Raw genomic sequence first — 57,671 nt, 5'->3', positions numbered from 1 at the left:
CACGGCATCGTCAATGCGCGGTCCCAGCTGGCGTACCAATTGCTTGGCCGATGCCACCGCGCCGGGTGCACAGGCAAGATAGGGCAGGACTTCGGACTCAACCGCATCATTCAGGTCGGCAGCGGGCACAATTCTGGCCAGCAGGCCCAGTTCCATTGCTTCCGCCGCTTCGAAGACCCGGGCCGACATGAACACGCGCCGCGCGCGGGCTTCGCCCATGCGGGCGATGACATAGGGGCCAATCGTGGCCGGGATCAGCCCCAGCTTGGTCTCTGTCAGCCCCATTTTGACCGTTTCCACTCCGATCGCTACGTCACAAACCGACGCCAATCCCACACCGCCGCCAAAGGCATTGCCGTGGATCGCGCCGATTAGCGGTTTGGGCAACGTGTTCAGCGCCTGCAACATTTCGGCCAGCTTACGCGCCTCGACAAACCGGGTCTCGGATTCTGCCGCCATCTGAGATTGCATCCACCCAAGATCACCGCCAGCACAAAAGCTTTTGCCCGCTCCGGTCAGTACAACAACACGCACGGCGTCGTCGGTTCCAAGCTGGTGCGCGGCTTGCGTAAGATCGGTGATCATCTGGGCCGACATGGCGTTGTGCTTGTCGGCACGGTTCAGAGTCAGAGTGGCCAAACCACGCGCGTCCGTGGTCACCGCAATCGTTTCAAACATGTCCGCTCCTTACTGGGATCGCATGGCGCGTGCCATCTGCGCGGCCTCTTCAATGACCGCAAGATCGAGGCCGGTATGATATCCAAGCCGCTCCAGATGAGCCACAACAGCTTCGGTGGCGACGTTTCCGGCAGCGCCCGGCGCGTAAGGACACCCACCCAAACCTCCAACGGCGCTGTCGAACACCCGAACACCCAGCGCCAGCGCAGCGTCGATATTGTCGATGGCCCGCCCGTTGGTGTCGTGGAAATGCCCCGCGAGCCGCGTCATCGGAACGCGTTCGCGCACGGCCAGCAGCATATGGGCAATGGTGTCGGGCGTGCCCTGCCCGATCGTGTCCCCCAGCGATACTTCGTAACATCCCAACGAGAACAGCCGGTCCGCAACTTCGGCCACTTTCTCGGGCGGCGTTGGTCCGTCATAGGGGCAATCAGTCACGCAGGACACATACCCACGTACCGGCAGGTCGATGTGGCGCGCAGCTTCAAGAATCGGGGCAAAGCGGTCGATGGATTCTTCAATAGTCGCGTTGATATTGGCTTTTGAAAACCCTTCCGAAGCCGAAGCGAATACCGCGATCTCATCCGCCTTTGCGGCCAAAGCGTCTTCGTATCCCTGCATATTCGGTGTCAGCGCTCCATACCGGACGCCGTCGGCCCGTTTGATCCCGGCCAACACGTCCGCGCTGCCCGCCATTTGCGGCACCCATTTGGGCGAGACAAAACTAGCCACTTCGATGCGGTTAAAACCGGCCTTGCTCAGGCAATCGACCAGCGCCACCTTGTCCGCCACTGCAATTTCGCGCTTTTCGTTTTGCAGACCGTCGCGCGGACCCACTTCGAAGATTTCGACCCGTTCACCCATTGCTGTGTCCTTCTCTGATTGCCGCATTCGATCCGACTGTGCCACGTTGTTCGAAAAGGGGACAGTTCATTCCTCCTCCAGCCGGACCAACGCGGCCCCAGCCTCGACCTGCGCCCCGGCATCCGCCAGCACTTCGGCAACGATGCCGTCACGGGCGGCCAGCAGGGAATGTTCCATTTTCATGGCCTCAAGGATTGCCAGCCGGTCGCCTTCCTGCACGGCTTGACCCACCTGCGCAAAGACAGCTTTGACCAGACCCGGCATCGGGGCCTCAATTACATTGGTGTCGCCAGCGGCACCGGCATCGCGGTCCAATGGATCAACAATTTCCAGGACTTGACCATAGTTTTCAAAAACTGTGACCTGCGAACCCGAGACAGACACGCGCGGCATAGGGGCTCCGTCGATCATCCAACCGCCCGGACCGCGCTGGGCAAGGATCGTGTGTTCTCCGACCTGCCAGACCTGACGGTTCTGACCTTCTACCTGAACGTCCAGATCAATATCATCACCTGCCCGCAACTGAACCGCGCGATGCAATGGGGCCCATAGCGAAAACCCGGTTTCCTCATCGGTATCCACCAGATCCAAAGCTGTCATCGCGGCCGCGACGATCGAAGACGCCGGGATCGGCACTGCACCAGCCAGCGCGTCCAGATCGCGACCAATCAGGCCAGTATCAACATCACCGGCCGCAAAGCCAGGATGCCGTGTCAGTGCGCCCAGAAAGCCAAGGTTCGTGACCGTCCCAGCAACCTCGGTGCCTTTAAGGGCGCGGTGCAGCTGTTCCAATGCGACAGCGCGTGTGGGGCCGTGCACGATCACCTTCGCGATCATCGGATCGTACCAGGGGCTGATTGTGTCACCCGCGCGCACGCCGCTATCGGCGCGGCATGCTGCCGGGAAGCGCAGATGGGTCAGTGTACCGGTCGCCGGCAGAAAGCCCTTTGGCACGTCCTCAGCGTACAGCCGTGCCTCGAATGCGTGGCCCAGGATCGACAGGTCACTCTGTTTCTTAGGCAAGCTCTCGCCCGCTGCAACACGCAACTGCCATTCGACGAGGTCGACGCCGGTGATCGCCTCGGTCACCGGGTGTTCAACCTGCAAACGCGTGTTCATCTCCATGAACCAGAACCGGTCCGGACGCAGCCCGTCCGAGGCATCCACGATGAATTCAACCGTCCCCGCGCCTTTGTAACCGATGGCCTCGGCGGCACGCACGCCCGCCTGGCCCATCGCGTCGCGCATCTCAACGGTCATGCCCGGGGCCGGCGCTTCTTCAATCACTTTCTGGTGCCGCCGTTGCAGCGAGCAGTCGCGTTCAATCAGATGCACCGCATGGGTACCGTCGCCAAACACCTGAACCTCGATATGGCGGGGCTTGGAGACGAATTTCTCGACCAGAACAGCATCATTGCCAAATGCAGTGCGGGCCTCACCCCGGGCGCTGTCCAATGCCTCGGTAAAATCTGCGGGCCGCTCGACCAGCCGCATACCTTTGCCACCGCCACCCGCGACGGCCTTGATCAGGACCGGATAGCCAATCGTGTCGGCCGCACCCGCCAGATGCTCGGGGTCCTGATTGTCGCCGTGATACCCCGGAACAACCGGCACGCCCGCCTGCTCCATCAATACCTTGGCCGCGTCTTTGAGACCCATCTTGCGGATCGCATCCGCCGAAGGGCCAATGAAGGTCAGGCCAGCCGCCGCGACCGCATCCACGAAATCGGGGTTTTCCGAGAGAAATCCATAACCCGGATGGATCGCCTGCGCCCCCGTATCGAGCGCGGCTTGAATGATCACGTCGCCCTTGAGGTAGCTCTCAGCCGGCGCTGCACCACCGATATGAACCGCCTCGTCCGCCATCTGCATATGCTTGGCCGACGCATCGGCATCAGAATACACAGCCACGCAAGTTACGCCCATTTTCTGAGCGGTTTCCATCACCCGGCAAGCAATCTCGCCCCGGTTGGCAATCAGGATTTTTTTGAACATAGTTTAGCCCTTATCCACCAGGTCTTCGATCAGGCGGAACCGTTCGCAAAGCAATTCCATCTCGGGATCAAACCCGCCGTTACGCTCAAAGTAACGCCGGTGATCCTCACGCCACCCGTCTAACGTTTCGTTTTCACCTTCGGCCAAGGCGAAGTCTTCGGTCATGTCGCAAAATCGGCAGATCGAAACCTCGATCGTCTCAATCACCAACGCTGGGCGATCATCCCATTCAAGAGCAATGTCGCGCCGCCCAACAACCGGGGTATCAAGGCTGCCTTCGGGATAATCGCGCAGAGCGCCGCAGGTTGCCGTTTTTTGCCCCGCCCGAATCAGCGCTAAAAGCTCGGCACTCAGGATTGCACTGTCGCCGAATTTGAACGTCTGTGCATCGGGATAACGACCTTTTACTACTTCCAGGTCCGTGCTCATCTTACATCCTGAACACGCCAAAGCGTGTCTCCTCAATCGGCGCATTCAGTGCCGCGTGCAACGACAAGGCCAGCACGTCCCGGCTTTTGCGCGGGTCGATAATTCCGTCGTCCCACAGTCGAGCTGATGCATAGAGCGGGTGGGATTGTTCTTCGAACATCTCCAGCGTGGGGCGCTTGAATTCGGCCTCTTCTTCCGCCGACCATGTTCCGCCCTGGCGTTCAATCCCGTCGCGTTTTACGGTGGCCAGAACACCCGCCGCCTGCTCTCCACCCATCACGGAAATGCGCGAGTTTGGCCATGTCCACAGGAACCGCGGTTGGTAGGCCCGGCCTGACATGCCGTAATTCCCCGCTCCGAACGAGCCACCCACCAGCATGGTGATTTTTGGCACATTGGTTGTGGCCACTGCCGTCACCATCTTGGCCCCATGCCGCGCGATGCCTTCGTTTTCGTATTTGCGACCAACCATGAAGCCAGTGATGTTCTGTAGGAATACCAAGGGGATTTTGCGCTGCGAACACAGCTCGACAAAATGCGCGCCCTTCTGTGCAGCCTCGGAAAACAGCACGCCGTTATTGGCGATGATCCCGACCGGGCAGCCTTTGACATGAGCGAACCCGGTCACCAGCGTTTCACCAAAGCGCGGCTTGAATTCGTCAAAGCGCGAGCCATCGACCAATCGCGCGATCACCTCTCGGATGTCATAAGGTGTGCGCAGATCGGCAGGGACGACGCCCAGAATTTCTTCGGGGTCATAGGCCGGATCCTCGGGGTTGGCCCAATCCACCGTCTGTGGCTTGCGCCGGTTCAGCGATCCGACAGCCCGCCGCGCCAAAGCCAGTGCGTGGGCGTCATCTTCGGCCAGATAGTCGGCCACACCGGACAGGCGCGTATGGACATCTCCGCCCCCCAGATCTTCGGCGCTGACCACCTCACCGGTCGCGGCCTTGACCAAAGGTGGTCCGGCCAGAAAGATGGTGCCCTGTTCCCTGACGATGATCGTTACATCCGACATCGCGGGCACATAAGCCCCACCCGCCGTACATGATCCCATGACCACCGCGATTTGCGGGATGCCCTTCGCGCTCATCCGTGCCTGATTATAGAAGATGCGGCCAAAGTGATCCCGATCGGGAAACACCTCATCCTGATTGGGTAGGTTCGCGCCGCCACTGTCGACCAGATAAATGCACGGCAGTTGGTTTTCCTCGGCAATCTCTTGCGCGCGCAGGTGCTTCTTGACTGACATCGGATAATAGGTGCCGCCCTTCACGGTGGCATCGTTGCACACCACCATGACCTCTTGCCCCTGAACCCGGCCAATCCCTGCAATGACCCCGGCACAGGGCGCAGCGTCGCCATACATGGCGTGCGCCGCCGTCGCGCCGATCTCAAGGAACGGCGACCCCGGGTCCAGCAAGTTCGCCACCCTACGCCGCGGCAGCATCTTGCCCCGCGATTCATGCCGTGCACGGGATTTCTCGCCTCCGCCCATGCGGGCGGCCTCGGCGGCGTCGGCAATTTGCGCCAACGCGTCCAGATGAGCCGCGCAGTTTTCCCGGAAGCCTTTGGACGAGGGCAAAGCAGAGGATCGGAGCTTCATCTTGTGTACTCTCTTAGAAAATCTCGAACGGGGTTTTCGCTGACTGCAAAGCTCTGCATCAGACGCGCGTAACCTTGCGCCACGTTGCTGGAACAAACTGCGTCAAGTTTTTTGATCTCTGGCTCTTCCAGAAAATCTTCCAGATCCGACATCGGGACCATAAAATAGTATTCAAATGGCAGCATCTCGGCCGCCATCTCCATCGCCTCGATGGCCTCTTCGTTATCCCCGCGGCACAAATAGGCCAGGGATAGGTTGTGATAGGCGCCTCCCATTGCGTCATAGTCGCCGTCCGCCTCGTACTGGCTCACGGCAAGTTTGAAACGCCCGACGACTTCGCGATTGTAAAAATTCTCATCCGCTTGCGCTTCCGGCAGGAACATCGAGACATAGGCCAGATTTTCATCATGCCATCCGTCGGTTTGCATCTCGGTGCTGAAGACACTTCTCAGCATGCGAATTTCGGGTTCATATTTCAAGGTGCTGTAAGAGGCAGAGATCGCATCTAAATAGTTGTCGTAAAATGCAATTTTTCGTTTGTCTTCGTCATCAAGGCTCGCCACTCGACCGGCTACTTTGCGCAATTCAGAGATAGCCTCGTCGGGATAATCATAATAAACCAGAAGGTCTGCCAGTTGCAGTTGCTCTATGACTGCAATTTTGTCTTCGACGGCTTTATCGATTGTGTCCCGCATCCACGTCTCGAAGTAAGCCTTACCGGCCCAAGCAGCGCCAATGACCGCAATTGCCGTCGCGCTGAATTCAATCCCCGTTCTGATACTGGACTTATCCGCCATGATTTCCCTCCTCAGACGCGCGACGCTTCAATTCCTTTCGGATTACTTTTCCGGTCACAGTCAAAGGCAACTCTTGCACAAAAGCCACTTCACGAGGGTAAGAATAATGCGCAAGGCGGGTTTTAACCCACTCCTGCAACTCGGATTCCGAGGCGTCGGCCGCCGGTTTCAAAACCACATATGCCTTGACGATTTCTGTCCGCAGCTTGTCGGGCTTACCAACCACGCCCACCGTTGCCACCGCCGGGTGGGTCAGCAGACAATCCTCGATCTCTGCCGGGCCGATACGATAACCGGACGAGGTGATGACATCATCGTCGCGCCCTACGAAACGCAGGTACTCACCCTCCCACACACCATGGTCGCCGGTGATCAGCCAGTCGCCACGAAACTTCTCAGCCGTCGCATCGGGTCGGTTCCAATATTCCAATAGCATTGAGGCCGAGCCTCGCCGGATGGCCACGTCACCCTCATCAGCGGTCGGGTTACCGTCCTCGTCGATCACCGCAATTTCGTGGCCCGGGACCGGTTTGCCTATGCAGCCGGGCCGCACCGGGAAGTCATCTGAGCAGGAAGAGACAACCATGTTGCATTCGGTCTGCCCGTAGAATTCGTTGATCGTCAGACCAAACGCCTGTTGCCCCCAGGCTAACATCTCGGCCCCCAGCGGCTCACCCCCGGACGCTACAGAGCGTAGCCCGGAAATCGCCTGATCAGAGACCTTGAGCATTCGAAGTGCCGTTGGGGGAAAGAACACGTTCCGCACACCACCGCGCGCGATCACATCGGCGCAGGCTTCGGGGGTGAACTTGTCCAGCCGCGCCGCAACCACTGGAACACCCAGCGCAAGACCAGGCATCAACACATCGAACAGCCCACCGATCCAGGCCCAATCGGCCGGTGTCCAGAGGCAGTCGCCCTCTTGCAGGTTGTTATGGCTGATCGAAACGCCCGGCAGGTGGCCGGTCAGCACCCGGTGGCCATGCAACGCACCTTTCGGACTGCCCGTGGTGCCGGATGTATAGATCAACACCGCCGGATCCTCTGGCCCGGTGTCAGCGAATGGCACAACGCCTCCGTCTTCGCCAATCTGGTCCGCCATGAGCGGTTCTGCCAAGTCGCCTAACAGCGTTGCGCCTTCAGTGTCGGTCAGCACAACCTGCGCTCCGGCGTCGCCCACTCGAGACCGCAAGGCATCCTGTTTGAATAGTTTGAACAACGGCACAGAGATCGCGCCGATTTTCCAGATTGCCAGATGCGCCGCCGCGCACCACGGTGACTGGCTGAGCAACACGCCCACGCGATCCCCCGGCTGCACTTTCTTCGACAGTGCGCGCGCGATGCCGTCTGTCATTTCAGCAAGCTGCCCGTAGGTGACGCGCCGCTCTTCGATTCCGGTCAAGTCGATCACTGCAACCTGATCCGGTGCGTGATCAAGACACTGGCGCGCCATGTTCAAACGAGATGGCACGTCCCAGCCCCCCGCTGAACGCAAACCCGGTATGCGATTAGCTTCTGGCACGCTGCAATTCCCCTATTTTCAAGGGCCTTACCGGAGAAGCCTCCGATGACCCTGTCACACAAATTTGATGCAGATCAGAGTGCGCGGACCGCGCGGCTGTCAATTCAATCTCATTAACTGAACCAAAGGCAAGACCATGACCAACAAACTCGCCGCTTTGACACTTTCCACCGCGCTGGTGGCGCTTGCCGCCCCCGCTTTTGCCCAATCGCAGGGTGATTGGACCGTCGGTGTCGGTGTCGGTTACCTCAACCCCAAATCCGACAATGGGACGCTGGCTGGACAAAAGGCCGAGATCGACTCGGACACCCGCCCGATCTTCACTGCCGAGTATTTCATCCGTGACAACTTGGGCATCGAACTGCTGGCCGCAACACCGTTCAAACACACCGTAACCTTGGGTGGAAGCACCGAGGCCGGAACCGTCAAGCACCTGCCGCCCACCTTGTCGCTGAACTATCACTTCCCGACCAACAGCGCATGGAAGCCCTATGTCGGCGCCGGTCTGAACTACACCATCTTCTTCGACGAGAAATCCGCACTGGGTGATCTGAAGGTTGATGACTCTTTCGGTGTCTCGCTGCAGGCCGGTCTGGACTACATGGTCTCGGACAACGGTGCTGTCCGTCTGAACGTACGTTGGTTTGATATCGACACGGACGTCAAACTGAACGGAACCAAGATCGGCAAAGCCGATATCGATCCCTTCCTTGTCGGCGTATCCTACGTTCATAAGTTCTGATCCTTACAAGGAAAGCGCTTCGCAGCTCCCTCGTCTGCGAAGCGTTTTCTTCTCTCAGCGCATCTCGTTCATCAGTTCCCGCCCGATCAACATCCGGCGGATTTCGCTGGTGCCCGCGCCAATCTCCATCAGCTTTGCGTCGCGGAAGATTCGGCTGACCGCCGAGTCGGACAGGAACCCTGCCCCGCCCATCGCCTGAACGGCCTGATGCGCCTGCGACATGCCCTGTTCTGAAGCATAAAGACAGCACGCCGCCGCATCCTGACGGGTTACATCCCCCCGGTCACAAGCCTTGGCAACCTCATAGACATAGGCCCGTGCCGAGTTCATCGCGGTGTACATATCGGCGATCTTGCCCTGCATCAGTTGAAAGCTGCCGATCGGTTTGCCGAACTGCTTACGCTCGGCCAGATAGGGCATGATCTCATCCAGACAGGCCGCCATGATGCCGGTTCCAATTCCGGCCAGAACCACACGTTCGTAGTCCAGCCCGGACATCAGAACCGCAACGCCCTTACCTTCTTCGCCCAAAACGTTTTCGAACGGCACCTCAACATCTTCAAAGATCAGCTCGGCCGTGTTCGAACCGCGCATCCCCAACTTGTCGAAATGGGGCGAGGTCGAGAAGCCCTTCATCTCTTTTTCAATCAGAAACGCGGTGATTCCCTTCGATCCGGCCTCCGGGTTGGTCTTGGCATATACGACCAGCGTATCCGCGTCCGGCCCGTTGGTGATCCAGTATTTGTTGCCGTTCAGCCGGTAGTGATCATTGCGTTTTTCCGCACGCAACTTCATCGACACAACATCGGATCCGGCGGAAGCCTCGGACATGGCCAACGCACCAACATGTTCGCCCGAGATCAGGCGCGGCAGGTATTTCGCCTTTTGCTCGTCATTACCGTTCAGCTTGATCTGATTGACGCACAGGTTCGAATGCGCGCCATAAGACAGAGAGACCGAGGCCGATGCACGCGCAACCTCTTCCACTGCAACGGTGTGGGCCAGATAGGACATCCCTGCCCCACCGTATTCCTCGGACACAGTGATGCCGAGCAAACCCAGATCGCCCATCTCTTTCCAAAGCTCGTTTGGAAATGCGTTCGAGGCATCGATCTCACCCGCCATCGGCTTGACCCGCTCCTGCGCCCAACGGTGCACCATTTCGCGCAGGGCATTCACGTCCTCGCCCAGATCAAATTGCATGGCCGCCGTGAACATAAGCGATCTCCTCTTTCGCATTAATGAACAGTTGTTCAATAAATAGCAGCGAATCTGAATTGGGTCAACGACGACGTCCCAAAAACAAACCGCCGCCCTGATCGGGGCGGCGGTTTCACACAAATAAAGCGTGCGCGTCATGCGCACTCGATTGGGTTACGACTGATACACTGCGCTCACCTCTGCCCGAATGATCCGTGCAATCAGCGCGCAATCATCAAGCGAAAAGGTCAAGGGAACGCGCATGTCGACGATCCCGGCGAGGATTCGATCACTTTTTGGCATCGGCGCGCTGTCGGCATATCGCCAGCTGTCATAGCGCGACGTAAAGCCGTTCGGCTCGGCCCCGCCAAACCACTTAAGCTCAACCCCCCGGGCCGCGCAGCGCTGGATAACCTCGTTTACCCGCTCTGCCGACCAATCGAGCAACAGGAACTGGATCGAGGAACCGACAAACGTCTCGGCTTCTGGCCGATCTACAACGCTCAAACCCGGCGTATCGCGCAGGCCTTTTTCGATTTCGAAATAGCGTTCGTTCCAGCGTTCGATCTGCCGATCCAGATCGCGCAATTGCGGGCGAAGGATCGCGGCACGCAGATTATCCATTCGCCCCGAGACATTGGGGGTATGATACTTGATCCGCTCAAACACCTCTGGCCCCGGTGCCGCAAGGTGGCGTTCGTACAGCATGTAGGACCCCGACAGCATCGTTGCCTTTGCCGCCAGTTCCTCATCATCGGTGATAAGCAAGCCGCCCTCGCCCGAATTGACGTGTTTGTAGGTCTGGCAGGAATAGCAGCCAATCGCGCCTTGTCGGCCCGAAACCTGCCCATGCCACGCAGCGCCCATTGTGTGGGCGCAATCCTCGATCACCGTGACACCTGCGGCATCGCACATCTGCATCAGCCGATCCATGTCACACAGATGACCACGCATATGGCTCAGCATCAAAACGCGGGCCTGATCCAGCTTGGTTTCGAGATCGTCCAGATCAATCGTAAGGTCTTCGGTCACACCCACAAAAACGGGGCGCGCACTGACCGAAGCAATAGATCCGGGCACAGGTGCCAGAGTGAACGTGTTCGTCAGCACCGGGTCCCCCGGGTTGACCCCCACGGCCCGCAGTGCCGTTGCCATCGCATAGCCGCCCGAGGACACGGCCAGACAGTATTTGGCACCTGTCTGGGCGGCAAATTCCTGTTCCAGCAGGGCGGTTTCGCCCAATTCGCCAGGTACGACGTTATAACGATGCAGACGCCCGTGGCGCAGTACCGCCAGCGCGGCCTCAACCGCCTCTTCTGGAATGGGTTCCTGCTGGGTGAAGCTGCCAGTGAATATCTCGGTCATAAGAGTGTTCTGGTCCTGCAAAACGTTCGGGTCAAGGGATTACGCGGCCGCGCCAATCAACTCTGCAACCAATTCTGGCAAATCATGGAAATGGTGCAGCAGAGCTTCGGGTTCCAGCGCGGCCATATCATCGCCGGACGGGCCGAAGGTAACCAATACCGACGGCACACCCGCGGCGCGGGCCGTGTTTCGGTCAGTGTCGGAATCGCCAATCAGAACACATAAATCAGGATGACCACCCGCCCGGCGTGCAGCTTCACGCAGCGGTTCCGGATCAGGCTTGCGCACCGACAGCGTGTCTGCACCAACTAAAGAGGCAAACAGGTCACGCACTCCCATCTGCGTGAGCAACTGATGGGCCAAGGCTTCAGGCTTATTGGTACAGATGCCAACCCCGTAACCTGCGGACTTCAACAATCCCACTGCGTCCAGCGCGCCAGGGTAGAAATGGGTATGCGTGTCGATATCGTCGGAATACGCTTCAAGCAGCATCGGGTAGTAGTCTTGAACCGTTGCATCGTCATAAGCGCCCACCCGTTTCAACCCATGGGTCAGCATCATTCGGCCACCGCGCAGCGCAACGCCCGCATCTTCGCCGTGAACCAACACATCCCCATGCCCCATATGCCGAAAACAGTGGTTGGCGGCGGCCAGCAAATCGCCCGATGTATCGGCCAAGGTCCCGTCCAGATCGAAGATAACCGTACGCATTTTGCCCCCTAATTCGGCGAGACTTCGCCATAAGTGTTGCAAACGGCAATCTTGTTTGATGCCCGAACCGCTTGCGACTTTGAACTCAGCGGATAAAACGGGCCGCAACAAAACACAAAGAGAAATCGTTTTTATGACCGTCGCCCTTGTTATCCTTGCCGCCGGAAAAGGCACCAGGATGAATTCGGATACCCCGAAAGTTTTGCACCCGATTGCCCAAACGCCGATGTTGGTGCACGCGATGCGCGCCGGTGCGGTGCTGTCACCCGAACGAACCGTTATTGTCACTGGTCACGGCTCTGAGGAGGTTGCTAAAGCCGCCACTTCCGAAGATGAAGCCGCGCAGATTGTCGTTCAGGAAGAACAGCTTGGAACAGCGCATGCAGTTGCGCAGGCGCGGGATGCATTGGCCGGTTTTGATGGCGATGTGATCGTCCTTTACGGCGACACGCCCTTTATCGACCCCAGAACACTGGAGCGTATGATTGAGGCGCGCGCATCCTTTGATCTGGTCATGCTGGGCTTTGATATTGCCGAAGTTCAGCCCCGCTACGGCCGATTGATCATGGATGGCAAAAAACTGGTCGAAATCGTCGAGTACAAAGACGCAACCGAAGAACAACGCGCCATTCGCTTTACCAACAGTGGATTACTGGCCTGCAACGCAAAAGTACTGTTCGAATTGATTGACGCGGTCGGCAACGATAACGCCTCGGGTGAATACTACCTGACCGAAATCGTGGCACTGGCAAATGCGCGCGGTCTGTCGGCAACTGCCATCAAATGCGATGAGGCTGAAACGCTGGGCGTGGACTCTCGTGCTGATCTGGCTGCGGCCGATGCCGAGTTTCAGACCCGTGCGCGCAATGAGTTGTTGGCTTTGGGCGTGACGCTGATGGCCCCCGAAACGGTTTATCTGTCCGCTGACACGATCGTAGGTCGAGACACGGTGATCGAACCCAACGTCGTCTTCGGCCCCGGCGTTACCGTCGAAAGCGGCGCGACGATCCGTGCATTCTCACATCTGGAAGGCTGCCATGTTAGCCGCGGCGCCATCGTCGGCCCCTACGCGCGCCTGCGCCCAGGTACAGAACTGGCCGAAAACACCCGTATCGGCAATTTCGTTGAGACAAAGAATGCCCAGATCGCTGAAGGCGCTAAGGTCAACCACCTCAGCTATGTCGGCGACGCCTCTGTTGGAGCGTCGACCAATATCGGCGCGGGGACGATCACCTGTAACTATGACGGCGTGATGAAGCACCAGACGACCATCGGAGAGAACGTCTTTATCGGCTCCAACACTATGCTAGTTGCCCCCGTTTCTGTCGGTGACGGCGCGATGACCGCAACAGGTACAGTCGTCACGCGGGATGTAGAACCCGACGCGCTGGCCGTGGCACGTGCCAAGCAGGACAACAAGCCCGGCTATGCGCGCAAATTGTTTGAGATGTTGAAGGCGAAGAAGGCTCGCCGCAACAAGGGAGCCTGAGTTATGTGTGGAATTGTAGGTGTACTGGGTGAGCATGAGGCCGCGCCAACTTTGGTCGAGGCGCTAAAACGTCTTGAATATCGTGGCTATGACAGCGCCGGAATTGCCACGGTCAATGGTGGTACGCTTGGACGTCGTCGGGCGGTCGGCAAGCTGGTCAACCTAAGCGATCTGCTGGTGCACGACCCGCTGCCCGGTAAATCCGGTATTGGTCATACCCGTTGGGCTACCCATGGCGTACCGTCGGTGACCAACGCGCACCCGCATCAGGCCGGCCCTGTGGCGGTTGTTCATAATGGTATCGTCGAAAACTATCGTGAGTTGCGGGCAGAACTGGCCGAACATGGCATCGGTTTCGCGACCGAGACGGACACCGAAACCGTCGCCCTGATGACGGAGTATTACCTGAAGACAGGCCTGTCGCCGGTTGAGGCCGCCTTCAAGACCATCGATCAGCTTGTTGGTGCGTTTGCGCTGGCCTTTCTGTTCGACGGTCAGGACGATCTTATCGTCGCCGCGCGCAAGGGATCACCTTTGGCCATCGGTCACGGAGATGGTGAGATGTACGTGGGCTCAGACGCCATTGCGCTGGCCCCGCTTACGGATCGCATCACCTATCTTGAGGAAGGCGACCGGGCCGTTCTGACCCGAACCTCTCTGGAAATCCGCAACGAAGCCGGTGAATTGGCTAATCGCGAGACTCGCCAGATCAAACTGGACCACACACAGACCGAAAAGAACGGCCATAAACACTTCATGGCCAAGGAAATTGCCGAACAACCCATCGTGATTGCCGACGCGATCCGGTCATACCTGCCAAGTGGTGGTGATCAGGTAGTTCTGCCTGGCGCCGATCTGGATTTCACCAAACTGGATCGTTTGACCATGGTGGCCTGCGGTACCGCATTTTACGCCTGCCTGACGGCGAAGTACTGGTTCGAGCAATTGGCCCAAATGCCCGTCGAGGTCGATATCGCCAGCGAGTTCCGCTATCGCGAACCTCCGATCACGGGGCGCACGATGGCGCTGTTCGTCAGTCAGTCGGGTGAAACTGCCGACACTCTGGCGGCACTGCGCTATTGCGAAGGCAAGGCGGACAAGATCGTCTCGGTCGTCAACGTCCCCGAAAGTTCGATAGCCCGCGAAAGCGATATCGCCCTGCCCATCCATGCGGGCGTTGAGATCGGCGTGGCTTCGACCAAGGCGTTCACGTGTCAACTGAGCGTTCTGCTGATGATGGCGCTCAAGGCGGCTGCGGATCGTGGTACGCTGACCGACGACGAGCTGGCCGACCACTATGCTGCGCTACGCGGCCTGCCAACGGTGATGAATGCAGCACTGGATCAGAATCCGGCCATCAAGACGTCCGCACAACGCCTGTCCGAAGCCCGCGACGTTCTGTTCCTGGGTCGCGCCCTGATGTATCCGCTGGCGATGGAGGGGGCGCTGAAGCTCAAGGAAATCAGCTATATCCACGCCGAAGGTTATGCTTCGGGTGAGCTGAAGCACGGACCGATCGCCCTGATCGACAAGAATATGCCTGTGGTGGTCATGGCCCCGCGCGACGCCGTGTTCGACAAAACGGTGTCGAACATGCAAGAGGTGATGGCGCGCAAGGGCAAGGTCATTCTGGTCTCGGACGATGACGGGATTGCCGAGGCTGAAGATGGCGTCTGGAGCATCATCCGGATGCCGCATGTCCACCCCAGCCTGGCGCCGATCCTCTACTCGGTGCCTGCGCAACTGCTGGCCTATCACACGGCGGTGGCCAAAGGCACGGACGTAGACCAGCCGCGCAACCTGGCAAAATCGGTTACAGTGGAGTGAGACATGGCCAAGCAATTTCCGGAACTGGACGACGGGCAGCGTAAATTCATCGAAGAACAGCACATGTTCTTCGTCGGCACTGCGGCACCCAACGGACGGGTCAACATCTCGCCCAAGGGCATGGATTCGCTGCGCGTTCTTGGCCCGAACCGGATTGCCTGGATGAACCTGACCGGCAGCGGCAACGAAACCGCCGGTCATCTGCTTGAAGCGAACCGCATGACGCTGATGTGGTGTTCGTTCACGACCCGCCCCATGATCCTGAGAACGTATGGCACCGCGCGCACGCTGCATGTGGGGGATGAGGGCTGGGATGAATTGGCTGGCCTGTTCCCCGATCACCGTAGTGCGCGTCAGATCTATGATCTGGATATCGATGTGGTCCAGACTTCGTGCGGCTATGCCGTGCCGTTCATGGAATATCAGTCCGAACGCGACACGATGCAGAAATGGGTCGATGGCAAGTCCGACGAGCAGATCCAATCCTACTGGGTTGAAAAGAACCATCAGACCATTGATGGCAAACCCACGCGCACCCGACCCTGAGTTTATTGATGATTGAAGCCTATCTGGACCAGATCAAAGCCCATTCCGATCCCGAGCGCGCCAAACAAATGGCGGCCTACCACAAGGCCGACCGCCCCCATCTGGGCGTGGCAAACCCGATCCTGAATGATCTGACCAAAACCTGGCGACAGGAGTTGGATGTGGCAGCGCGCGTCGAACTCGCAGATGCGCTGTGGCAAACCAATGTTCACGAAGGACGTCTTGCCGCCGCAAAACTGCTGACACAGGCGCGCATCCGACCGGATGATGCCGTTTGGGACCTGCTGCAAAGCTGGTTGCCGGATTTTGATGCCTGGGCCGTGGCGGATCACGCCTGCATGGCGATGCAAAAGCGCCTGTCAGCCGACCCTTCGCGGCTGGATCAGGTGGAAAGCTGGACAAAATCGGACCACATGTGGACCAGGCGCGCGGCGCTGGTGGCGACCCTGCCCTGGACCAAACAGAACCACCCCAAACCGGAAGACCTGCAACGCCGAGACCGCATTCTGGGCTGGGCGGCAAGTTATGTGCCTGACCGCGACTGGTTCATTCAGAAATCTGTTGCGTGGTGGCTGCGCGAGTTGTCCAAGCACGACCCGGACCGGGTCGTCGCCTTTTTGAACATACACGGCGACGCGATGAAGCCTTTTGCGCGAAAAGAGGCCGGCAAGTATCTGAGAGGTCAGTTGGAATAAACTTCCAGCTCAACCAATTCATCGAATGGCAACAGCAGTGCCCGCATGGCATCCAGCGATAGACGGCTGCCGCCCCCCGCTGGCCCGGATGCCGGAATAAGCATGATATAGGCCTGCGCGCCTGTCCGCGGCACAACCACTCGCCCGGTAAATTCGGTGTCCACTAAAGACGTTTCCAGCCATCGACCAGGTGTTGTGGGATCTCCCAGACCCGCAATCGTGGTTTTTGGACCGACCCAACCAGTGGCGGCAACCGCGACAGGCTGCGGCTCGACCACTTCTTCCACAACGGCGGGTTCTGCCTCTTCAGTGGGCTTATCGCCACCAAAGACACGATCGGTGGTCGACCGCACGGTGTCACATCCCGCTACCAGAACACAAAAAGCCAAAAGCGCATATCTCATGACGCAAACCTAACCCCCTGCGTGCATCTGTTCCAGCGCAAAGCGCAGTTCGCCCTTGTCGGAGGGCGGTTGCAGCTTTACCTATGTCGCATGACAGCTCCGCTTATCGACCCGTTCGCACGTGCCATCACCTATCTCCGCGTATCCGTTACGGATCGCTGCGATTTCCGCTGCGTCTATTGCATGTCCGAGGACATGACCTTTCTGCCAAAGAAAGACCTGCTGACGCTGGAAGAGCTTGACCGCATGTGCTCGACCTTTGTGAACATGGGCGTGGAAAAGCTGCGCATCACTGGCGGTGAGCCTCTGGTGCGTCGCAACATCATGACATTCTTCAATTCGATGACCCGTCATCTGGACAGCGGCGCGCTTAAAGAGTTGACGCTGACGACCAACGGCTCGCAATTGCATCGCTTTGCCGATGACCTGTACGCTGCCGGTGTTCGTCGCGTGAACGTATCGCTGGATACGTTGGACGAAGACAAATTTGCCAAGGTCACCCGCTGGGGACGGCTCAAACAGGTGCTGAATGGGATCGACGCCGCGCAGAAAGCGGGTCTGCGGGTCAAGATCAACGCAGTCGCGCTGAAAGGGTTCAATGAACCCGAGTTGCCAAAGATCACTGAATGGTGTGCCGAGCGTGACATGGATCTGACCTGGATTGAGGTCATGCCCATGGGCGATATCGGAAACGAAGACCGCCTGGACCAGTACTGGTCTCTCGAAGATGTGCGCAAGGAATATGAAAAACACTATTCCGTCACGGATCTGGCCGAACGGACCGGTGGCCCTGCGCGTTATGTACGGCTTGAGGATACAGGCCAGAAAATCGGCTTCATCACACCGCTGTCACATAACTTCTGCGAAAGCTGCAACCGCGTGCGCCTGACCTGCACCGGTGAGCTGTACATGTGCCTTGGGCAAGAGGATATGGCCGACCTGCGCGCGCCGCTGCGCGATCATCCCGACAGTGATAGATCATTGGAGGAGGCAATCAGGTCCGCGATCACCCTCAAGCCCAAAGGGCATGATTTCGACTATTCCCGTCAGGCCGTCGACGGCCAGATGAGCCGCCACATGAGCCACACGGGCGGCTAAAGTGCCAAACAACCCCGACCAGCCAACGCTGCTGTACAAGCTGTATTGCGGCCTGACTTCCGTTGCGGCCCCGCTGGCATGGCGCACGGTTCGCAAAAAGCTGCGGGCGGCGGGCGTTCCGGAAACGCGCCAGCAGGAACGCCTTGGCCACGCCACGCAAACCCGCCCGGATGGGCAGCTGATCTGGTTCCACGCCGCCAGCGTTGGCGAAACTCTGTCGGTCATCAGTCTCATCAAGCGACTGGGCGAACGCCTGCCCAAGGCTGAGTTTCTGATTACCTCCGGAACCCCAACTTCGGCCGCGCTGATCGAAAAACGAATGCCACCGCGCGCGCGCCACCAATACCCACCACTGGACACAGCCGGACCGGTGAAGCGGTTTTTGGATCACTGGCACCCGGACGCCGGTGTCTTCGTCGAAAGTGAAATCTGGCCGCGCCTAATTGTCGAAGCATCCCGGCGCGAGGTTCCGCTGGCGCTGCTCAACGCGCGCCTTTCGGATCGCTCGGTCGATGGGTGGAAGAAGCGACCCCAAACCGCGCGATTTATTCTGGACCATTTTACACTGTTCCTAACCCAGAATGACAAGACGGCAGCAAATCTTATCGACATGGGCGCACGCTCCGATCGGGTACAGCCCGGCACCAACCTCAAGGCGATGTCGGACCCGCTGCCGGTCGATCAGACGACGCTGGACGATATCCGCGCTCAGATCGCCGACCGCCCGGTCTGGATCGCCAGTTCGACCCATGTAGGTGAGGAGGAAACGGTTCTGGCCGCGCATGCCAAGCTGTTGCAACGCTGGCCCGATCTGCTGCTCCTGCTGATCCCCCGGCATCCCGAACGACGGTCAGAGGTTGCAAGTCTGCTGGAGTCCGCCGGACAGTCCGCTGCTTTCCGCACCAAGGGCGACAAGATAGCGCCGCAGGCTCAAGTTTACGTCGCTGACACACTGGGCGAAACCGGCACATGGTACGCATTGTGCCCTATCGTGTTCCTGGGCGGCTCGCTCAAGGAAATCGGCGGTCACAACCCGTTTGAGCCCGCACAGGCCGGTGCCGCTGTGATCACTGGTCCGGGGTACTTCAATTTTTCTGAAACCTTCGCGCCACTAATCGAAAGCGGTGGCGCGGCCGAGGTCAACTCCGCCCCGCAACTCGCGGATGCCGTTGCAAATTTGTTGTCAGACGACACCGCGCTGGACAAAGCGCAGGCTGGTGCGAAATCCTGCGTAAATCTCCAGAAATCCGCGTTGGACGATGTGATCAACACCTTGTGCGAGACACTCAACCTCGCCTGACGCAGTAAGGGTCCACCTTCAAGCCAAAAATAACCCGGTGAGCGCGAGGGGCTGGTCCCTCGCGCTCACCACCTCTTTATCAGGCCGCGGGCATCCGTTGTTCCACGATCCCGGCCCACCAACTGCATCCAGCCGGAATAGCTTCGTCGTTAAAATTGTATTCAGGATGATGCACAGCAGCTGTGTCGCCGTTGCCAACCAGGATGTACGCTCCGGGCCGTTCTTCCAGCATAAAGGCAAAATCCTCACCGCCCATGATCAAGGGCGCTTCGTCACAGTTTCCAGACACCGAGCGCGCGACATCCGCGGCAAAATCGGTCTGCTCGTCGCTGTTCACCATCACCGGATAGCCTCGATAATAGGTCACCTCGGCCTGACCACCAAAAGTGGTGGCGATACCTGCGCAGATTTCCTGAACGCGCTTTTCAGCCAAGTCGCGCATTTCCTTGCTCATCGTGCGCACGGTCCCTTTGATCTTCACCGATTGGGGGATCACATTGAACGCGTTTGACGATGTCTCAAACGACGTGACCGAAACCACAAGACGATCAATCGGATCGGCATTGCGCGATGCAATGGTCTGCAGCGCCAAAACGGCCTGCGCAGCCATTACCGTGGTGTCGACCGTTTCATGCGGCTTGGCAGCGTGCCCGCCTTTACCTTCGAAAGTGATATCGAACTGATCTGTTGCCGCAAAAAAGGCCCCAGGCCGAATGGCGAAACTGCCCACCGGGCGGCCGGGCCAATTGTGCATGCCATAGACCTCCTGAATGCCCCAGCGGTCCATCATGCCGTCTTCGCACATCTCGCGCCCGCCGCCACCGCCTTCTTCAGCGGGCTGGAAGATCACAACCACGGTGCCGTCAAAATTGCGCGTCTCGGACAGGTATTTCGCGGCCCCCAACAGCATGGCCGTATGCCCGTCATGCCCACAGGCATGCATCGCGCCATCGGTTTTTGAGGCATAGTCCAGCCCGGTCGCCTCGTGGATCGGCAGCGCATCCATGTCTGCACGCAGCCCGATCACCTTGCCGCTTGTGTCCGTCTTGCCCTTGATCACGCCGACAACTCCGGTACGGCCGATACCTGTCACCACTTCATCACAGCCAAAGTCCCGCAACCTGTCGGCGACCAAGGCACTGGTGCGGTGGGTGTCGAACAGGATTTCCGGGTTTTCATGAATATCGCGTCGCCACTCGGTGATTTCACCCTGCAACTCGGCGAACCGGTTTTTGATCGGCATGTTGGTCTCCTAACTGTTGGTTTTCCGGCCTGCTGCTCCGCTATGGCTCCGCCATGACTTCAATCTGTTTCGGCGGGTCGCAACGAACCCGCCAACAGGACAATGAATACGGCCAGCGGCAACAGCGCCGTGAATGCTATGCGCAATGTAAGCATCTCTGCGAGAAACCCAATAAGCGGTGGGCCAATCAACAGGCCTCCGTACCCCAGCGTGGCGACGCTGGCGATCGCCTGCCCCGGCGGTACGTTGGGATCACTTGCCGCCCGGCTGAACGCCAACGGCATGATCACCGCGTACCCGATCCCCATCATCGCAAAACCTACCAATGCCAACCCTGCCTCGGCAGCGGACACAACACAGAACACACCCAAAGCGGCGCAAGCCCCGCCAAATCGCGCTGTTGCCACCGGTCCAAACCGCGCAATGACAAACCCGCCTGCCAAGCGGAAAGCAACCATGGCTACCGAGAATACCGCATAACCCAGGGCCGCAATGCTTTCGGCGGCGTCGGTCACGTCCCGTAGGAAAATCGCACTCCAATCCGCCACAGCACCTTCCCCCAAAGCTCCGCACAAAGCGGTGAAGCCCACAAGGATCAATGCGCCTGAAGGTAATGCAAAAACCTTGCCTCCGGACACAGCCGCGCGGCGCGATGTCCAGCGTACCCATGACAATGCCAATGCCAGCCCAACGACGATCCCGCCCGCCAGCAAAAAGTGTTGGATCACTGTCAGCCCCATCTGCACTGCTGCAAATCCGCTGAGGGCGCCCAACCCTGCCCCAAGGCTCCACATCGCGTGGAAGGATGACATCACGGGTTTCTTGTACGCCTGCTCAACCTCCGCCGCCCAGGCGTTCATCGCTACATCCATCGAGCCATGGAAAGCCCCAAATACAAACAAAAAAGCCGCAAGCGACCAGAAGCCACCCGCGAGGGCCAGAAGGATCAAAGAAACCGTGTAAAAAACGGCAATGTACCGCGTCAAGACCACCGCTCCGAACCTGTCGGTTAGCCGGCCGGTGATTGGAAAAGAACACACAGCGCCCGCCGCCATGAACAAAAGGCCATATCCCAGCGTCTCATGCGTCAGGTCCAGTTTGTCCCGAACCGCTGGAATTCGCGATGCCCAGATGCCGAACAATGCGCCATTCAATATGAACATGGCGGCCACTGCCCGCCACGCCGACACGATTCCAATCACAGAGAATTCCCCGACCCAGGTGTCAAACGCGTTTGTTGTACAGCGCGCGGGTCCAAAGGCAAATACGGATCTACCCCAACCGCTTTCGAATCCTGCGAACCGCAAACCATACCGCCAGGACAACCGGAATCGTCACCGCTGCGCTTAACATCCCTTTACTGATCCCGGCACCTGTCAGGGGGTAGAGCAGATAGCTGACCAGCGATACGGCGTAATAGCTGATCGCGACCACGGAAAGCCCCTCGACCGTGTGCTGCAGACGCAGTGCCAGATCCGCGCGGCGATCCATGCTTTCCAACAGGGCCTGGTTCTGCGCGCTGCGCTCAACATCTACGCGGGTTCGCAGCAATTCCCCTGCACGGATGGCCCGATCAGACAGGGCTTGCAGGCGACGTTCCGTGGATTTCACCGTGCGGATCGCCGGGTCGTATCGGCGCATCATAAAGTCCGCAAAGTTCTGACCGCCTTCAAAACGCTCTTCGCGCAGGACCTCAATCCGCTGATTTACGATGGCCTCATAGGCACCCGTGGCTCCGAACCGGAACGAACACTGCGCCGCCAAAGTTTCCAGTTCAATCGAGGTCGACAGCAAGTCCTGAAGCAACTCGTCGGGCTGGGCAGAATTGTCGGTCATCTGCCCCATCAGGCGCGTCAGCTTTTCATCCAGCATTCCGATGCGAGGCATCAGCTGTTTGACCCGGGCAAAACCCAGCATGGACATTGCCTTGTAGGTCTCGATCTCACACAAACGCTGGACGATCCGTCCCGTCCTGCGCCGACCGGTTCCATTCGCGACAAACAGCGCAAACCGCATGTGCCCTGCCGGATCGATACGAAAATCACTTGCACAAACAGCTGCGTCATCCAGCACCCGAGCAACAGCCAGGCTTTCTGGTTCGAACCAATCCAGCAGCTTGGATTTGATCACCTCGTCGCCTTCACGTTCGACAACACGCACCATGGCCGACGTGACCCTCTGTCCGGGGCTGGCCATCAACCAGTCGGGGGGGAAAACCTCAAAATCTGCCGGGTTGAATGCACGCTCGCTGACGTTCTGGGCGATGGCCGTATAGGTCACGAACTCGGTATGTTGTTCCCACTTCAACCAATGGCGGCCGATTTGCCCGGCATAGTGCGTGGCGTCCGGCTGCGGATGCTGAGCACCGTGGCGGTCGAGAAGGTCGATGAGGTGATCCAGATCCTCGCGGCGGTCCCGTGCGACGGCGGCGACAGATTTCTTGATCGCAAGAAAGACCACAGTACAGGGCATTGCCGCCACCGGAAACGGACGGGCGTGCAATTCATTGGCCAGCGCATAGCGCAGCGGATGGTCATCTATCGGCGTCATCTTGGGCTCCGTTTCGTCCGAGGCACTATACGACACCTATAAAATTCATCAATTCTCTTTTTATTTCATATACTTACAAGGATACTACGGTATACAAACCCGCTATCTCATTGATTTGGCTGCCACAGCTCGATCGGGTTGCCCTCTGGGTCATGGATGCGCGCGAACTGGCCAACCTCACTGTCCCACTCTGCGTTGGTTTCAACCTTGATCCCTGCGGCTTCAAACTGCGCAATCATGGTGGCCAGATCATCGACACGAAAATTGATCATCCACTGCTGCTCGGATCTTCCGAAGTACGCGGTGTCCTGCGCAAAGGGGGCGAAGACTGTGTAACCCTCGCGCTGTTTCCATGGCTCCGGGATATAGTGATTTACGCCCAGATGCTTTTCATACCACGCGCTCAAGGCCTCGGGATCACGAGCGCGAAAGAACACGCCGCCTATGCCGTTCACTTTTTCCATCGGGCACCTCCTTTTCAATTCAGGATACACCAAAAACAGAAAAGGCGCCCACTGGGGCGCCTTTACGATAGTTTTCCTGACCCGGCTTATTCGATCATGGGCAGTAGTTTGTCGAGGCTTGCCTTTGCGTCGCCGTAGAACATGCGGGTGTTTTCTTTGAAGAAAAGCGGGTTTTCGATGCCCGAGTACCCGGTGCCCTGGCCGCGTTTGGACACGAAGACCTGCTTGGCCTTCCAGCATTCCAGAACCGGCATGCCGGCGATGGGGCTGTTGGGGTCTTCCTGCGCCGCTGGGTTCACGATGTCGTTCGAGCCGATGACGATGGCCACATCCGTTTCGGGGAAGTCGTCGTTGATCTCGTCCATTTCCAGCACGATGTCGTATGGCACCTTTGCCTCGGCCAGCAGCACGTTCATGTGGCCAGGCAGACGGCCCGCGACCGGGTGGATCGCAAAGCGCACATTCTTGCCCTGCGCCCGCAACTTGCGGACCAGTTCGCTGACCGATTGCTGTGCCTGCGCCACCGCCATGCCGTAGCCGGGGATGATCACCACGCTGTCAGCATCGTTCAGCGCTGCGGCCACACCGTCGGCCTCGATGGCGATCTGCTCGCCCTCAACCGCCATCTGCTCACCCTGCGGGCCACCAAAGCCGCCCAGGATCACGCTGACAAAATGACGGTTCATCGCCTTGCACATGATGTAAGACAGGATCGCACCCGACGAGCCCACCAGCGCACCAACCACGATCAGCAGGTCGTTGCCAAGGCTGAAGCCGATCGCCGCAGCCGCCCAGCCCGAGTAGCTGTTCAGCATCGACACAACCACCGGCATGTCGGCACCGCCGATGCCCATGATCAGGTGATAACCGATGAACAGCGCCGCCAGCGTCATCAGGAACAGCGGGAAGAAGCCGCCGGTCGAGGTGTACCAGATCAGACAGATCAGCGAGAGACCTGCCGCAGCCGCGTTCAGCGCATGACCGCCCGGCAGCTTGGTTGCCGCAGACGTAACCTTGCCCGCCAGCTTGCCATAGGCCACGACCGACCCGGTAAAGGTGATCGCACCGATGAAGATACCCAGGAACAGTTCGACATGCAGGATTGCCAGCTCGGCCGAGGTTTTCTTGGCGATCAGCTTGGCAAAATTGCCCAAGCTTTCAATGTCTTCTCCCTTGACGTTAAGCGCAACATGAACGTTTCCGATCTCAAAATGCGCGTTGAAGCCCACGAACACAGCTGCCAGACCGACCAGCGAGTGCATCGCGGCCACCAGCTGCGGCATCTCGGTCATCTGCACGCGCTGTGCAACGTATTGACCGATCAGACCACCGCCCGCGATCAGCAGCAGCGACAGCAGCCACAGGCCCGAACCGGGACCAACCAGCGTGGCGAAGACTGCCAGCGCCATACCGACGATGCCATACCAGACCGCGCGCTTGGCGCTTTCCTGGTTCGACAGGCCGCCGAGCGAAAGGATGAACAGAACAGCCGCAACAACGTAGGCGGCAGTAGTGAAGCCAAATTCCATGTGCCCGGCCTCCTTAAGATTTCTGGAACATGGCGAGCATGCGCCGGGTTACGAGGAAGCCGCCGAAGATGTTGATCCCGGCCATGAAGATGGACAGCGCCGCCAGCAGAATGACCAGGAACGACCCCGATCCGATCTGCATCACAGCCCCAACGATAATGATCGACGAGATCGCGTTGGTGATCGCCATCAGCGGTGTGTGCAGGCTGTGGGCGACGCCCCAGATCACCTGGAAGCCCACAAAAATGGCCAGCACAAAGACGATGAAGTGCTGCATGAAGCTGGCCGGAGCGATCAGCCCCACCAACAGCATCAGCGCGCCACCAACACCCAGCAGGGTGAACTGCTGCTTGGTCTGCGCCTTGAAGGCCGCAACCTCCTGCGCCTTTTTCTCTTCCGGGGTCAGTTCCTTGACTTCCGGTTTCTTCTGAGCCGCGATCGCCTGCACTTTAGGCGGCGGCGGCGGGAAGGTGATGTCGCCTTCAAAGGTCACAGTCGCACCGCGGATCACGTCATCTTCCATGTCGTGGTTGATCTGACCGTCCTTTTCAGGCGTCAGGTCAGTCATCATGTGACGGATGTTGGTCGCATAGAGCGACGAGGACTGCGCCGCCATCCGGCTGGGGAAGTCGGTATAGCCGATGATGGTCACGCCATTGTCGGTCACGATCTTCTCATCCGCCACGGTCAGCTTGCAGTTGCCGCCCTTTTCCGCCGCAAGGTCAACAATGACCGAGCCCGGCTTCATCGCCTCGACCATATCCTTGGTCCAAAGCTCGGGCGCTTCGCGGTTCGGGATCAGCGCGGTGGTGATCACGATGTCTATCTCGGGTGCCAGCTCGCGGAACTTGGCCAGCTGCGCCTCGCGGAATTCCTCGGATTGAACGCTGGCATAACCGCCGGTGGCGGCACCGTCCTGCTGATCCTCACTGAAATCCAGATAGACGAACTCGGCCCCCATCGATTCGACCTGTTCGGCCACTTCGGGGCGCACGTCGAACGCGTAAGTGATCGCGCCCAGCGAGGTCGAGGTGCCGATGGCCGCCAGACCAGCCACACCGGCCCCGACAATAAGCACCTTCGCAGGCGGGACTTTACCAGCCGCCGTCACCTGACCGGTGAAAAAGCGGCCAAAGTTGTTGCCCGCCTCGATCACCGCGCGGTAACCGGCGATATTGGCCATCGACGACAGCGCGTCCATCTTCTGCGCGCGGCTGATCCGCGGCACCATTTCCATGGCGATGACATTGGCGCCCTTGGCCTTGGCCGCTTCCATTCCCTCTTCATTCCCCGCAGGGTTGAAGAAGGAAATCAACGTCTTACCCTTGGTCAGACGCTTCAGCTCAGCCTCGTTCGGCTGACGCACCTTGGCAACAATGTCGGCCTGTTTCCACAGCGACGCAGCCGTCTTGACGACCTCAACCCCCGCTGCCTCATACGACGCATCCGAAAACCCTGCCGCAGCACCAGCACCCTTCTCAATCAGACATTCATAGCCCAACTTCTGAAGCTGCAACGCTGACTCTGGCGTCATCGCAACACGGTTCTCACCGTCATAAATCTCTCTCGGTGTGCCTATCTTCACTGGCAGTCCCCCTAATTTTCACTCTGACCGAGCGGGTGGTCGGTATTGTTTGTTAAGCAAAGGTGTATCCTGCGCAACATTATTTCGCAAGCGCAGCATATTTACGTTGTGTCATTACCACATCACTTCATATCCATCGGCGGGTTTGGCGTTCATATCGGGCAAAGTCGGCGCGAAAAGTTCTGCGTAAACGGTCCTCTTCGGGCATGATGAAACGACGTTCCAAAAGCCACACGAAAATCGGAATCAGAACCAGTGATGCAACCGCATCAAACTTTAGTATCAGGCCGGACAAGATCAGCACATCGCCAACGTATATGGGGTTTCGGCTACGCTTAAATATCCCCGATTGCACCAGCGATGTCGGCGTTTCATGCGGGATGATCGTGGTGCGGTGGCGGCGAAACTCGGCCGCAGCCAGGACGATCAGGATGATGCCGCCCCCGATCAGAACACCGCTGAGCAAATCGACAAACCCATTGTCGAGCGACAGCCCCATCGGCATATGCCGCGCCTGCAGCCATGCCAGCACCGCAAAGCCCAGCAACCACACCGGAGGGACGTCGATTTTTTGCATGTCAGGCAGTCTTTCATATCCGGGCGGGACAAAATGTCGCTTTTGTCCGATGACCTACCGCTTTTCGCTGGGAAAAGCAAAATCACAGTTGGTCGCAGCCGTGCAATCGGATCGCGTCCGGACATGGTTGCAGAGAGGGTCTTCGATGATGGACAGCCGCTTTTGGATCAGATAGCCATTTTGCATCAACTATTGCCCACACAATGATGAGAAAACGATGACCGACTTTGCCGCGACCAAAGCCATGTTCAACCTTCCCCAAGGCGTCGTTTATCTGGACGGCAACTCGCTTGGGCCGCTGCCCCGGGCGGCCGGAGATCGGGTTAATGACATGATGGTTCAGGAATGGGGGCAGATGCTGATCACCGGCTGGAACAAGGCCGGGTGGATGGCATTGCCGACCGGCTTGGGTGATCGTGTCGGGCGGCTGATTGGCGCTGAACCCGGCAGTGTCGTTACCGGCGACACTCTGTCGATCAAAGTCTATCAGGCCGTCGCCTCGGCGCTGGAACTGTGCCCTGGTCGCAAGGTCGTTCTGTCAGACAGCGGTAATTTCCCGTCCGATCTATATATGGTGGATGGCCTGCTGCGCTCGCTCGGGCCGGAATATGAATTGCGCGTTGTCGCACCGGAAGACGTAGCTGACAATGTGACCGAGGATGTAGCCGTTTTGATGCTGACCGAGGTAGATTATCGCTCGGGCCGGATGCATGACATGAAGGCACTGACAGAACTGGCCCATGCAAACGGCACAGTTACGGTTTGGGATCTGGCCCATTCAGTTGGTGCAATTCCCGTCGATCTGGCGGGATGTAATGCAGATTTCGCAGTTGGCTGTACCTACAAATACCTGAATGGCGGGCCCGGGGCGCCCGCATTTATCTATGTCTCTCCGCGCCTGACGGATCAGGTGCGCCCTGCATTGTCTGGGTGGTTGGGCCACGAAGCGCCTTTTGCCTTTGATCTGGATTACCGCGCCGGAAATGGCATCGAGAGAATGCGCGTCGGAACCCCTCCTATCCTTCAGATGACTGCCTTGTCGGCTGCGATGGACATTTGGGATATGGCCGACATACGAGACGTCCGAGCCAAGTCAACTGAGCTGACCGAGCTGTTCATCAAACGGGTCGAAGCCACCTGCCCCGACCTGCAACTGGCAAGCCCACGCAATCCCGCCCAGCGCGGCAGTCAGGTGTCTTTCCGATTTGCCGATGGCTATGCCGCTATGCAGGCCCTGATTGCGCGCGGCGTGATCGGGGACTTCCGGGCGCCTGACATCATGCGGTTTGGCTTTACGCCGCTATACATAGATGAACAGGATGTGGAAAACGCGGTCGAGATCCTGACAGATATCATGCAGAACCGGCTGTGGGACGCGCCAGAATACAAGGTGCGCCAGCATGTTACCTGACCTCTAACCCAGCTCCTATCAGTGCGGCAAACTGGGCAACACGGGTTTCGTATTCCTCTGCGCCTATGGCGCTTGCCTTCAGCCCCTTAAGAGTAGCCGTTATCGTTTTGCCCGTCTCGTCGGCATCCGCCAGTAATCTGACGCGCCCGGCTTTATGTTCGCGTGTCAACCACTCGGAATACAGTCGGGCCAATTCAGCCTCGCCTTGCGAAATGATATCTGACGACATGGACTTGGTCGCATCCAGCATTTCAAGCCCGTGGGGCGATGCAAGGATCATTGCCATCCCCTCGGTTTGCGCTTGAACGGCATCCTTCAACACGTCCGAAACCGAACCCGACACAGTCAGCGCCGCAGCGACGGCGGCGATCTTCTCGGCATAGTAATGCTCGGTCAGCCTGGTGACGATCGCCTCTTTGTTTTTGAAATGCAGATAAACGGCCGGCCGGGACATCCTCGCGCCCCGCGCTATGTCATCCATTGAGGTTTTTCGGAATCCATAGGTGGCGAAGGCCCGAAACGCCGAGTCCAAAATCGCCTGTTGCCGTGTATCGTCTGCTACGTCTGCCATCCTTGAACTGGTGACATTTTCTGTTCATTTTGTCAATTGACACACTGACACATTTCACCAATTATGTCAGAAACCAGCCACAGCTACGAGAGGTGCGCCATGGCGACCGCCCTTAAGATCAACGGAACGCAACATCAGGTTGACCTGCCCGATGACGTCCCCCTGCTTTGGGTTCTACGTGATGAAGTCGGACTGACGGGCACCAAATTCGGCTGCGGCGTGGCCGCTTGCGGGGCGTGCACCGTGCACATTGACGGCGAGGCTGTGCGTTCGTGCCAAGTGGCCCTGTCCGATGTCTGGGGCGATGTGACCACGATTGAAGGCATTGGCACCCCGGACGCGATGGCCGCGATTCAGCAGGCCTGGGTCGATCATCAGGTGGCGCAATGCGGCTACTGCCAGTCGGGCCAGATCATGCAGGCCGCAGCGCTGCTGGCCGAGAACCCTGCGCCTTCGGATACCGATATCGACGATGCCATGCAGGGCAATTTGTGCCGCTGTGGCACCTACGCCCGCATCCGCGCTGCAATTCACGACGCGGCATCCAAGCTGAAAGAGGCATAAACGATGGCATCTGTTGGAAAAATCCTCCGTCGTTCGTTCCTGATCGGTTCGGCCGCGATTGTCGGCGGCGTGGCATTCGGCGCCTATTACGTCAGCCGCCCGGCCGCCAATCCGTTGAAGCCTGCTAAGGGCGAAACCGCGCTCAGCCCCTTTGTTCTGATTGATCAGCAAGGCGTCACCCTGTTCGCCCCTCGCGCCGAGATGGGGCAAGGCGTCAGGACCACTTGGGCAGCCTTGATCGCCGAAGAACTGGATGTGGAACTAGACCAGATCCGCGTTCTGCACGGCCCCGCGGCAGCGGCCTATTACAACTCGGCCCTGGTTGGTGAGGGATTGCCGAACAAGGGTTATGACATCTCGGACTTCCAGCACAATCTGGGGGAGGCTCTGGGCGTTCTTGGCAGGACGCTGAGCTTGCAGGTGACCGGTGGTTCGACCTCGATGAAAGATGGCTTCGAGCGTATGCGCGAAGCGGGTGCGACCGCGCGCGAAACGCTGAAACAGGCCGCCGCTGACCGTCTGGGCGTGGATCGTGCGCAACTGAAGACCGAAAACGGTGCTGTAATCGCGCCGGATGGGACGCGCATTCCGTATACTGAGCTTGCCGAGGCTGCCGGTCAGATTGAACCGCCCGAAGTCGAACTGCGCGACCCGTCCAACTGGCGCTTGCTGGGGCAGAACTTGCCGCGTGTGGATGTGGTCGGCAAATCCACCGGAACGGCTGAGTTCGGGATCGATGTGCGCCCCGAGGGTCTGAAATTTGCCTCGGTCCGGATCAATCCCAAGCTGGGCAGCGAGATGAAGGGTTTTGATGCCAGCGCAGCCGAGCAGATGCCGGGCGTGGAAAAGGTGGTTGATCTGGGCAATGGCATGGCTGTGATTGCCACCAACACATGGCTGGCCATTCAGGCGGTCGAGGCGATTGACGTAGATTGGGGCGACGCCCCCTACCCGCCGGAAACCGACGCCATTTTCACCGAAATCGCGAAATCCTTCGACGCGTCCCCCAATTCGACCATGCGCGATGACGGGGATGTTGACACTCTGCCCGACGGCGCCACCGAAATCACGGCCGAATATACGGTGCCCTATCTGGCCCATTCTACAATGGAGCCGATGAACGCCACCGCGCTGTTCACAGGCTCGGCGCTGGAACTGTGGTGCGGCAATCAGGCCCCGACGCTTGTCCAAATACGCGCGGCCAATACCGCCAACCTGGACAAAGACGCCGTTCAAATCCACACCACCTATCTGGGTGGAGGGTTTGGCCGCCGGGGTGAGCTGGACTTTGGCGAGATCGCCACAAAGGTCGCGATGGCCATGCCCGGCGTTCCTGTTCAGACCACCTGGAGCCGCGAAGAAGACATGCGCCACGACTACTATCGCCCCGGCGCGATGGCTCGGATGCGGGGCGCAGTCAAAGACGGCCAAGCCGTTCTGATTGACGGCAAGGTCGCAGCGCAATCCTGCACGCAACAAGCGGTTCAGCGCTATACTGGCTTGCCGGCTGGCGGCCCTGACAAAGTGCTGGTCGAAGGGTTTTTTAACCAACCCTACGCGGTGCCCAACTATCGCATGAGCGGGCACATCGCCGATCTGGATATTCCCGTCGGCTTCTGGCGTTCGGTCGGGAACAGCCACAATGGATTCTTCCATGAGACATTCTTGGACGAGATGGCCCATGCCGCAGGTCGTGACCCGCTGGAGTTCCGATTGGAATTGGCTAGGGACGAGCACGCGCCATCGGCAGGCTGCCTACAGGCTGTGAAAGAGATGTCCGGCTGGACCGGAGAAACCCCGGACGGTGTCGGGCGCGGTGTGGCGATGACCTATAGCTTTGGCACGCCGGTCGCCCAGGTGATCGAGGTCGTCGATGAGGATGGCACAATCCGCATCGCCAAAGCCTGGATCGCATGTGACGTCGGTCTGGCCTTGGACCCCGGCACAGTCGAGGCACAGATGTTCGGCGGCATGATTTATGGCCTGTCGGCGGCCGTGATGGGTGAGATCACATTCGCGGACGGTGAGGTCGAACAGTACAACTTCCCCGACTACGACGCTCTGCGGATGCACAATGCGCCGGTGACCGAAGTGAAAATTCTGGAAACGAACCACCACATGGGTGGCGTTGGCGAACCGGGGACACCCCCGTCCATGCCCGCGCTCGGCAATGCCCTGTTCGACCTGACGGGTGAGCGCGCCCGCACCCTGCCTTTGATCAATCAGTTCAATCTGCTGGTTTGATCGCGCTGCGCCGGTCCGGACCCTCTCTCTCGGATCGGCGCAGGACTTACGCGGATTGTTGGACTAACGCCCTATCCGAACCGGTTGCCCATGCATGTACAGCAGCACCGAATGCCTTGAACAAAGGGCGTGACACGGGATCATTTTCGGCGTCCCATTCCGGGTGCCATTGCACTGACAATGTAAACCCGGGTGCGTCCTGAATATAAATCGCCTCGGGCGTTCCATCGGGTGCTTGACCATCAATCACAACCCGACGCCCAACCGATTTGATCCCCTGCCCGTGCAACGTGTTCGTCATCACTTCGGTCGCGCCCATCAGGCGGTGGAATACACCGCCCTCGTTCAGCGCAACGACATGACGCAGGGCAAATTTCTCTTCCAGGGTCCCATCGGGCGGCATGCGGTGGTTCATCCGACCCGGCAGCTCGCGGATTTCCGGGTACAGTGTCCCGCCCATCGCCACGTTGACTTCTTGGAACCCACGGCAAATGCCAAAGAAGGGCTGCCCACGCTCCACACAGGCGCGCACCAGCGGCAATGTGATCGCATCGCGCGCCCGGTCAAATTCGCCATGGGCCTCGGTCGCGGACTCGCCGTATTCCTCGGGGTGGACATTCGGGCGCCCGCCGGTCAGCAGAAACCCGTCGCAGACCTCAAGCAGCTCATCGACCGAGACATAGCGCGGATCGGCTGGGATCAGCAGCGGCAGACAGTCCGACACATTCGCAACCGCGTCTGAGTTCATCGTGCCACCGGCATGGGTCGGATATTGATCATTCATCAAATACGAGTTGCCGATGATACCGACGACGGGTCGAGACATGCTGCGTTCCTGCGTTTTCTGTTTGCTTTCCAAAAACTATCGACAGCAAGAACAGCGCGCAATAGCACAGGCCCTGCGTGTCAGCGCAAGCTCTTGTTCAACTGTGCACATTGGGAAAATGATCGCGCTTTGTCTGGTACTTTGGACATTGCCCGTCTTTGTGGCTTTGCACGAACACCGCATTGGGTCGGAGAGCCCGAAAGGCTCTCCGACAGTCATCAGGTTCAGATCTCGCCAATCAGGCCGGCAGTTTCGATCCCGGCCAATGCCGCTGCGGCATCATTGTCGGACGTATCGCCGGTCACGCCGACCGCACCGATCACCGCGCCCTTTTTGTCGCGCAGCAACACACCACCCGGAACTGGCACGACCTGCCCGCCATAGACGCCATTCACAGCTGCCATGAAATAGGCCTGCGCTTCGGCCCGCTGCATCTGCGCGGTGCCAGCCATGCCCAGCATCACTGCGCCATAGGCCTTGCCATGCGCAATTGCGAACCGACCGGGGGCCGCGTCGTCTTCGCGTTCAAATGCAATCACGTGGCCGCCTGCATCAAGAACGACGACGGAAAGGGGTTTCAGCTCCATTTCGTGCCCCTTCTCAAGGGTCTTTCGGATGATGGTGCGGGCTTTGCGGAGGGAAACTCCCATATCGTGTCCTATCGTTCCTGTTGGTTTAAAGGCTGGCTTTCAGTTCCAACCGGCGGGCATGCAGGACCGGCTCGGTATAGCCCGAGGGTTGCACGCGCCCCTTGAAGACCAGATCACAGGCCGCTTGGAAAGCAATTCCGTCGAAACCGGGTGCCAACGGGCGATAGTCTGCGTCATTTTCGTTCTGGCGATCCACCACAGCGGCCATTTTTTGCATCGCAGCCATGACCTGCCCTTCCGAGACAACATCATGGTACAACCAGTTGGCCAGCGCTTGAGATGAAATCCGGCAGGTCGCGCGATCCTCCATCAGGCCGACATCGTTGATATCCGGCACTTTCGAACAGCCAACACCCTGATCAACCCAGCGCACCACGTATCCAAGAATGCCCTGCGCGTTGTTCTCGATCTCGCGGGTGATCTCGTTCTCGCTGAGGTTTCGACCGCCCAGCAACGGAATGGTCAGCAAATCCCCCAGCGTCCCCCGCGCGCCACCGGCAGCCAGTTCATCCTGGCGGGCCAGCACGTCAACCTCGTGATAATGCGTCGCGTGCAATGTCGCAGCTGTCGGCGACGGCACCCAGGCGCACGTCGCGCCGGATTTCGGGTGGCCGATCTTCTGCTCCAGCATATCACCCATCCGGTCGGGCATCGCCCACATGCCCTTACCAATCTGCGCCTTGCCCTTCAGACCGCAGGCCAAACCAGTATCTACGTTGCGATCTTCATAAGACGCAATCCACGGCGTGTTCTTGATGTCGCCCTTGGGCAGCATTGGCCCAGCTTCGATCGAGGTGTGAATCTCATCCCCAGTCCGGTCAAGAAAACCGGTGTTGATGAAAGCCACCCGCGATTTCGCAGCGCGGATGCATTCCTTGAGGTTGACCGACGTGCGGCGCTCTTCATCCATGATGCCCAGCTTCACGGTATTGCGCGGCAGGCCAAGGATGTCTTCGACCATGTCAAAAATCTCGACCGAGAACGCGACTTCTGCCGGTCCGTGCATCTTGGGCTTGACCACATAGACCGAGCCTTGGACCGAATTTCCGCCGTCTCGCTTGAGATCGTGCATGGCGATCAGCGTCGTGCAGAGCGCATCCATCAACCCTTCGCCGATCTCATTGCCCTGTTCATCCAACACAGCAGGGTTTGTCATCAAATGCCCGACGTTGCGGATCAGCATCAGCGAACGACCCTTCAGGCTGGCTGCCCCACCGGATGCTGCAGTAAAGCTCAGGTCCTGGGCCAGTTTACGGGTAAAGGTCTTGCCACCTTTCGCGACCTCTTCTGTCAGGTCGCCCTTCATCAGACCCAGCCAATTGCCATAGGCAACAACCTTGTCCTCGGCATCGACACACGCAACCGAGTCCTCGCAATCCATGATCGTGGACAGGGCGGATTCCAGATAAACATCGGAAATGCCAGCAGGATCCGCCGCCCCGATGTTGCTGGACGGGTCGATCACGATCTTGATGTGCAGACCGTTGTTTTTCAGCAGCACAAAATCGGGGTTCTCAGTCGAACCGCCATAGCCAACAAATCGCGAAGCGTCCGTCAGTGCGGGCACCAATGCCCCCTCTTCAACCCGCAGTTCAGGCGCATTCGCCCACGAGCCATTTGCCAATGGAACGGCGTCATCCAGAAACCCCTTTGCCCAGGCAATCACCCGCGCGCCGCGCGCCGCGTCGTAGCCGCCAGCCGCAGGCAAGTCACCCATCGCGTCCGTTCCATAAAGCGCGTCATAAAGACTGCCCCAACGTGCATTGGCTGCGTTCAGTGCAAATCGCGCATTGGTAATCGGAACAACAAGTTGCGGTCCAGGGATCGAGGCGATCTCGGGGTCGACATTGGCGGTTTCAATCTGGAAATCCGCACCTTCTTCGACCAGATAACCGATCTCGCGCAGGAAAACCTGATAGGCCTCGGCGTCGTGGTCCTGGCCTTGGCGCTCAAGATGCCATGCATCGATCTTGCCCTGAATGTCCTGCCGCTTAGCCAGAAAAGCTCGGTTCTTGGGGCCAAGTTCAGCGACCATGCGCGCCAGACCATCCCAGAAGGCATCCGCTGTGACACCTGTACCCGGCAGGGCTTGGCCTTCAATGAACTCGGCCAGAACCGTATCCACCTGCAATCCGCTGCGCGCCTGTCTGCTGCTCATTTTGTTTCTCCCGGGAATGTGCACGACTGTATGCCGTCAGCATTTAGGGCGAAAGTTTCCGATAGGCAACGTGCGTCGCAGCGTCGCGGTCAAAAAGACTTACCAAAATCAGGCTTGAGGCATTCCGGCGCGCGGATCGCACGGCTTGCAGCCAACCTTCACAGCCCATACGTTCGCGCAAACACGAAATTATGCGAGGCCCCTGATGCGCGACGCTGCCCCAACGACGATCTATCTGAAAGACTACACACCCTTTGGTTATCTGGTGGACAGCGTGCACCTGACGTTTGATCTGGCCGCCCACGCAACCCGCGTCACCTCTCGCATCGCATTTCGCCCGAACCCGGAGGCCAGCGACAAGACGTTCTTCCTGCACGGTGAGGACCTCAAGCTGATCCGCGCATCCATTGATGGTGCGGAAATCACCCCCGAGATTACCGACAAGGGCCTGACCGTTGCTGCCCCCGACGCGCCGTTTATCTGGGAAGCCGAGGTTGAGATCGATCCCGGCAATAACACGGCGCTCGAAGGCCTGTATATGTCAAACGGCATGTATTGCACCCAGTGTGAGGCTGAAGGGTTCCGCAAGATAACCTATTACCCCGACCGCCCGGACGTAATGTCCAACTTTACCGTGCGCATCAACGGCGACCTCCCTGTACTGCTGTCCAACGGCAACCCTTCGGGCCAAGGCGAAGGCTGGGCCGAATGGACCGATCCGTGGCCCAAGCCCGCTTACCTGTTCGCGCTGGTCGCGGGCGAGCTGATCGCCCATCCCGGTCAGTTCACCACCATGTCGGGTCGCGATGTGGAGCTGAACCTCTGGGTCCGTCCCGGCGACGAAGGCAAATGTGCCTTTGGTATGGAAGCCTTGAAGAAATCCATGAAGTGGGACGAGGACATCTATGGCCGCGAATACGATCTGGACGTGTTCAACATCGTGGCCGTGGATGACTTCAACATGGGCGCGATGGAGAACAAAGGGCTGAACATCTTCAACTCATCCGCTGTTCTTGCCAGCCCTGAAACCTCGACCGACGCCAATTTTGAACGGATCGAAGCGATCATCGCGCATGAGTATTTCCACAACTGGACCGGCAATCGGATCACCTGCCGCGACTGGTTCCAACTGTGCCTGAAAGAAGGGCTGACCGTTTTCCGGGATGCGCAGTTCACCTCGGACATGCGCTCGGCCCCAGTAAAGCGGATTGAGGACGCTATCGACCTGCGCGCGCGGCAGTTCCCCGAGGATAACGGGCCCTTGTCGCATCCCGTCCGGCCTGAGAGTTTTCAGGAAATCAACAACTTCTACACCGCCACCGTCTACGAAAAAGGTGCCGAGATCATCGGTATGCTGAAACGTCTGGTTGGTGATGAGGCCTACTCCAAGGCTTTGGATTTGTATTTCGATCGTCACGATGGGCAAGCCTGCACCATTGAAGACTGGATCAAGGTGTTTGAGGACACCACCGGCCGCGACCTGAGCCAGTTCAAGCGCTGGTACAGCCAATCCGGCACGCCGCGCGTAACAGTGAGCGAAGATTGGAATGACGGCACATATACGCTGACACTGGCGCAGCACACCGAAGAAACACCTGGGCAGTCCGAAAAGCTGCCGCAAGTGATCCCAGTCGCTGTAGGTCTGCTTGGCCAAAACGGGGACGAGGTGCGCGCAACCGAGGTTCTGGAACTGACCGAAGCGCAACAAAGATTCCAATTCACCGGGCTGGCGGCAAAACCTGTGGCCTCGATCCTGCGAGATTTCTCGGCCCCTGTGATCCTTGAGCACGATCACACCGACGCCGAACGCGCCTTCCTTCTGGCCCACGACACCGATCCTTTCAATCGGTGGCAGGCGGGACGGTCTTTGGCGCAGGACACGCTGTTGCGCATGATCCTCGAAGACGCAACGCCGGGTGCGGATTACCTGGACGGGGTGCTGGCCGTTCTGCGCGACGGCGATCTGGACCCGGCGTATCGCGCCCTGATGCTGGGTCTGCCTTCGCAATCCGAGCTGGCGGCCGCGTTGTCCGACCGGGGTGAAACACCTGACCCTATGGCGATCTGGACAGCGGTCGAGACGCTGCGGCAGGCAACCGCGCAGCACGTTCAGGACTTGCTGCCGCGCTTGCACAGCGAAACCTTGATCGAGGCACCATACAGTCCCGATGCAGACCAAGTCGGCAAACGTTCGCTTGGCAATGCCGCACTGGCCCTGACGTCACGGCTTGATGGTGCGGCAATGGCAGCCGAGCAATACGCGGCGGCTGGCAACATGACACAGCAACTGAGCGCCCTGTCCTGCCTGCTGCGCGCAGGCAAAGGCGAGGCCGAGCTTTCTGCGTTCTACGATCAATGGCAGCACGACCGTCTGGTGATGGACAAATGGTTTGCCCTTCAGGTCGGAATGGCCTCTCCAGCGGCCACGGCAGACATCGCCCGCACCCTGACCGAGCACGCCGATTTCAACTGGAAAAACCCCAACCGGTTCCGGGCGGTAATGGGTGCACTGGCGATGAACCACGCCGGTTTTCACCGCGCAGATGGTGCGGGTTATGCGTTGCTGGCCGACTGGCTGATCAAACTGGACCCTGTCAACCCGCAGACCACGGCGCGGATGTGTTCGGCCTACCAGACATGGAAACGCTATGACGCGGACCGTCAGGACCTGATCCGTGCACAACTGACCCGCATCGCAGAAACGCCTGACCTGTCGCGCGACACGACAGAAATGGTCTCGCGCATTCTCAACGCATGACGGAATTCACGTTTACGCGTCAGAATCGGGCACCGCGCACCGTCGGTGTTCTGATCTGCGTCTATGCGGCCTTGTTGGCACTTGTGATCCTGTTCGACGCGGCGTGGTGGCTGGTAGTGCTATTGGCGTTGCCTACGTTACCGGCTATTTGGGATATCACACAGAACACCAGCGCAGGGCTGGTTCTTGATCAGAACAAACTGCGCTGGTTTACCGGCACCCGAGAGGCCGAAATTGATCGTTCGGACATTGATTATTTCCGCTTCGACACGCGCTGGGATTTCTCGGTGCGCGTTTCACTGGTTCTGACATCCGGCAAACGGATTCGGCTGCCTGATGAGTCGTCTCCGCATCACAGGGACTTCGAACAGGTCCTGCAACAGGCTGGTTTTCGAATTGAACGTCATCACTTCGTCGCATTTTGAAACAATGGATGTATTTTCGTAAAATTAAAGACAATAGTTAACCAATCTCATTCAAAGACCTTGAATTTGACACCGATTGCGGCAAAGCTTTCACCCTCAAGTTTCTGGTTTGTTTGTTTCGAGTGCCGCCATGTTCTGGTTTTTGAGGGACCGTTCGTCCCGTTCCCGATCTTCTATTGCTCATCCCGCTGCATCCGGCGCGTATTTCGCTGACCCGGCTGTTTCGCCTGTATTGCCGGACCAAGGGCAATTGAACATCCCATTGGCTGATGTTCAGGCCCAGGATGAGATTGGGCGCAGCTCGATAGAAAAAGGCCGCTTCCTGGCCAGACAGGATCGCTGGGCAGAATTGTCCGACCTGATGCGCAAAGCAGACGACGCACGGGACACTGCACCCGACGGAATGCCCGTCGCCGAATTGCTGGCGTTTGGGGCACGAGCCGATGTGGTTCTGGCCGCAGAGCACGCGCTGTCTGACGCCAAAGCGCTATCAGAATTTGATGTCATGAACGGCATTTCCGAATTGGAAGACGAGATGCGCGCGCACTCGGGCGACCCGATGATCGCCTTGGTTGTCGCTTTGGCCCACATTGATATGGCATGGGCATGGCGCGGTACAACGAACGAAGCAACCCTTCCCTCGCTGCACCAATCCCGTTGCGCCGCCCATTTCGATCGGGCAGCTGCAATCCTTCCCAATTGTCGCGAGGCCGCAGCGGACAGCCCCATTGTCGCCTCGGCTGGCTGCGCAATTTTGGCGGGTCAGCGTAGAGCAAACACACGGGTGGCGGATGAATACGAGCGGTTGATTAAGCTCGACCCGTTGAATCATCGGCACATGCGCGCGATGGGGACCCACCTGCTGCCGCGCTGGTTCGGAAGCTATGGCGAGCTCGAGGTCCAGGCGCTGCGTATGGCGGCTCAGACCCGGGACACCTGGGGGGCCGGAGGCTATACTTGGGTTCAGTTCGACGCAATTGCCCTAGACGAAGAGGCCTGCGCGCGTCTGGATGTCGATTTCTTCCTGGAAGGCATGCACGATATTCTCCGTCGGCGTCCTGACCAGCAAACCGTCAACATGTTGTCTGCCTACTGCGCCATCACGATCCAGAACGGTGCTGGCCAGTGCGACAAGGCTGATCTGGTGCGCAGCCAGATACACCAGGCTGCAAACTGGCTGATCCGCGATCACCTGACAGAACTGCACCCGTTGATTTGGGCCCATGCAGCAAATGGGTTCAACAACAGTGTTCGGATCAATTCACCCGAACGGTTCGCGGCCCGCGGGCAGCGCGATGCCCTGCGTGCAATTGGCGATCTGTTCCGTGATGAGCTGCGCAGCGGATTGGATGTGACGTTTACTCCGACGGGTTTGCGCCTGTCCGGGCATTGATTCCCCCTTGCCCCTAGGCCGTGCCGGGCCTAATACGCAGGCTTAGACTTCTGCGGAAATGAGGCGCGCCATGCTCGACCTGACATACGAAATGCCCAAACCCAAAACCATTGCCGGGGCCAAGCACGATTGGGAACTGGTCATCGGGATGGAGGTGCATGCGCAGGTCTCATCCAATGCCAAGCTGTTCTCGGGTGCGTCGACCCAATTCGGGGCCGAGCCGAACTCGAACGTGGCATTCGTGGACGCGGCGATGCCGGGAATGCTGCCCGTGATCAACGAGTATTGCGTGGAACAGGCGGTGCGCACCGGGCTGGGCCTGAAGGCGGAGATCAACCTGAAATCGGCCTTTGACCGCAAGAACTATTTCTACCCCGACCTGCCGCAGGGTTACCAAATTTCTCAGCTTTATCAGCCTATTGTGGGTGAAGGCGAGGTTCTGGTCGAAATGGGTGACGGCACCGCACGTATGGTGCGCATTGAACGCATCCACATGGAACAGGACGCTGGCAAATCGATCCACGACATGGACCCCCACATGTCATTTGTCGACCTGAACCGGACCGGTGTTTGCCTGATGGAGATCGTCAGCCGCCCCGATATTCGCGGACCGGAAGAGGCCGCTGCCTATATCGTCAAGCTGCGTCAAATCTTGCGTTACTTGGGCACCTGCGACGGCAACATGCAGAACGGCAACCTGCGAGCAGACGTGAACGTTTCGATCTGCCTGCCCGGTGCTTATGAGAAATATCAGGAAACGCAGGACTTCTCGCATCTGGGCACCCGTTGCGAGATCAAGAATATGAACTCGATGCGCTTTATTCAGCAAGCGATCGAAGTCGAAGCGCGTCGTCAGATTGCCATCGTTGAAGGTGGCGGCAAGGTCGATCAGGAAACCCGGCTATATGACCCGGACAAGGGCGAAACACGGTCGATGCGGTCCAAAGAAGAGGCGCATGACTATCGCTACTTCCCTGACCCAGATCTGCTGCCGTTGGAGATTGAGCAGGCATGGGTGGACGACATCGCCGCCAAATTGCCGGAACTGCCCGACGACAAGAAGACACGATTCATCAGTGAATTCGGGCTGACCGACTATGACGCTTCCGTTCTGACCGCCGAGGTAGAGTCGGCCGCCTATTTCGAAGAGGTCGCCAAAGGCCGCAACGGCAAGTTGGCCGCAAACTGGGTCATCAACGAACTGTTTGGTCGGCTGAAGAAAGAAGACCACAGCATCACCGACTCGCCGGTTTCGCCTGCGCAGTTGGGTGGGATCATCGATCTGATCGCCTCAGACGCCATTTCTGGCAAGATCGCCAAGGATCTGTTCGAGATTGTCTACACCGAAGGCGGCGACCCGGCGCAGATCGTTGAAGAACGCGGCATGAAACAGGTCACCGACACCGGTGCCATCGAAACTGCGCTGGACGAAATCATCGCGGCCAACCCGTCGCAGGTCGAAAAAGCCAAGGTGAACCCGAAACTGGCAGGCTGGTTTGTTGGTCAGGTCATGAAGGCAACTGGCGGCAAGGCGAACCCCAAAGCCGTCAATGAGTTGGTCAGCAAAAAGCTGAGCTCGTAAACCTTTCGGTTCAAGAAACTGCAACGGAAGGGTCCGTGCATATGGCGCGGATCTTCCGGCCCCGCGCGCGGGGCGCAACAGACAAAACAGAATTTGCCCAACGGGCGATGATGACTGTTCGAAACCCGACAACATGTTAGATTGCCAGGGATCGGCAACTAGGAAAATCTGATGCAGCGCTACGAATACAAAGTTGTCCCCGCCCCGCAGAAAGGCACCAAGGCCAAGGGCGTCAAAACTGCCGAAGGGCGGTTTGCAGTGTCGATCGAACAGATCCTGAATCAAATGGGGCAGGATGGCTGGGAATACCAGCGTGCGGAACTTCTGCCCAGCGAGGAACGCGCTGGCCTGACCAGTTCCACCGTGAACTGGCGCAACGTTCTGGTGTTTCGGCGTGAGATTGCAGCTGAATTTTCTTCGGAGCGTGAGGCGGTTGAGGACAGCGACGCTGCCCCCGTGGCTCAGCCGGTGCCTGGACCAGAAGAAGAAGTGCAGGCCCCTGCACCGATTTCAGAAGAGGTCAAAGATCCGCCATTGACCCTGAAGCCAACAGACCTGTCCGAAAAGGACAAAGAGCAGACCTAAGCGGTCTGCTCGGCGTTTTCATAGCCTGCAGCTGAATTTTACTCGGCAGCGCTTGCTGCTTGGCTCAGATCCTGCGCCAGCATCAGTGCGTTGCCGTCCGGGTCGTAGAACGTCGCGGTGCTGACCATGCCCTCGATCGTTTCAGTCGCCCCATCGAACCTGACGCCCGAGGATTCGAGCGCCTGACGCGCCGTCGCAATATCCGACACCCCGAACACCGGCACCGTATTGCCCGGCGCAGGCTCGGCCTGTTCACCCAGGCCCAAGGTCACACCGTCGGTTTTGGTTTTCATCTCGCTCCAACCGGCCTCGTCAATGTGGTGGATCAGCTCAAACCCCAGCTTGGCCTGATACCATTCGGCACTGACATGCCTGTCTTGCACGGACATGGCGAGCGTGATCGTGTTTTCCAGTGAAACGAGTGGCATTGAACTATCCTTTTGGCGAAAATTAAAGTAACTATACTTTATGGACATAACGATTCTTGTCAAGCTTACATCCCGCGCCTGGTCCCTGAACATTCTGGCGTTGATGCATGAAGGCATGCCGGGACGACAGGCACCGCTACTGGCTGCGACAAGCGCCGGCAGAACGGCATTTGCCCAGAGCCTTGACCACCTGATTCAATTGGGTTTTCTGGAACGGAATCCTGGCCACGGTCATCCGTTGCGTCCCGAGTTTCGATTGACCCAAACGGGTGAATCTGCGGCCGAAATCGCCAGCCGAATCGTGAATGCCGTGCCAGATGACGCTGATTTCGCGTTACTCAGACGCAGTTGGACGGCGCCTATTCTGGCGCTGACCGACAGGCCCCGACGGTTCTCGACCCTCAAATCCGGTCTGATCACGATTTCCGACCGCGCACTTTCGACGTCGCTTCATCGCCTGGAAGAGCAAGAGTGGATACAGCGAGACATTGATGAAACGCACCGGCTGCCTTTTCCCACCTATCGAGCGGTGAATCAGGGAATCGCGGTTAACAGGGCCATTTCTCTGGTCGCCTAGGCACCGACCAAAGGGCCTGTTCAGGTATCAATATCCAGCGCCAGCGCATGAATGCGGGGCACGATGTCACCCAGTGCCTTATGTACGGCCCGGTGGCGGGCGACGCGGGATTGACCCTGAAAAGCGCTGGCACGAATACGGACGTTGAAATGGCTTTCGCCGCCCTCTTGAAACCCGGCGTGTCCTCGGTGGCTTTCGCTGTCATCCACGACTTCCAGCTCACGCGGTTCAAAGGCTGCCATCAGGCGGGTTCGGATCTCGTCGGTAACAGTCATTTTTTTGCTCACGGGCGAAAATTTTACCGCCCCCCCTCTTCTACTTTCGGCTGCTTAGACTAAACTGCTGCCTCCGAGTCGAAAAGATGCGTTCTTAAGGATGAGCACATGGTGAAGTCAGACCCCTTCGGATTTGATATGTCCGTATCCACTTCCAAGAAAAAGAACCCGCGGGGGCGTCGCGGAATGTCGGGCGCGTCTGAAACCTCGACGCGTATCTGCGATCACGAAGGTTGCGAAGAACCGGGCAAGTTCCGTGCGCCCAAGGCCCCTGACGTGCTGGACGACTTTTTCTGGTTCTGCCAGCAGCACGTTCGCGAATACAACAACAAGTGGAACTTCTTTGACGGCACCACCGAGGCCGAGTTGAACGCCCAGCGGTCCAAGGACAAAGTGTGGGAGCGCGAGACCAAGCCGATGGGCGATCCCGAAGCGCGCGCATGGGCGCGTCTGGGCATCGAAGACCCGCATCAGGTACTTGGCGCAAACAGCACCCAAAACAAAGGACGCACGTCAGGTGGCGGCGGTCGTCGCCTGCCCCCCACGGAACGCCGCGCGATCGAAATTCTGGAAGCCAACGACAGCTGGACCAAGGCCGAGGTGCGCAAAGCGTACAAAAAGCTGATCAAGGTGCTGCACCCTGACATGAACGGCGGCGACCGTTCCCAGGAAGAGCAGTTGCAAGAGGTCGTCTGGGCGTGGGATCAGATCAAGGACAGCCGGAACTTTAGGTAGTCGGCTTATCGACGACCGTACATGCGCAAAAGCGCCTCTGTTTCGGGTCGCTTTAGGCACCGCACGCGAGTTTGTTCCAAAGTGGGTTTAGGGCTGAAACGATCCGGGAATAGCATACCAAGCTCCTCGACATCTTCGCGATCGAATGACAAAAGCGCCATGTCGCCCAGAAACAAGCTTTCTGTCGGCAAACCATGCGAAATCAGTATCGCATGGCGATCACAGGCAACGTGGAAATACGTCACGGCCTCATCGGGCCGCACTTGTCGAATTGTTTTGTCATTGACCAAATGAATTGCCGCAGCAAAAACTCTGGGCTCTCCAAACAGCAATTCGGCGCGCCACCCTTCGAGAACAATCCTATGCTGTGGAGACACGTATAGATCACGATCAGGCAAACCGTCCCCGATTGCCCCTTTCTGGATGCAAACAGGGCGCAATCGTGGGTTTCGCTGCAACGCTTCCGCGCTCATGGTCTTTTTACCAATCCAAAGGATAGGCAACAGCGCACCGCTGGAAACACGAACTTTGTCCCCAACCGATAGTTCTTCGACGGGGCAAGGACCTTTCCCGGTTTCAATCAAAGTTCCCTTTACGAAACATGGCACTGTTCCGGCAGGAAGGTCGACTGTCACACTGAGAGAGGCATTGTTACCATTTCCCGGATTCCCCGTCGTCGCGCGTATTAGAACCGTGAGTTGCGTATTCGGGGGAATGTCTGCCCCCTCAGTAAGCTCAACGGTCAGAACTCCGCTCGGTGAAATCGAAACAGTGTAGTCGGAAGGATCCAATCCACCATTGCCAGTTACGGTCACGCTCCACGTCACAGCTTTGGTCGCGGTATACTGCTCCATAACCGAGGTCGACCCACTGGGGATCGAGATAGAAGTCGGACCTGAGATTACTAACGACATTTTTACCTACACTCTTAAAAACAAAATCGGGAACCGCTTTTGCACAATCATATATGCATATTTAACTCATCATATCTTACTATTGCAATGTTAATGCTTCACGGGACTGCGTGGCGGCGTTCTGGACCCAAAATTCGTGCTGTCCAAGATTTGAAAGATTAGCTCGAGACATTGGACGCAACGTCGATAAGGCCAGTTTCAAAGAAACATCCGCCTAAGTACCTACCAGCACGGCTTTCCCTTGCCCTTGCCCGCAATATGTTGCACCACACACGAGTTCAAACCCGGCAACGCGGGGCAAAGGATAAGGACAAGGCGAATGGCTGACGGATCGATCGACGTAAACGCAAAACCCACCGAAGAAATTTCGGTCCGTGACGTGTTCGGTATTGAAACCGACATGGCGATCAAGGGCTTTGCTGACCGCAGTGACCGCGTACCCGCGATCGACCCGACCTACAAGTTTGACCCGGAAACCACACTGGCCATTCTGGCAGGCTTTTCCCACAATCGTCGTGTGATGATCCAAGGCTATCACGGCACAGGCAAATCGACCCATATCGAACAGGTCGCAGCCCGCCTGAACTGGCCCGCCGTGCGTGTGAACCTCGACAGCCACATCAGCCGGATCGACCTGATCGGCAAGGACGCCATCAAACTGCGTGACGGCAAACAGGTCACCGAGTTCCACGAGGGTATCCTGCCCTGGGCGTTGCGCAATCCTGTCGCCATCGTGTTCGATGAATACGACGCGGGCCGTGCCGACGTGATGTTCGTGATCCAACGTGTGCTGGAACACGACGGCAAGTTGACCCTGCTGGACCAGAACGAGATCATCACGCCGAATCCCAATTTCCGCCTGTTCGCCACGGCAAACACTGTGGGCCTGGGCGATACAACTGGCCTCTATCACGGCACGCAACAGATTAACCAGGCTCAGATGGACCGCTGGTCGCTGGTCTCGACGCTGAACTACCTCAGCCATGATGCCGAAACGATGATCGTTCTGTCCAAGGCGCCGCACTACAATACCGAGAAAGGCCGCAAGACCGTCAGCCAGATGGTCACTGTTGCCGACCTGACCCGGACCGCCTTCATGAACGGTGACCTGTCCACAGTTATGAGCCCTCGGACCGTTATCAACTGGGCCCAAAACGCCGAGATTTTCCGTGATGTGGGTTACGCTTTCCGCCTGTCCTTCCTGAACAAGTGTGATGAGCTTGAGCGCCAGACAGTGGCCGAGTTCTATCAACGTTGTTTTGATGAGGAACTGCCGGAAAGTGCAGCGAGCGTAAGCTTGGGGTGAAAGCCTTTTTTGTCATAGCATCGATCTGGGTCGTTTTTGATTCATTTTGGCTATTTGACAAAGTAGGTTGGAAAAAGTCGGCGCCTTCAGACATGACGGCGTCGCAATATGTTCACCTGATACGGCTGCGTTGGGAGTACGCAATACTTTTCCTAGCAGCAATGATCTGGAGTACGTTCATTGTCTAAACCTAACGACAACCCCGCCGATCCGTTCAAGAAGGCCTTGGCCGAGGCCACCAAGGTTATGGCCGACGATCCAGAGCTGTCTGTAAGCTATACGGTCGACCCCTCGGGGCTGTCGGGCGAGTCGATGCGTTTGCCGCAGGTCTCGCGCCGAATGACGCGAGAGGAGGTTCTGCTGGCGCGCGGAACGGCGGATGCCTTGGCATTGCAGCGCAAGTACCATGATGATGCGACGCACAACCGCTATGCGCCTCCGGGCGATATGGCGCGCGACTTGTATGAAGCGATGGAGGTCGCACGGTGTGAGGCGATGGGCGCGCGGGACATGCCCGGCACCGCTTCGAACATCGATGTAAAGATCGGGCACGAGGCACTGCGCCGCGGTTACGACCAGTGCAAGCAACCCGCAGATGCCCCCTTGTCGGTGGCCGCGGGTTATCTGATCCGCCACTTGGCAACCGGGCGCGACCTGCCGCCTGCAGCTGAGAACATCATGAACCTGTGGCGTGGCTTCATCGAAGAGCAGGCTGGTGGCACGCTGGAAAATTTGCAGGACATCCTTTCGGATCAGGCCGAATTCGCCAAGTTTGCCCGTCAGATGATCAAGGATCTGGGGTACGGCGATCAGTTGGGCGAAGACCCGGATGAGCTGGACGAAGATCAGGAAGATCAGGCTGAGGACGACGCCGAAGAACAGCCCGATCCCGACAGCACCGGTCAGGATGATCAGGACGAACAGGACGCCGACGCGACCCCTGAGCAAACTCAGGAAGAGCAGCAGGATCAGTCCCAGGCTCAGGTCTCGATGGACGAGATGGCCGAGGATGAGATGGGCGAAGAGGCCGAGATGCCCGAGGGCGAGGCACCGTTGGAGCCACCTGCCCCACCGCCAGCGTCCGAGGCCGACCCGGATTATAAGGTTTACCTTGGAACCTTTGACGAAGAGATCGCAGCCGAAGACCTGGCCGAGCCTGCCGAATTGGAACGGCTGCGCGCCTATCTGGATCAGCAGCTTGAGCCGCTTAAGGGTGCCGTCAGCCGTCTGGCGAACAAACTGCAGCGCCGTTTGCAGGCGCAACAGAACCGCTCTTGGGAGTTTGACCGCGAAGAAGGTATTCTAGATGCCGGGCGACTGGCGCGTGTTGTGGCCAACCCGACCACGCCGCTGAGTTTCAAGGTCGAGAAAGACACTGAGTTCCGCGATACGGTGGTGACACTGCTGCTGGATAACTCGGGCTCGATGCGCGGTCGTCCGATCTCGATCGCGGCGATCTGTGCCGATGTTCTGGCCCGGACGTTGGAACGTTGCAACGTGAAGGTCGAAATCCTTGGCTTTACTACGCGCGCTTGGAAAGGTGGCCAGGCACGTGAGGCATGGCTGAATGACGGTCGCCCGCAACAGCCGGGGCGTCTGAACGATCTGCGCCACATCATCTATAAAGGCGCGGATGCCCCGTGGCGTCGCGCGCGACCCAACTTGGGTTTGATGATGAAAGAAGGCCTGCTGAAAGAGAACATCGATGGTGAGGCGCTGGAGTGGGCGCATCGCCGGATGCTGGCGCGACGCGAACAGCGTAAGATCCTGATGGTGATCTCGGACGGCGCGCCGGTTGATGATTCAACGCTCAGCGTTAACCCCGCGAATTACTTGGAAAAACACTTACGCGACGTGATCGGAATGGTCGAAAAACGTAAGATGGTCGAGCTTTTGGCCATTGGTATCGGCCACGATGTAACCCGATACTACGACCGCGCGGTAACGATCACGGATGTCGAACAGCTGGCAGGTGCGATGACTGAACAGCTGGCGGCATTGTTCGACAGCGATCCTCGGGCACGTGCACGCGTGATGGGGATGAAGAGGGCCAGCTGACGCTGGCCCTGCCTCCGGCAGAAGTATTTTTCAAAAGATGAAGGGGCAGCCCCCCGTTTGCGAGAGGTGTCACATGTTTCAATCCTTTGCAGTCACTGCGCGTCCGGAACAGGGACCGCCCAGGCTGGCCGCTTTGCGATCCCAGATGGCACAGGATGGGTTGGACGGTTTTCTGATCCCACGCGCAGATGCGCATCAGGGCGAGTATGTGGCCCCACGCGATGAACGTCTGGCATGGCTGACGGGTTTCACCGGGTCGGCCGGTTTCTGCGCAGTGCTGTCCGATATTGCCGGCGTTTTCATCGATGGCCGGTATCGCACGCAGGTCAAGGCTCAGGTTGCGGCGGATTTCACGCCTGTGCCCTGGCCTGAAACCAGTTTGGGCGTGTGGCTTAAAGAACAGCTGCCCAACGGCGGCAAGGTTGGTTTTGATCCTTGGCTGCATGCAGCAGGGCAGATTACCAGTCTGAAGAAAGAGTTGAACGCAAGCGGCGTCGAACTTGTTCGTAGCGACAATCTGGTGGACAGGGTGTGGTCGGATCAACCGGACGCCCCGATGAACCCGGTCAAGGCGCACCCGATTGAGTTTGCAGGGGAAACAGCCACAAGCAAAATTGCGCGGGTGGCGGAGGATCTAAAACAGAACGGGTGTGATGCGGCCATCATTACATTGCCGGATTCGATCATGTGGCTGCTTAACATTCGTGGATCAGATATCGGGTATAACCCGGTAGCCCATGGGTTTACCATTCTACATGCCGATGGTCGGGTTGATCTGTTCATGGCGGCGCAAAAACTTACCGGGGTGTTAGATCACCTGGGCGACCAAGTTCAGGTTCACGAGCCTCGGTCTTTTCTGGATGCGGCCGCGGATTTGGGCGGCGCGGTTCAAGTCGATTTGGGAACCCTGCCGCAGGCAGTTGCGGATGTGCTGGGTGACAAAATGATGGATGCAGGTGATCCCTGTGCCCTTCCCAAAGCTCGCAAAAACGCCGCCGAAATCGCAGGCAGCGCCGAGGCGCATCTTCGTGACGCGGTGGCTGTTATTGAAACCCTGTGCTGGTTGGACGCACAGACCCCGGGCACAGTGGCGGAAACACAGGTGGTCACGCAGCTCGAGGAAAACCGCCGCCGGGATAACGCGCTACAGGATATCTCGTTCGACACGATTGCGGGCACCGGTCCCAACGGTGCGATCATGCATTACCGAGTAACCGAAGAAACCGACAGCCGGCTGGAGAATGGTGACTTGTTGGTTTTGGATAGCGGCGGTCAATATCTGGATGGCACAACCGACATCACCCGCACCATTGCAATCGGAGAAGTGGGCGTTGAGGAAAAAGCCTGCTTTACCCGCGTGCTGAAAGGGATGATCGATATGTCCATGCTGCGCTGGCCCGCCGGGCTGGCCGGACGAGATATCGAATGCATCGCACGCGCCCCCTTATGGGCAGCGGGCCAGGATTTCAATCACGGGGTCGGCCATGGCGTCGGTGCGTATCTGAGCGTCCATGAAGGGCCGCAGCGCTTGTCAAAGGTCAGCCACGTACCGCTCGAGCCAGGTATGATCCTGTCCAACGAGCCCGGATATTATCGCGAAGGCGCGTTCGGCATTCGGATCGAGAACCTTGTTGTGGTGCAGGATGCCCCGACGCTGCCCACCGCTGACACCGAGCGTGCGATGCTGAACTGGCGGACACTTACATACGTACCGATTGACCGGCGGCTGATAGTAGTTGATATGCTAACGGTAGATGAGCGCGCGTGGCTGAATTCATATCACCGCGACGTTGCGGAAAAAGTCCGCCCAAGGCTGGGCGACGACGCTCAACTGTGGTTGGATGCCGCAACTGCGCCGATCTGACACCGGACTGTCACATAAACCGGGCAGAGGAGTGATCCGTACTGAAGACGAGGGAAGAAGCAGAGATGACAGACATAACGATCCGCAAAGCAGCTGGAAAATGGAGCGTTCGTTCCGGGGGCGCCGTTCTCGGAGAGAGCATGAATGCGCTGGAGCTGCTGGAAGGTGATCTGGAGCCGGTGATCTATTTCCCTCGTGCCGATATCGGAATGGCATTTCTGGACCGTACAGAAAAGGTTACGCATTGCCCGCACAAAGGCGATGCAACGCATTTCTCAATCGTCAACAAATCATCGGTGACCGAAAACGCAGCGTGGAGCTATGAGAATCCGGTCGCCGCAATGGCCGAGATCAAGGGTTATGTCGCGTTTTACCGCGTCGATTCCGTTAAGGTCGAACAGATCTAAATCCCTCAGATGGCCTTTCTGACCCGCTCAGTCGAGGCTATGTCGTGACACGGACGCCCCTAGGCCTGTGCCATGGATGCCAGTGACCTTAGTTGGGCTGCTGCCGTTCGTACGCGACCAAAAAATCCCTGGCCGGGCCTCCCTAGCATGGCCAGAATTTCGAACCCGTAGCAAAAATTATCGTTTTTGGCACCGTGGCAAAAAATATCTGTGACATTTTTTGGATACGACTAAGCGGAAAATTTCACGAAAACATGCAGGCATATAATCTTCGCTGGTAGCTCAACGGCGCGCTCGCAACTGACAGGGCTTGATCACGATCCAATCACGGGGCTGTTGCATGCATTTGAGGCATCAAGCGTGCACAATGCCATCAAACACCGCCCAGAGGATGCCATGTCACTTACCCGTCGCAGTTTCGCAGGATCATTGGGGGCCACGCTCTTGTTGCCTAGCGCGTTGTCCGCGCAACAAGACCCCGTGCTTGATGCTGTGCGTTCCACCCTGTTTGGAAGCAACGCAGAGTTTGAGCAAGGCATGGCCTTTCTCGTACAACGCGGCAACCCGGATGTGGTGCCTGCTTTGCTGACCGGTATGCGATACGCCAGACGTCGCAGCAGCGACATCGTGAAAGTCATGCAGACCCTGACTGGTGAGAATATCGGTCAAGACTGGTTTGAGTGGATGTTGTGGCAGGAAAAGAACCCGCAAATCGTGCCGCACCCCTCGCTCATCCCGTTCAAGCGCGAGGTTCTTTTGGGAATTGATACGAATTTCGATGTCTTCCTGAGGCCAAAGTATTTGCAGCGCGACAAGATGAAGATCCGGCTTGAAGAGATCGCGTGGGGTGGTGTGAACAAGGACGGTATCCCATCGCTGGACAATCCGGCTCTGACCCCTGCCGCGCGTGCAGATTACCTTAAGGACGATGACCTGGTTTTTGGCGTTTCGATCAACGGGGACGAACGAGCCTACCCGCTGCGGATCATGGGCTGGCATGAAATGTTCAACGAGGTGATTGGCGGAGTTCCGGTGGCCTTGGCCTACTGCACACTGTGCGGATCCGGAATTCTGTTTGAAACGCAAGTGCCGGGTCGCAGCAAACCGCTGATCTTCGGCTCATCGGGGTTTCTGTACAGGTCGAACAAACTGATGTTCGATCGTCAGACGCATTCCCTGTGGAACCAATACACCGGCAAGCCAGTCGTTGGCGCGCTTGTCGGCAGCGGTATCGAATTGAAACAACGCCCGGTGGTCATCACCACATGGCAAAGCTGGAAAACATCTCACCCCAAGACGAAGGTCCTTTCAATGAACACCGGTCACCGGCGGAATTATGGATCGGGTGTCGTGTATCGGGAGTATTTCGCTTCGTCCGAATTGATGTTCCCGGCGCTGGTCGATCAGTCCAGTCACAGACAGAAAGATTATGTTTTCGCCATTCGGCAATTTGGCGCGGCGCGAGCATGGCCGCTGGATGCGTTCGGCAGAAGCCGGGTAATCAATGACGCCATCGCCAACCGGCCGCTGGTGCTTATCGGAAACGACGAAAAGCGCGCGGTGCGGGCTTATGAACGCGCATCCCACAAGTTCGCTGCGTCGGGCAGCGATTTGGTGGATGAAACGGGTCAGAAGTGGACCATGACCGAAGAGGCGCTGGTTGGACCAGGAGGCGCGGAATTGCCCCGGGTCGCAGGCCATATTTCGTACTGGTTTGCTTGGGACAATTACCTGGGCGATACCGCAACAGTGTATAATCGCTAAGAGTGCTCTTCTGCCGCCGTGGCGGCCAAGGCGCGATTATACGCCTTCAGTGCATCGACGTGGTAAAGCGCTCCGACCGGGTTTTCACTACCGTCCTCTTCGACAATCACCACCGGAATACAGGGGATGTCATCCCTGTCGAAATAGGGCATCGCTGCCTCTAGTGTGGCGCTGGCCTGAACACAAAGCCCCTGTTCGATCAATTCGGCCGCCTGTTCTTTCGTGATCGAGCGAGAGTCGCCCAAGGGGCGCATGACTGCCCCGGTCCGCAGCATCGCCAGCAGATAGGCTTGCGGCCCGGCGGCCAGATGCACGTTGCGACGTTCCAGCTGGGTCAAGAAGAAGGACCGATCCACAAGACGCGAGGCCAGCGCTGTCGACATCGACACCGAAACCATCACAGCCAGGCCGATTTGCCAGTCTCCGGTCAGTTCAAAGACGATCATCGTGGTCGAAATCGGCGCGCCCAGAACCGCAGCAGCAACGGCCCCCATTCCGGCAAAGGCATAAAGCGTATGCGTGCCCGACACATCCGGCAGCAGCCCGGTTGCGATCAGGCCAAAGGCCAGCCCGGTCAACGCCCCAATCATCAGCGATGGGGAAAACACCCCGCCGCCCATACGCCCGCCCATGGTGATCGCCACGGCAACCGTCTTGATCACCGCAAACAGGATGGCAAAACTCAGGGTCAGGTCACCTGCCAAAGCGCGGATCGTCGTTTCATACCCGACGCCGATGATATGCGGGAACCAGATCGCCAGCAGCCCCAGCATCGCACCTGAAACAGCTGGGCGCAGCCAGCCAGGCAAGGCAAGCCGGTTCTGGATATGGTTGCCGATATCTTCGGCAAAAAAGATCGACCGCATGAGCAGAAGCGAAACCAGGCCGCAGATCAGGCCAAGTAGCAGAAAGGCAGGCAGTTCCACGTAGAATTGCAGGGAACCGGGTGTATCCAGAACAAACTCGGTCACATCGCCATATTCCAGCCGGTTGATTACTGTCCCGGCAACCGAAGCAATCACGATTGGCGCAAATGCATGCACTGCAAAGTGACGCAGCACGACCTCAAGCGCGAACAGCGCACCTGCGATCGGTGAGTTAAAACTGGCCGAGACGGCGGCGGCGACAGCGCATCCCAACAGGTCGCGCCCGGTGATGCCATCAGCACGGATGCGGTTACTGACCCAGGTTGAGATCACACCAGCCATGTGCACGACCGGCCCCTCTCGGCCCGTGGACCCGCCTGTGCTGAGCGTGACGAGCGAGGCAAAGAAAGACGCGATACCCGCCTTGCTTTCCACGCGACCATCGGTCACCGCGGCCCCTTCGATGACGTCAGCGACGGATCGCACGCGTCCGTCGTCGGTGAACTTATTCAGGATCACGCCCACGATAAGCCCGCCGATGATGGGAATGATCAGAATCAGAAACCAAGGCAGCTTTTCCGCGTGGCTGTGCAAAAGCAAAATGTCATCCGTATCATAGACATAGGCCTGCAGCGACCGGATCGCCTTGCGAAATCCCAATGCCATGAAACCTGCCGCGATCCCGATCGCCAGCGCGATGAACCAGAATTGAATCTGGCTGGGCCCACGCCGCCGCATCACCCGCCAGGCGTCCTTTATCGCGGCCAGAGCCTGATTGAGCTGGTTGCGCAGAACGGTGCGGGTTGATTGGGTCATTTGCCCTCGGGGATCACGTCTTTCCCCTTAGTAAGCCACGGAGCGCCCTTATAAAAGTGGGATCGCGACGGATTGAACACAGGAAAGCGGCAGAATTACCTCAGGCCTGCAAAAGGGCTCGGGCCGCAGCGCGGGCCTCGTCCGTTATTGTGTCACCTGCGACCATACGGGCGATTTCATCCACGCGGTCGGGTTCGGCCAGCGGCACAACGGTCGACAGGGTATGCCCGTCGGTGACGTGTTTTTGAACCCGCCAGTGATGCGCCGCGCGGGCCGCCACCTGCGGAGAGTGGGTCACAACCAGCACCTGACCGCCATGCGCTAACGACGCAAGGCGCCGCCCGACAGCATCAGCGGTCGCGCCGCCGACACCTCGGTCGATTTCGTCGAAAATCATCGTGCGCGCGCTGTCATCACCGGCCAGACAGACCTTGAGCGCCAAAAGAAAACGACTGAGTTCACCGCCTGAGGCGATCTTGTTCAGCGGTCCCGAAGGCGCGCCGGGGTTGGTGGCAACCGTGAACGCCACAGCGTCAATCCCCTCGGGGCCCGGGTCTGCCACCGTGATTTCGGTTTGGAACACAGCGCGTTCCATCTTCAACGGGGCGAGTTCGGTCATCACGGCGGCATCGAGTTGCCCGGCGGCCTTTTGCCGCGCAGCACTCAGTTTGGCCGCTGCGTCGTCATAAGCCGCCTGTGCCGCGTCTACCGCCGCCCTCTGATCGGCCAGATCCGCATCGCCCGCGTCAAGCCGGTTCAGGCGGTCGCGCAAAGTGTCGGCGAAGGTGCCCAGATCATCTGGCACGACGTCATGTTTACGAGCCAGCGCACGAATAGCGAACAAGCGTTCTTCGGCCTGCTCCAACTCAGACGGGTTAAAGTCCAGTTTTTGCAGGCAGGCATCGACACCATCCTGCGCCTCACCCAACTCGATCAAGGCGCGTCCCAATGCGGCGATCGGCTCTTCCAATTGGCCGCCCGCACTATCCGACACCCCTTCGAGCCAGCGCACGGCGTCAGCCATCGCCCCCTCGGCCCCGTCCCCACCCAGCAGAGCGAAGGCACGGGCAACGTCATCGCGGATACGCTCGGCCCCCTGCATCATGCGACGACGGGCGTCGAGCTCGGCGTCCTCGCCCGGCTGCGGGTCCAGCTGATCCAGTTCGGATACCGAATGCCGCAAGAATTCCTCTTCTGCACGCATGGCTGCTAGGGCCGATTCCGTCTGCGCAAGAGCTTTGCGCGCACGTGACATCTCGGACCATGCTGACCGCACCTTTACTAGATAGGATTCTGCTCCGGCGTAATCATCCAGCATTGCCCGGTGACCTCGCGGGTTCAACAGGCCGCGATCATCGTGTTGACCATGCAGTTCGATCAGGGTCTCGGACAATGCCCGCAGCACCTCGCCCGAACAACGACGATCATTGACCCACGCGGTCTTACGCCCCTCGGCCGTATTCACCCGCCGCAGGATCAGCTCTTCTCCGTCGGGCAGGCCCGCTTCGGCCAGAATTGCATGTGCGGCGTGATCTTCGTTCAATTCGAACTCGGCCACGACTTCACCCTGAGCGGCGCCCTGACGGACCAGTTCTGCCCGACCACGCCAGCCCAGAACAAATCCCAGCGAATCCAGAAGAATCGACTTGCCCGCACCGGTTTCACCGGTCAACGCATTCAGGCCCGGCTGAAACGTCAGTTCCAGCCGATCGATGATCAGCATGTCACGGATATCGAGGGCGCGCAGCATCGGGTCTTAGCGTCCCACCCCATTGGCCATGGCGATTACAACCACTCACCTTTGACAGTCTGACGGTAGATCGTGCTGAGCCAGTTGTTGCCACGGCTCTTGAGATCCAATCCGCGTGACGTCAGCAGCGAATAGCCCGCATCGTACCATTCGGACGACTGATAGTTGTACCCCAGAATGGCCCCCGCCGACTGTGCCTCATCCACAAGACCCAGTGCCAGATAGGCTTCAATCAAGCGGTACAGAGCTTCGGCGGTGTGAGATGTGGTCTGGAAGTCTTCAACCACCACACGGAACCGGTTGATGGCTGCAGTATAATGGTCCTGGCGCAGATAATAGCGTCCAATTTCCATCTCTTTGCCAGCCAGGTGGTCAAAGGCCAGATCGAATTTCAGCACCGCAGAGGTCGCGTATTCGCTATCCGGGTAGACCTCGATCACGGTGCGCAGCGATTGCAACGCCTGAAAAGTCAGGCCCTGATCGCGCCCGACCTCGTCAATCTGGTCATAATAGCTGAGCGCCAGAAGATATTGGGCATAAGCCGCATCTTCGTCCGTCGGGTAAAAGTCGATGTACCGTTGTGCGGCGCCTCGGCTTTCTTCGTAGTTTTTGTCCGAGTGGTATGAGAATGCCTGCATGATCAGCGCACGCTTGGCCCAATCGGAATACGGATACAGACGTTCAACTTCTGAAAAATACCACGCCGCATCATCCGAACGATTCTGCGACAGCTCATATTCGCCGCGCGTGAATATCTGTTCAGGAGTGAACCCTTCCAGGTTCTGATTGCGGTCTGCGCCTTTTCCAGCGCATGCCGTCAAAACTGCTGTCAGAAGAATCGCGCTTGCGAACCTGACTGCCGCTTTGGTGCCAACCATTCCGCCTATCCTTGTCGTATTACTTGACGGGGTTAAGCCCCGATTTAGGCCAAGGTCTAGCACATAAAATTCCGGTGCAAAACGCCTTATGCGCCCGTTCGCAGAATTGTCGGAAGAGTTGATCCAATCAAGCGACTTCCGGGATTTCGTCCCGGACCAGGCCCTGCCCCGGAAGGCGGGCTGCCTGTTCAGGCGTGCACAGGATCGGACGGACCGCACCCGGCGTCTCGAACAGCTTGCGCAGCAGAGTATTGGTCATTGAATGGCCGGATTTGTCACCGGTAAAGTGACCAAAGATCGGACCGCCTGCCAAATACAGGTCACCAAGGGCATCCAGCATCTTGTGGCGCACGGCCTCGTCCGCGCGGCGGAAACCACCCGGCGTAAGGACTTCGTCACCCTGAACAACGACGGCATTTTCCAGCGTGCCGCCCAAAGCCAGCCCGTTTTCGCGCATCGCCTCAACATCAGTACGGCGGCAGAACGTCCGGCAGTCACACAGCTCACGTGCGAACGAACCGTTTCGCATATCCAAGGTCTTGGTCTGGTTGCCAATGGCACCGTCTTCGAAGTCGATATGAAAGTCGATGATCAGACCGTTTGCAGGCGCAATCGAAGCGCTAGCACCTTCGCGCACAGCGGTCACCGGC

The 57,671-nt window shown here is 58.4% G+C and carries 51 protein-coding genes (2 of these 51 running past the window's edge); 22 read left to right on the top strand and 29 right to left on the bottom strand.

Annotated features, from left to right (window positions below):
- From AC2FJF_RS08090 to AC2FJF_RS08060, 7 genes are all read right to left on the bottom strand, one after another.
- Nucleotides 1-678: the 5' portion of a crotonase/enoyl-CoA hydratase family protein gene (locus tag AC2FJF_RS08090; RefSeq protein WP_496724479.1), read on the bottom strand. It extends 111 nt beyond the left edge of the window; only the first 678 of its 789 coding nucleotides appear in the window; the start codon lies at nt 676-678; its stop codon lies off the left edge, out of view.
- A gap of 9 nt (nt 679-687) precedes the next feature.
- Nucleotides 688-1,542 carry a hydroxymethylglutaryl-CoA lyase gene (locus AC2FJF_RS08085; RefSeq protein WP_496724477.1) on the bottom strand — a complete coding sequence of 285 codons (855 nt, stop codon included), beginning with the start codon at nt 1,540-1,542 and terminating at the stop codon, nt 688-690.
- Nucleotides 1,543-1,608: 66 nt separating this feature from the next.
- The gene (locus tag AC2FJF_RS08080; protein ID WP_496724475.1) at nt 1,609-3,537 is read right to left on the bottom strand and encodes an acetyl/propionyl/methylcrotonyl-CoA carboxylase subunit alpha; all 1,929 of its coding nucleotides are present in this window, start codon (nt 3,535-3,537) and stop codon (nt 1,609-1,611) included.
- A 3-nt stretch (nt 3,538-3,540) separates the two neighbouring features.
- The gene (locus AC2FJF_RS08075) at nt 3,541-3,966 is read right to left on the bottom strand and encodes an ASCH domain-containing protein (RefSeq protein WP_496724473.1); all 426 of its coding nucleotides are present in this window, start codon (nt 3,964-3,966) and stop codon (nt 3,541-3,543) included.
- A gap of 1 nt (nt 3,967) precedes the next feature.
- Nucleotides 3,968-5,572: a carboxyl transferase domain-containing protein gene (locus AC2FJF_RS08070; protein WP_496724471.1), complete on the bottom strand. Its 1,605-nt coding sequence runs from the start codon at nt 5,570-5,572 to the stop codon at nt 3,968-3,970.
- Entirely contained in the window at nt 5,569-6,369 is an 801-nt protein-coding gene (locus tag AC2FJF_RS08065) for a hypothetical protein (protein WP_496724469.1), read from the bottom strand. The genes AC2FJF_RS08070 and AC2FJF_RS08065 overlap by 4 nt, the downstream gene beginning before the upstream one ends.
- Nucleotides 6,359-7,822 carry an AMP-binding protein gene (locus AC2FJF_RS08060; RefSeq protein ID WP_496724591.1) on the bottom strand — a complete coding sequence of 488 codons (1,464 nt, stop codon included), beginning with the start codon at nt 7,820-7,822 and terminating at the stop codon, nt 6,359-6,361. The genes AC2FJF_RS08065 and AC2FJF_RS08060 overlap by 11 nt, the downstream gene beginning before the upstream one ends.
- A gap of 205 nt (nt 7,823-8,027) precedes the next feature.
- On the opposite strand from AC2FJF_RS08060, the gene AC2FJF_RS08055 reads away from it, so the two are divergent.
- A complete protein-coding gene (locus tag AC2FJF_RS08055; RefSeq protein ID WP_496724467.1) occupies nt 8,028-8,633 on the top strand; it encodes an OmpW/AlkL family protein in 606 nt (201 codons plus the stop codon).
- A 54-nt stretch (nt 8,634-8,687) separates the two neighbouring features.
- Here the strand turns inward: AC2FJF_RS08055 and AC2FJF_RS08050 are convergent, their stop codons facing one another.
- The 3 genes from AC2FJF_RS08050 to AC2FJF_RS08040 all read right to left on the bottom strand — a co-directional run bounded on the left by AC2FJF_RS08050 (nt 8,688) and on the right by AC2FJF_RS08040 (nt 11,909).
- Nucleotides 8,688-9,851 (bottom strand): isovaleryl-CoA dehydrogenase, encoded by a 1,164-nt coding sequence (locus tag AC2FJF_RS08050; protein ID WP_282153997.1) that lies wholly within the window; start codon nt 9,849-9,851, stop codon nt 8,688-8,690.
- Nucleotides 9,852-10,007: 156 nt separating this feature from the next.
- A complete protein-coding gene (locus AC2FJF_RS08045) occupies nt 10,008-11,198 on the bottom strand; it encodes a DegT/DnrJ/EryC1/StrS family aminotransferase (RefSeq protein ID WP_496724465.1) in 1,191 nt (396 codons plus the stop codon).
- Between the two features lie 39 nt (nt 11,199-11,237).
- The gene (locus AC2FJF_RS08040; RefSeq protein WP_496724463.1) at nt 11,238-11,909 is read right to left on the bottom strand and encodes an HAD-IA family hydrolase; all 672 of its coding nucleotides are present in this window, start codon (nt 11,907-11,909) and stop codon (nt 11,238-11,240) included.
- A gap of 133 nt (nt 11,910-12,042) precedes the next feature.
- Here AC2FJF_RS08040 and glmU point away from each other — a divergent pair, with 133 nt between their 5' ends.
- From glmU to AC2FJF_RS08020, 4 genes are read left to right on the top strand one after another with little or no spacing between them, the layout of a single operon-like run.
- On the top strand, nt 12,043-13,398 hold the full coding sequence (gene glmU / locus AC2FJF_RS08035; protein WP_496724461.1) for a bifunctional UDP-N-acetylglucosamine diphosphorylase/glucosamine-1-phosphate N-acetyltransferase GlmU: 1,356 nt from the start codon (nt 12,043-12,045) through the stop codon (nt 13,396-13,398).
- A gap of 3 nt (nt 13,399-13,401) precedes the next feature.
- Entirely contained in the window at nt 13,402-15,225 is a 1,824-nt protein-coding gene (gene glmS / locus AC2FJF_RS08030; RefSeq protein ID WP_496724459.1) for a glutamine--fructose-6-phosphate transaminase (isomerizing), read from the top strand.
- Nucleotides 15,226-15,228: 3 nt separating this feature from the next.
- Complete coding sequence (locus AC2FJF_RS08025) at nt 15,229-15,771, top strand: pyridoxamine 5'-phosphate oxidase family protein (RefSeq protein WP_496724457.1); 543 nt, start codon at nt 15,229-15,231, stop codon at nt 15,769-15,771.
- 8 nt (nt 15,772-15,779) lie between these two features.
- Complete coding sequence (locus AC2FJF_RS08020) at nt 15,780-16,466, top strand: DNA alkylation repair protein (RefSeq protein ID WP_496724455.1); 687 nt, start codon at nt 15,780-15,782, stop codon at nt 16,464-16,466.
- On the opposite strand, the gene AC2FJF_RS08015 is transcribed toward AC2FJF_RS08020, so the two are convergent.
- Nucleotides 16,454-16,870 carry a hypothetical protein gene (locus AC2FJF_RS08015; RefSeq protein ID WP_496724453.1) on the bottom strand — a complete coding sequence of 139 codons (417 nt, stop codon included), beginning with the start codon at nt 16,868-16,870 and terminating at the stop codon, nt 16,454-16,456. The two genes, AC2FJF_RS08020 and AC2FJF_RS08015, sit on opposite strands and share 13 nt — an antisense overlap.
- Nucleotides 16,871-16,960: 90 nt before the next feature.
- Here AC2FJF_RS08015 and moaA point away from each other — a divergent pair, with 90 nt between their 5' ends.
- Both moaA and AC2FJF_RS08005 read left to right on the top strand, forming a co-directional pair.
- Entirely contained in the window at nt 16,961-17,968 is a 1,008-nt protein-coding gene (moaA, locus tag AC2FJF_RS08010) for a GTP 3',8-cyclase MoaA (protein ID WP_496724451.1), read from the top strand.
- A gap of 1 nt (nt 17,969) precedes the next feature.
- Nucleotides 17,970-19,268 (top strand): 3-deoxy-D-manno-octulosonic acid transferase, encoded by a 1,299-nt coding sequence (locus AC2FJF_RS08005; RefSeq protein WP_496724449.1) that lies wholly within the window; start codon nt 17,970-17,972, stop codon nt 19,266-19,268.
- Between the two features lie 79 nt (nt 19,269-19,347).
- On the opposite strand, the gene AC2FJF_RS08000 is transcribed toward AC2FJF_RS08005, so the two are convergent.
- The 7 genes from AC2FJF_RS08000 to AC2FJF_RS07970 form a co-directional block, all read right to left on the bottom strand.
- Entirely contained in the window at nt 19,348-20,511 is a 1,164-nt protein-coding gene (locus AC2FJF_RS08000; RefSeq protein WP_496724447.1) for a M20 aminoacylase family protein, read from the bottom strand.
- Nucleotides 20,512-20,570: 59 nt separating this feature from the next.
- Nucleotides 20,571-21,713: an MFS transporter gene (locus AC2FJF_RS07995; protein ID WP_496724445.1), complete on the bottom strand. Its 1,143-nt coding sequence runs from the start codon at nt 21,711-21,713 to the stop codon at nt 20,571-20,573.
- A 70-nt stretch (nt 21,714-21,783) separates the two neighbouring features.
- Complete coding sequence (locus AC2FJF_RS07990; protein ID WP_496724443.1) at nt 21,784-23,061, bottom strand: DUF3422 family protein; 1,278 nt, start codon at nt 23,059-23,061, stop codon at nt 21,784-21,786.
- Nucleotides 23,062-23,168: 107 nt separating this feature from the next.
- A complete protein-coding gene (locus tag AC2FJF_RS07985; RefSeq protein ID WP_496724442.1) occupies nt 23,169-23,525 on the bottom strand; it encodes a VOC family protein in 357 nt (118 codons plus the stop codon).
- 86 nt (nt 23,526-23,611) lie between these two features.
- Entirely contained in the window at nt 23,612-25,054 is a 1,443-nt protein-coding gene (locus AC2FJF_RS07980) for an NAD(P)(+) transhydrogenase (Re/Si-specific) subunit beta (RefSeq protein WP_496724440.1), read from the bottom strand.
- 13 nt (nt 25,055-25,067) lie between these two features.
- Entirely contained in the window at nt 25,068-26,639 is a 1,572-nt protein-coding gene (locus AC2FJF_RS07975; protein ID WP_496724438.1) for a Re/Si-specific NAD(P)(+) transhydrogenase subunit alpha, read from the bottom strand.
- A gap of 127 nt (nt 26,640-26,766) precedes the next feature.
- Nucleotides 26,767-27,216, bottom strand: a complete 450-nt coding sequence (locus AC2FJF_RS07970; RefSeq protein ID WP_496724437.1) for a methyltransferase family protein — start codon at nt 27,214-27,216, stop codon at nt 26,767-26,769.
- A gap of 217 nt (nt 27,217-27,433) precedes the next feature.
- Here AC2FJF_RS07970 and kynU point away from each other — a divergent pair, with 217 nt between their 5' ends.
- Complete coding sequence (gene kynU / locus AC2FJF_RS07965) at nt 27,434-28,627, top strand: kynureninase (protein WP_496724435.1); 1,194 nt, start codon at nt 27,434-27,436, stop codon at nt 28,625-28,627.
- On the opposite strand, the gene AC2FJF_RS07960 is transcribed toward kynU, so the two are convergent.
- Nucleotides 28,620-29,198: a TetR/AcrR family transcriptional regulator gene (locus AC2FJF_RS07960; protein WP_496724433.1), complete on the bottom strand. Its 579-nt coding sequence runs from the start codon at nt 29,196-29,198 to the stop codon at nt 28,620-28,622. The two genes, kynU and AC2FJF_RS07960, sit on opposite strands and share 8 nt — an antisense overlap.
- A 99-nt stretch (nt 29,199-29,297) precedes the next feature.
- Here AC2FJF_RS07960 and AC2FJF_RS07955 point away from each other — a divergent pair, with 99 nt between their 5' ends.
- Nucleotides 29,298-29,762: a (2Fe-2S)-binding protein gene (locus AC2FJF_RS07955; RefSeq protein WP_496724432.1), complete on the top strand. Its 465-nt coding sequence runs from the start codon at nt 29,298-29,300 to the stop codon at nt 29,760-29,762.
- Nucleotides 29,763-29,765: 3 nt separating this feature from the next.
- A complete protein-coding gene (locus AC2FJF_RS07950; RefSeq protein ID WP_496724431.1) occupies nt 29,766-32,006 on the top strand; it encodes a xanthine dehydrogenase family protein molybdopterin-binding subunit in 2,241 nt (746 codons plus the stop codon).
- A 46-nt stretch (nt 32,007-32,052) separates the two neighbouring features.
- Here the strand turns inward: AC2FJF_RS07950 and AC2FJF_RS07945 are convergent, their stop codons facing one another.
- The 3 genes from AC2FJF_RS07945 to AC2FJF_RS07935 all read right to left on the bottom strand — a co-directional run bounded on the left by AC2FJF_RS07945 (nt 32,053) and on the right by AC2FJF_RS07935 (nt 35,640).
- Complete coding sequence (locus AC2FJF_RS07945) at nt 32,053-32,832, bottom strand: gamma-glutamyl-gamma-aminobutyrate hydrolase family protein (RefSeq protein ID WP_496720489.1); 780 nt, start codon at nt 32,830-32,832, stop codon at nt 32,053-32,055.
- Between the two features lie 224 nt (nt 32,833-33,056).
- Nucleotides 33,057-33,482 carry a GlcG/HbpS family heme-binding protein gene (locus tag AC2FJF_RS07940; protein WP_282119153.1) on the bottom strand — a complete coding sequence of 142 codons (426 nt, stop codon included), beginning with the start codon at nt 33,480-33,482 and terminating at the stop codon, nt 33,057-33,059.
- A gap of 25 nt (nt 33,483-33,507) precedes the next feature.
- On the bottom strand, nt 33,508-35,640 hold the full coding sequence (locus AC2FJF_RS07935) for a malate synthase G (RefSeq protein WP_496724430.1): 2,133 nt from the start codon (nt 35,638-35,640) through the stop codon (nt 33,508-33,510).
- 205 nt (nt 35,641-35,845) lie between these two features.
- Between AC2FJF_RS07935 and pepN the strand changes: the two genes are divergently transcribed.
- The 5 genes from pepN (at nt 35,846) to AC2FJF_RS07910 (ending at nt 42,383) form a co-directional block, all read left to right on the top strand.
- On the top strand, nt 35,846-38,398 hold the full coding sequence (gene pepN, locus AC2FJF_RS07930; RefSeq protein WP_496724429.1) for an aminopeptidase N: 2,553 nt from the start codon (nt 35,846-35,848) through the stop codon (nt 38,396-38,398).
- Nucleotides 38,395-38,823, top strand: a complete 429-nt coding sequence (locus AC2FJF_RS07925; RefSeq protein WP_496724428.1) for a hypothetical protein — start codon at nt 38,395-38,397, stop codon at nt 38,821-38,823. The genes pepN and AC2FJF_RS07925 overlap by 4 nt, the downstream gene beginning before the upstream one ends.
- A 130-nt stretch (nt 38,824-38,953) precedes the next feature.
- Entirely contained in the window at nt 38,954-40,216 is a 1,263-nt protein-coding gene (locus tag AC2FJF_RS07920) for a hypothetical protein (RefSeq protein ID WP_496724427.1), read from the top strand.
- A 70-nt stretch (nt 40,217-40,286) separates the two neighbouring features.
- A complete protein-coding gene (gene gatB, locus AC2FJF_RS07915; RefSeq protein ID WP_496724426.1) occupies nt 40,287-41,798 on the top strand; it encodes an Asp-tRNA(Asn)/Glu-tRNA(Gln) amidotransferase subunit GatB in 1,512 nt (503 codons plus the stop codon).
- Nucleotides 41,799-41,969: 171 nt separating this feature from the next.
- Entirely contained in the window at nt 41,970-42,383 is a 414-nt protein-coding gene (locus tag AC2FJF_RS07910; RefSeq protein WP_496724425.1) for a DUF4177 domain-containing protein, read from the top strand.
- 38 nt (nt 42,384-42,421) lie between these two features.
- On the opposite strand, the gene AC2FJF_RS07905 is transcribed toward AC2FJF_RS07910, so the two are convergent.
- Nucleotides 42,422-42,811: a VOC family protein gene (locus AC2FJF_RS07905; protein WP_058274355.1), complete on the bottom strand. Its 390-nt coding sequence runs from the start codon at nt 42,809-42,811 to the stop codon at nt 42,422-42,424.
- Nucleotides 42,812-42,851: 40 nt separating this feature from the next.
- Here AC2FJF_RS07905 and AC2FJF_RS07900 point away from each other — a divergent pair, with 40 nt between their 5' ends.
- Nucleotides 42,852-43,388 carry a winged helix-turn-helix transcriptional regulator gene (locus AC2FJF_RS07900; protein ID WP_496724424.1) on the top strand — a complete coding sequence of 179 codons (537 nt, stop codon included), beginning with the start codon at nt 42,852-42,854 and terminating at the stop codon, nt 43,386-43,388.
- Nucleotides 43,389-43,408: 20 nt separating this feature from the next.
- Here AC2FJF_RS07900 and AC2FJF_RS07895 read toward each other — a convergent pair whose 3' ends face one another.
- Nucleotides 43,409-43,663 carry a BolA family protein gene (locus AC2FJF_RS07895; protein ID WP_058274353.1) on the bottom strand — a complete coding sequence of 85 codons (255 nt, stop codon included), beginning with the start codon at nt 43,661-43,663 and terminating at the stop codon, nt 43,409-43,411.
- A gap of 108 nt (nt 43,664-43,771) precedes the next feature.
- Here AC2FJF_RS07895 and AC2FJF_RS07890 point away from each other — a divergent pair, with 108 nt between their 5' ends.
- Nucleotides 43,772-44,398: a J domain-containing protein gene (locus AC2FJF_RS07890; protein ID WP_058274352.1), complete on the top strand. Its 627-nt coding sequence runs from the start codon at nt 43,772-43,774 to the stop codon at nt 44,396-44,398.
- 5 nt (nt 44,399-44,403) lie between these two features.
- On the opposite strand, the gene AC2FJF_RS07885 is transcribed toward AC2FJF_RS07890, so the two are convergent.
- A complete protein-coding gene (locus AC2FJF_RS07885; protein WP_496724423.1) occupies nt 44,404-45,312 on the bottom strand; it encodes a Hint domain-containing protein in 909 nt (302 codons plus the stop codon).
- A 319-nt stretch (nt 45,313-45,631) separates the two neighbouring features.
- Between AC2FJF_RS07885 and cobS the strand changes: the two genes are divergently transcribed.
- The 5 genes from cobS to AC2FJF_RS07860 all read left to right on the top strand — a co-directional run bounded on the left by cobS (nt 45,632) and on the right by AC2FJF_RS07860 (nt 52,711).
- Nucleotides 45,632-46,618 carry a cobaltochelatase subunit CobS gene (gene cobS / locus AC2FJF_RS07880; protein ID WP_058274350.1) on the top strand — a complete coding sequence of 329 codons (987 nt, stop codon included), beginning with the start codon at nt 45,632-45,634 and terminating at the stop codon, nt 46,616-46,618.
- Between the two features lie 180 nt (nt 46,619-46,798).
- The gene (cobT, locus tag AC2FJF_RS07875) at nt 46,799-48,676 is read left to right on the top strand and encodes a cobaltochelatase subunit CobT (RefSeq protein ID WP_496724422.1); all 1,878 of its coding nucleotides are present in this window, start codon (nt 46,799-46,801) and stop codon (nt 48,674-48,676) included.
- A 73-nt stretch (nt 48,677-48,749) separates the two neighbouring features.
- Nucleotides 48,750-50,540, top strand: coding sequence for an aminopeptidase P family protein (locus AC2FJF_RS07870; RefSeq protein WP_496724421.1), 1,791 nt, complete (start codon nt 48,750-48,752; stop codon nt 50,538-50,540).
- Between the two features lie 65 nt (nt 50,541-50,605).
- On the top strand, nt 50,606-50,947 hold the full coding sequence (locus tag AC2FJF_RS07865; protein ID WP_496724420.1) for a DUF427 domain-containing protein: 342 nt from the start codon (nt 50,606-50,608) through the stop codon (nt 50,945-50,947).
- 396 nt (nt 50,948-51,343) lie between these two features.
- The gene (locus tag AC2FJF_RS07860; protein ID WP_496724419.1) at nt 51,344-52,711 is read left to right on the top strand and encodes a DUF3179 domain-containing protein; all 1,368 of its coding nucleotides are present in this window, start codon (nt 51,344-51,346) and stop codon (nt 52,709-52,711) included.
- Here AC2FJF_RS07860 and AC2FJF_RS07855 read toward each other — a convergent pair.
- The 4 genes from AC2FJF_RS07855 to lpxC all read right to left on the bottom strand — a co-directional run.
- On the bottom strand, nt 52,708-54,393 hold the full coding sequence (locus AC2FJF_RS07855; protein ID WP_496724418.1) for a chloride channel protein: 1,686 nt from the start codon (nt 54,391-54,393) through the stop codon (nt 52,708-52,710). The genes AC2FJF_RS07860 and AC2FJF_RS07855 overlap by 4 nt on opposite strands.
- Nucleotides 54,394-54,493: 100 nt before the next feature.
- Entirely contained in the window at nt 54,494-56,143 is a 1,650-nt protein-coding gene (recN, locus tag AC2FJF_RS07850; RefSeq protein WP_496724416.1) for a DNA repair protein RecN, read from the bottom strand.
- Between the two features lie 35 nt (nt 56,144-56,178).
- Complete coding sequence (locus AC2FJF_RS07845) at nt 56,179-57,021, bottom strand: outer membrane protein assembly factor BamD (RefSeq protein ID WP_496724414.1); 843 nt, start codon at nt 57,019-57,021, stop codon at nt 56,179-56,181.
- 127 nt (nt 57,022-57,148) lie between these two features.
- A protein-coding gene (gene lpxC / locus AC2FJF_RS07840) for a UDP-3-O-acyl-N-acetylglucosamine deacetylase (protein WP_496724412.1) crosses the window boundary here: on the bottom strand, nt 57,149-57,671 show its 3' portion. 398 nt of this gene lie beyond the right edge of the window; only the last 523 of its 921 coding nucleotides appear in the window; the start codon falls outside the window, past its right edge — the gene reads right to left on this strand; it ends in the stop codon at nt 57,149-57,151.

This window comes from Ruegeria sp. CDSB013, from assembly GCF_059611165.1.
This window is presented reverse-complemented; position numbering and strand designations above follow the sequence as displayed.

Bases quoted from the DNA above. Each gene is read 5' to 3' on its own strand.
- AC2FJF_RS08040 (WP_496724463.1), bottom strand. From the start codon at position 11,909: ATGCGTACGGTTATCTTCGATCTGGACGGGACCTTGGCCGATACATCG.
- moaA (WP_496724451.1), top strand. From the start codon at position 16,961: ATGACAGCTCCGCTTATCGACCCGTTCGCACGTGCCATCACCTATCTC.
- AC2FJF_RS07940 (WP_282119153.1), bottom strand. From the start codon at position 33,482: ATGGGAGTTTCCCTCCGCAAAGCCCGCACCATCATCCGAAAGACCCTT.
- AC2FJF_RS07955 (WP_496724432.1), top strand. From the start codon at position 29,298: ATGGCGACCGCCCTTAAGATCAACGGAACGCAACATCAGGTTGACCTG.
- AC2FJF_RS08000 (WP_496724447.1), bottom strand. From the start codon at position 20,511: ATGCCGATCAAAAACCGGTTCGCCGAGTTGCAGGGTGAAATCACCGAG.
- AC2FJF_RS08085 (WP_496724477.1), bottom strand. From the start codon at position 1,542: ATGGGTGAACGGGTCGAAATCTTCGAAGTGGGTCCGCGCGACGGTCTG.
- AC2FJF_RS07855 (WP_496724418.1), bottom strand. From the start codon at position 54,393: ATGACCCAATCAACCCGCACCGTTCTGCGCAACCAGCTCAATCAGGCT.
- AC2FJF_RS07970 (WP_496724437.1), bottom strand. From the start codon at position 27,216: ATGCAAAAAATCGACGTCCCTCCGGTGTGGTTGCTGGGCTTTGCGGTG.
- gatB (WP_496724426.1), top strand. From the start codon at position 40,287: ATGCTCGACCTGACATACGAAATGCCCAAACCCAAAACCATTGCCGGG.
- AC2FJF_RS07895 (WP_058274353.1), bottom strand. From the start codon at position 43,663: ATGACTGTTACCGACGAGATCCGAACCCGCCTGATGGCAGCCTTTGAA.
- AC2FJF_RS07905 (WP_058274355.1), bottom strand. From the start codon at position 42,811: ATGCCACTCGTTTCACTGGAAAACACGATCACGCTCGCCATGTCCGTG.
- AC2FJF_RS07985 (WP_496724442.1), bottom strand. From the start codon at position 23,525: ATGGAAAAAGTGAACGGCATAGGCGGCGTGTTCTTTCGCGCTCGTGAT.
- AC2FJF_RS07945 (WP_496720489.1), bottom strand. From the start codon at position 32,832: ATGTCTCGACCCGTCGTCGGTATCATCGGCAACTCGTATTTGATGAAT.
- AC2FJF_RS07980 (WP_496724440.1), bottom strand. From the start codon at position 25,054: ATGGAATTTGGCTTCACTACTGCCGCCTACGTTGTTGCGGCTGTTCTG.
- AC2FJF_RS08045 (WP_496724465.1), bottom strand. From the start codon at position 11,198: ATGACCGAGATATTCACTGGCAGCTTCACCCAGCAGGAACCCATTCCA.
- AC2FJF_RS08075 (WP_496724473.1), bottom strand. From the start codon at position 3,966: ATGAGCACGGACCTGGAAGTAGTAAAAGGTCGTTATCCCGATGCACAG.
- glmS (WP_496724459.1), top strand. From the start codon at position 13,402: ATGTGTGGAATTGTAGGTGTACTGGGTGAGCATGAGGCCGCGCCAACT.
- AC2FJF_RS07950 (WP_496724431.1), top strand. From the start codon at position 29,766: ATGGCATCTGTTGGAAAAATCCTCCGTCGTTCGTTCCTGATCGGTTCG.
- recN (WP_496724416.1), bottom strand. From the start codon at position 56,143: ATGCTGCGCGCCCTCGATATCCGTGACATGCTGATCATCGATCGGCTG.
- AC2FJF_RS08020 (WP_496724455.1), top strand. From the start codon at position 15,780: ATGATTGAAGCCTATCTGGACCAGATCAAAGCCCATTCCGATCCCGAG.
- AC2FJF_RS08060 (WP_496724591.1), bottom strand. From the start codon at position 7,822: ATGGCGCGCCAGTGTCTTGATCACGCACCGGATCAGGTTGCAGTGATC.
- AC2FJF_RS07910 (WP_496724425.1), top strand. From the start codon at position 41,970: ATGCAGCGCTACGAATACAAAGTTGTCCCCGCCCCGCAGAAAGGCACC.
- AC2FJF_RS08065 (WP_496724469.1), bottom strand. From the start codon at position 6,369: ATGGCGGATAAGTCCAGTATCAGAACGGGGATTGAATTCAGCGCGACG.
- AC2FJF_RS07885 (WP_496724423.1), bottom strand. From the start codon at position 45,312: ATGTCGTTAGTAATCTCAGGTCCGACTTCTATCTCGATCCCCAGTGGG.
- AC2FJF_RS07960 (WP_496724433.1), bottom strand. From the start codon at position 29,198: ATGGCAGACGTAGCAGACGATACACGGCAACAGGCGATTTTGGACTCG.
- AC2FJF_RS08080 (WP_496724475.1), bottom strand. From the start codon at position 3,537: ATGTTCAAAAAAATCCTGATTGCCAACCGGGGCGAGATTGCTTGCCGG.
- AC2FJF_RS08055 (WP_496724467.1), top strand. From the start codon at position 8,028: ATGACCAACAAACTCGCCGCTTTGACACTTTCCACCGCGCTGGTGGCG.
- AC2FJF_RS07870 (WP_496724421.1), top strand. From the start codon at position 48,750: ATGTTTCAATCCTTTGCAGTCACTGCGCGTCCGGAACAGGGACCGCCC.
- pepN (WP_496724429.1), top strand. From the start codon at position 35,846: ATGCGCGACGCTGCCCCAACGACGATCTATCTGAAAGACTACACACCC.
- AC2FJF_RS08025 (WP_496724457.1), top strand. From the start codon at position 15,229: ATGGCCAAGCAATTTCCGGAACTGGACGACGGGCAGCGTAAATTCATC.
- AC2FJF_RS07925 (WP_496724428.1), top strand. From the start codon at position 38,395: ATGACGGAATTCACGTTTACGCGTCAGAATCGGGCACCGCGCACCGTC.
- AC2FJF_RS07900 (WP_496724424.1), top strand. From the start codon at position 42,852: ATGGACATAACGATTCTTGTCAAGCTTACATCCCGCGCCTGGTCCCTG.
- AC2FJF_RS07865 (WP_496724420.1), top strand. From the start codon at position 50,606: ATGACAGACATAACGATCCGCAAAGCAGCTGGAAAATGGAGCGTTCGT.
- AC2FJF_RS07860 (WP_496724419.1), top strand. From the start codon at position 51,344: ATGTCACTTACCCGTCGCAGTTTCGCAGGATCATTGGGGGCCACGCTC.
- kynU (WP_496724435.1), top strand. From the start codon at position 27,434: ATGACCGACTTTGCCGCGACCAAAGCCATGTTCAACCTTCCCCAAGGC.
- AC2FJF_RS07845 (WP_496724414.1), bottom strand. From the start codon at position 57,021: ATGGTTGGCACCAAAGCGGCAGTCAGGTTCGCAAGCGCGATTCTTCTG.
- glmU (WP_496724461.1), top strand. From the start codon at position 12,043: ATGACCGTCGCCCTTGTTATCCTTGCCGCCGGAAAAGGCACCAGGATG.
- AC2FJF_RS08050 (WP_282153997.1), bottom strand. From the start codon at position 9,851: ATGTTCACGGCGGCCATGCAATTTGATCTGGGCGAGGACGTGAATGCC.
- AC2FJF_RS08015 (WP_496724453.1), bottom strand. From the start codon at position 16,870: ATGAGATATGCGCTTTTGGCTTTTTGTGTTCTGGTAGCGGGATGTGAC.
- AC2FJF_RS07890 (WP_058274352.1), top strand. From the start codon at position 43,772: ATGGTGAAGTCAGACCCCTTCGGATTTGATATGTCCGTATCCACTTCC.
- AC2FJF_RS07935 (WP_496724430.1), bottom strand. From the start codon at position 35,640: ATGAGCAGCAGACAGGCGCGCAGCGGATTGCAGGTGGATACGGTTCTG.
- AC2FJF_RS07920 (WP_496724427.1), top strand. From the start codon at position 38,954: ATGTTCTGGTTTTTGAGGGACCGTTCGTCCCGTTCCCGATCTTCTATT.
- AC2FJF_RS08070 (WP_496724471.1), bottom strand. From the start codon at position 5,572: ATGAAGCTCCGATCCTCTGCTTTGCCCTCGTCCAAAGGCTTCCGGGAA.
- AC2FJF_RS07990 (WP_496724443.1), bottom strand. From the start codon at position 23,061: ATGACGCCGATAGATGACCATCCGCTGCGCTATGCGCTGGCCAATGAA.
- cobS (WP_058274350.1), top strand. From the start codon at position 45,632: ATGGCTGACGGATCGATCGACGTAAACGCAAAACCCACCGAAGAAATT.